General features: G+C 48.0%; 56 protein-coding genes and 3 tRNA genes (2 of these 59 only partly in view). 12 read left to right on the top strand and 47 right to left on the bottom strand.

Going from position 1 to position 57,671, the window contains the following annotated elements:
- Nucleotides 1-345, top strand: partial view of a CpaF/VirB11 family protein gene (locus AOG36_RS05785; protein ID WP_015107060.1) — the final stretch only. Its footprint begins 582 nt before the window's first position; the window shows 345 of its 927 coding nt (coding positions 583-927); its start codon lies off the left edge, out of view; its stop codon occupies nucleotides 343-345.
- On the opposite strand, the gene AOG36_RS05780 is transcribed toward AOG36_RS05785, so the two are convergent.
- The 4 genes from AOG36_RS05780 to icd all read right to left on the bottom strand — a co-directional run bounded on the left by AOG36_RS05780 (nucleotide 340) and on the right by icd (nucleotide 3,895).
- Nucleotides 340-1,155 (bottom strand): sulfite exporter TauE/SafE family protein, encoded by an 816-nt coding sequence (locus tag AOG36_RS05780; RefSeq protein ID WP_015107061.1) that lies wholly within the window; start codon nucleotides 1,153-1,155, stop codon nucleotides 340-342. The two genes, AOG36_RS05785 and AOG36_RS05780, sit on opposite strands and share 6 nt — an antisense overlap.
- On the bottom strand, nucleotides 1,156-1,725 hold the full coding sequence (locus AOG36_RS05775) for a hypothetical protein (RefSeq protein ID WP_231630282.1): 570 nt from the start codon (nucleotides 1,723-1,725) through the stop codon (nucleotides 1,156-1,158).
- 175 nt (nucleotides 1,726-1,900) lie between these two features.
- Nucleotides 1,901-2,419, bottom strand: a complete 519-nt coding sequence (locus tag AOG36_RS05770) for a hypothetical protein (protein ID WP_238374886.1) — start codon at nucleotides 2,417-2,419, stop codon at nucleotides 1,901-1,903.
- Nucleotides 2,420-2,617: 198 nt separating this feature from the next.
- Complete coding sequence (gene icd, locus AOG36_RS05765; protein WP_015107066.1) at nucleotides 2,618-3,895, bottom strand: isocitrate dehydrogenase (NADP(+)); 1,278 nt, start codon at nucleotides 3,893-3,895, stop codon at nucleotides 2,618-2,620.
- Between the two features lie 93 nt (nucleotides 3,896-3,988).
- On the opposite strand from icd, the gene AOG36_RS05760 reads away from it, so the two are divergent.
- From AOG36_RS05760 to lpxE, 5 genes are all read left to right on the top strand, one after another.
- The gene (locus AOG36_RS05760) at nucleotides 3,989-4,345 is read left to right on the top strand and encodes a P-loop NTPase family protein (protein WP_053825667.1); all 357 of its coding nucleotides are present in this window, start codon (nucleotides 3,989-3,991) and stop codon (nucleotides 4,343-4,345) included.
- Nucleotides 4,346-4,431: 86 nt separating this feature from the next.
- Nucleotides 4,432-4,830, top strand: coding sequence for a DUF697 domain-containing protein (locus AOG36_RS05755; RefSeq protein WP_015107068.1), 399 nt, complete (start codon nucleotides 4,432-4,434; stop codon nucleotides 4,828-4,830).
- 139 nt (nucleotides 4,831-4,969) lie between these two features.
- Nucleotides 4,970-6,250, top strand: coding sequence for a citrate synthase (locus AOG36_RS05750; protein WP_015107069.1), 1,281 nt, complete (start codon nucleotides 4,970-4,972; stop codon nucleotides 6,248-6,250).
- 6 nt (nucleotides 6,251-6,256) lie between these two features.
- Nucleotides 6,257-7,786: a phosphoethanolamine transferase gene (locus AOG36_RS05745; RefSeq protein WP_015107070.1), complete on the top strand. Its 1,530-nt coding sequence runs from the start codon at nucleotides 6,257-6,259 to the stop codon at nucleotides 7,784-7,786.
- The gene (lpxE, locus tag AOG36_RS05740; protein ID WP_015107071.1) at nucleotides 7,783-8,340 is read left to right on the top strand and encodes a lipid A 1-phosphatase LpxE; all 558 of its coding nucleotides are present in this window, start codon (nucleotides 7,783-7,785) and stop codon (nucleotides 8,338-8,340) included. The genes AOG36_RS05745 and lpxE overlap by 4 nt, the downstream gene beginning before the upstream one ends.
- On the opposite strand, the gene AOG36_RS05735 is transcribed toward lpxE, so the two are convergent.
- The 20 genes from AOG36_RS05735 to AOG36_RS05640 form a co-directional block, all read right to left on the bottom strand.
- Nucleotides 8,333-9,265 (bottom strand): lipid A biosynthesis lauroyl acyltransferase, encoded by a 933-nt coding sequence (locus AOG36_RS05735; RefSeq protein ID WP_370696098.1) that lies wholly within the window; start codon nucleotides 9,263-9,265, stop codon nucleotides 8,333-8,335. The two genes, lpxE and AOG36_RS05735, sit on opposite strands and share 8 nt — an antisense overlap.
- Before the next feature lie 10 nt (nucleotides 9,266-9,275).
- On the bottom strand, nucleotides 9,276-10,322 hold the full coding sequence (waaC, locus tag AOG36_RS05730; RefSeq protein ID WP_015107072.1) for a lipopolysaccharide heptosyltransferase I: 1,047 nt from the start codon (nucleotides 10,320-10,322) through the stop codon (nucleotides 9,276-9,278).
- A complete protein-coding gene (locus tag AOG36_RS05725; protein WP_053825665.1) occupies nucleotides 10,319-11,782 on the bottom strand; it encodes a Ppx/GppA phosphatase family protein in 1,464 nt (487 codons plus the stop codon). Before AOG36_RS05725 ends, waaC begins: the two co-directional genes overlap by 4 nt.
- A gap of 6 nt (nucleotides 11,783-11,788) precedes the next feature.
- Nucleotides 11,789-12,040 carry a YfhL family 4Fe-4S dicluster ferredoxin gene (locus AOG36_RS05720; RefSeq protein ID WP_053825664.1) on the bottom strand — a complete coding sequence of 84 codons (252 nt, stop codon included), beginning with the start codon at nucleotides 12,038-12,040 and terminating at the stop codon, nucleotides 11,789-11,791.
- Between the two features lie 86 nt (nucleotides 12,041-12,126).
- A complete protein-coding gene (locus AOG36_RS05715; RefSeq protein ID WP_015107075.1) occupies nucleotides 12,127-12,471 on the bottom strand; it encodes a dihydroneopterin aldolase in 345 nt (114 codons plus the stop codon).
- A complete protein-coding gene (gene plsY, locus AOG36_RS05710; RefSeq protein WP_015107076.1) occupies nucleotides 12,468-13,127 on the bottom strand; it encodes a glycerol-3-phosphate 1-O-acyltransferase PlsY in 660 nt (219 codons plus the stop codon). The genes AOG36_RS05715 and plsY overlap by 4 nt, the downstream gene beginning before the upstream one ends.
- A 38-nt stretch (nucleotides 13,128-13,165) precedes the next feature.
- Nucleotides 13,166-13,696: a hypothetical protein gene (locus AOG36_RS05705; RefSeq protein WP_015107077.1), complete on the bottom strand. Its 531-nt coding sequence runs from the start codon at nucleotides 13,694-13,696 to the stop codon at nucleotides 13,166-13,168.
- A gap of 8 nt (nucleotides 13,697-13,704) precedes the next feature.
- Nucleotides 13,705-14,214 (bottom strand): isochorismatase family protein, encoded by a 510-nt coding sequence (locus AOG36_RS05700; RefSeq protein WP_015107078.1) that lies wholly within the window; start codon nucleotides 14,212-14,214, stop codon nucleotides 13,705-13,707.
- A 68-nt stretch (nucleotides 14,215-14,282) separates the two neighbouring features.
- Nucleotides 14,283-14,369, bottom strand: a tRNA-Leu gene (locus AOG36_RS05695).
- Nucleotides 14,370-14,458: 89 nt separating this feature from the next.
- Nucleotides 14,459-14,543: transfer RNA gene (locus AOG36_RS05690), tRNA-Leu, on the bottom strand.
- A 19-nt stretch (nucleotides 14,544-14,562) separates the two neighbouring features.
- A complete protein-coding gene (locus AOG36_RS05685) occupies nucleotides 14,563-14,874 on the bottom strand; it encodes a F0F1 ATP synthase subunit C (RefSeq protein ID WP_053825726.1) in 312 nt (103 codons plus the stop codon).
- Nucleotides 14,875-14,938: 64 nt separating this feature from the next.
- Entirely contained in the window at nucleotides 14,939-16,921 is a 1,983-nt protein-coding gene (locus tag AOG36_RS05680) for a polyribonucleotide nucleotidyltransferase (RefSeq protein WP_053825663.1), read from the bottom strand.
- On the bottom strand, nucleotides 16,908-17,603 hold the full coding sequence (locus AOG36_RS05675) for a phosphoribosyltransferase (RefSeq protein WP_015107082.1): 696 nt from the start codon (nucleotides 17,601-17,603) through the stop codon (nucleotides 16,908-16,910). The genes AOG36_RS05680 and AOG36_RS05675 overlap by 14 nt, the downstream gene beginning before the upstream one ends.
- Nucleotide 17,604: 1 nt before the next feature.
- The gene (locus tag AOG36_RS05670; RefSeq protein WP_015107083.1) at nucleotides 17,605-19,872 is read right to left on the bottom strand and encodes an LPS-assembly protein LptD; all 2,268 of its coding nucleotides are present in this window, start codon (nucleotides 19,870-19,872) and stop codon (nucleotides 17,605-17,607) included.
- Nucleotides 19,873-20,292, bottom strand: coding sequence for an RDD family protein (locus AOG36_RS05665; protein WP_015107084.1), 420 nt, complete (start codon nucleotides 20,290-20,292; stop codon nucleotides 19,873-19,875).
- Nucleotides 20,293-21,534 (bottom strand): phosphoribosylamine--glycine ligase, encoded by a 1,242-nt coding sequence (purD, locus tag AOG36_RS05660; RefSeq protein ID WP_015107085.1) that lies wholly within the window; start codon nucleotides 21,532-21,534, stop codon nucleotides 20,293-20,295.
- 198 nt (nucleotides 21,535-21,732) lie between these two features.
- A complete protein-coding gene (gene truA / locus AOG36_RS05655; protein WP_015107086.1) occupies nucleotides 21,733-22,494 on the bottom strand; it encodes a tRNA pseudouridine(38-40) synthase TruA in 762 nt (253 codons plus the stop codon).
- On the bottom strand, nucleotides 22,495-23,535 hold the full coding sequence (locus AOG36_RS05650; RefSeq protein WP_053825725.1) for an LptF/LptG family permease: 1,041 nt from the start codon (nucleotides 23,533-23,535) through the stop codon (nucleotides 22,495-22,497).
- Nucleotides 23,536-23,550: 15 nt separating this feature from the next.
- Nucleotides 23,551-24,180 (bottom strand): protein-L-isoaspartate(D-aspartate) O-methyltransferase, encoded by a 630-nt coding sequence (locus AOG36_RS05645; RefSeq protein WP_015107090.1) that lies wholly within the window; start codon nucleotides 24,178-24,180, stop codon nucleotides 23,551-23,553.
- Nucleotides 24,181-25,209, bottom strand: a complete 1,029-nt coding sequence (locus AOG36_RS05640) for a ribonucleotide-diphosphate reductase subunit beta (protein ID WP_015107091.1) — start codon at nucleotides 25,207-25,209, stop codon at nucleotides 24,181-24,183.
- Nucleotides 25,210-25,321: 112 nt separating this feature from the next.
- On the opposite strand from AOG36_RS05640, the gene AOG36_RS05635 reads away from it, so the two are divergent.
- Nucleotides 25,322-25,406, top strand: a tRNA-Leu gene (locus AOG36_RS05635).
- On the opposite strand, the gene AOG36_RS05630 is transcribed toward AOG36_RS05635, so the two are convergent.
- Entirely contained in the window at nucleotides 25,407-26,234 is an 828-nt protein-coding gene (locus tag AOG36_RS05630) for an SDR family NAD(P)-dependent oxidoreductase (RefSeq protein WP_015107092.1), read from the bottom strand. It lies immediately after the preceding tRNA gene.
- Nucleotides 26,228-27,265, bottom strand: coding sequence for a UDP-glucose 4-epimerase GalE (gene galE, locus AOG36_RS05625; RefSeq protein ID WP_015107093.1), 1,038 nt, complete (start codon nucleotides 27,263-27,265; stop codon nucleotides 26,228-26,230). Before galE ends, AOG36_RS05630 begins: the two co-directional genes overlap by 7 nt.
- Before the next feature lie 86 nt (nucleotides 27,266-27,351).
- Between galE and AOG36_RS05620 the strand changes: the two genes are divergently transcribed.
- Nucleotides 27,352-28,788, top strand: coding sequence for a coiled-coil domain-containing protein (locus AOG36_RS05620; protein ID WP_015107094.1), 1,437 nt, complete (start codon nucleotides 27,352-27,354; stop codon nucleotides 28,786-28,788).
- Here AOG36_RS05620 and AOG36_RS09080 read toward each other — a convergent pair whose 3' ends face one another.
- The 3 genes from AOG36_RS09080 to AOG36_RS09075 form a co-directional block, all read right to left on the bottom strand.
- Complete coding sequence (locus tag AOG36_RS09080) at nucleotides 28,789-29,112, bottom strand: FAD dependent oxidoreductase family protein (RefSeq protein ID WP_015107095.1); 324 nt, start codon at nucleotides 29,110-29,112, stop codon at nucleotides 28,789-28,791.
- A gap of 384 nt (nucleotides 29,113-29,496) precedes the next feature.
- Nucleotides 29,497-29,622: a hypothetical protein gene (locus tag AOG36_RS09255; protein ID WP_015107096.1), complete on the bottom strand. Its 126-nt coding sequence runs from the start codon at nucleotides 29,620-29,622 to the stop codon at nucleotides 29,497-29,499.
- Between the two features lie 293 nt (nucleotides 29,623-29,915).
- The gene (locus tag AOG36_RS09075; protein WP_238374884.1) at nucleotides 29,916-30,032 is read right to left on the bottom strand and encodes a carbon starvation induced protein CsiD; all 117 of its coding nucleotides are present in this window, start codon (nucleotides 30,030-30,032) and stop codon (nucleotides 29,916-29,918) included.
- A gap of 128 nt (nucleotides 30,033-30,160) precedes the next feature.
- Here AOG36_RS09075 and AOG36_RS09070 point away from each other — a divergent pair, with 128 nt between their 5' ends.
- The gene (locus AOG36_RS09070; RefSeq protein WP_231623662.1) at nucleotides 30,161-30,397 is read left to right on the top strand and encodes a hypothetical protein; all 237 of its coding nucleotides are present in this window, start codon (nucleotides 30,161-30,163) and stop codon (nucleotides 30,395-30,397) included.
- A 279-nt stretch (nucleotides 30,398-30,676) separates the two neighbouring features.
- On the opposite strand, the gene AOG36_RS05605 is transcribed toward AOG36_RS09070, so the two are convergent.
- On the bottom strand, nucleotides 30,677-32,104 hold the full coding sequence (locus tag AOG36_RS05605; protein WP_015107102.1) for an NAD-dependent succinate-semialdehyde dehydrogenase: 1,428 nt from the start codon (nucleotides 32,102-32,104) through the stop codon (nucleotides 30,677-30,679).
- Nucleotides 32,101-33,369 carry a 4-aminobutyrate--2-oxoglutarate transaminase gene (gabT, locus tag AOG36_RS05600; protein WP_015107103.1) on the bottom strand — a complete coding sequence of 423 codons (1,269 nt, stop codon included), beginning with the start codon at nucleotides 33,367-33,369 and terminating at the stop codon, nucleotides 32,101-32,103. The genes AOG36_RS05605 and gabT overlap by 4 nt, the downstream gene beginning before the upstream one ends.
- Nucleotides 33,370-33,583: 214 nt before the next feature.
- Between gabT and AOG36_RS05595 the strand changes: the two genes are divergently transcribed.
- Nucleotides 33,584-34,096 (top strand): acyl-CoA thioesterase, encoded by a 513-nt coding sequence (locus AOG36_RS05595; RefSeq protein ID WP_053825661.1) that lies wholly within the window; start codon nucleotides 33,584-33,586, stop codon nucleotides 34,094-34,096.
- Here the strand turns inward: AOG36_RS05595 and AOG36_RS05590 are convergent.
- The 15 genes from AOG36_RS05590 to topA all read right to left on the bottom strand — a co-directional run bounded on the left by AOG36_RS05590 (nucleotide 34,093) and on the right by topA (nucleotide 53,156).
- Entirely contained in the window at nucleotides 34,093-35,427 is a 1,335-nt protein-coding gene (locus AOG36_RS05590; protein WP_015107105.1) for a class II 3-deoxy-7-phosphoheptulonate synthase, read from the bottom strand. The two genes, AOG36_RS05595 and AOG36_RS05590, sit on opposite strands and share 4 nt — an antisense overlap.
- Nucleotides 35,428-35,435: 8 nt before the next feature.
- Entirely contained in the window at nucleotides 35,436-35,993 is a 558-nt protein-coding gene (gene ruvA / locus AOG36_RS05585) for a Holliday junction branch migration protein RuvA (RefSeq protein WP_015107107.1), read from the bottom strand.
- Nucleotides 35,993-37,819, bottom strand: coding sequence for a FapA family protein (locus AOG36_RS05580; RefSeq protein WP_238374883.1), 1,827 nt, complete (start codon nucleotides 37,817-37,819; stop codon nucleotides 35,993-35,995). Before AOG36_RS05580 ends, ruvA begins: the two co-directional genes overlap by 1 nt.
- A 427-nt stretch (nucleotides 37,820-38,246) precedes the next feature.
- On the bottom strand, nucleotides 38,247-39,890 hold the full coding sequence (locus tag AOG36_RS05575) for an ABC transporter ATP-binding protein (protein ID WP_015107110.1): 1,644 nt from the start codon (nucleotides 39,888-39,890) through the stop codon (nucleotides 38,247-38,249).
- Nucleotides 39,887-40,087, bottom strand: coding sequence for a copper-binding metallochaperone CopP (copP, locus tag AOG36_RS05570; RefSeq protein WP_015107111.1), 201 nt, complete (start codon nucleotides 40,085-40,087; stop codon nucleotides 39,887-39,889). Before copP ends, AOG36_RS05575 begins: the two co-directional genes overlap by 4 nt.
- Before the next feature lie 2 nt (nucleotides 40,088-40,089).
- A complete protein-coding gene (locus tag AOG36_RS05565; protein WP_015107112.1) occupies nucleotides 40,090-42,249 on the bottom strand; it encodes a heavy metal translocating P-type ATPase in 2,160 nt (719 codons plus the stop codon).
- 21 nt (nucleotides 42,250-42,270) lie between these two features.
- Complete coding sequence (gene pssA / locus AOG36_RS05560; RefSeq protein WP_015107113.1) at nucleotides 42,271-42,969, bottom strand: CDP-diacylglycerol--serine O-phosphatidyltransferase; 699 nt, start codon at nucleotides 42,967-42,969, stop codon at nucleotides 42,271-42,273.
- Entirely contained in the window at nucleotides 42,969-44,882 is a 1,914-nt protein-coding gene (gene ftsH, locus AOG36_RS05555) for an ATP-dependent zinc metalloprotease FtsH (RefSeq protein ID WP_015107114.1), read from the bottom strand. Before ftsH ends, pssA begins: the two co-directional genes overlap by 1 nt.
- Before the next feature lie 8 nt (nucleotides 44,883-44,890).
- The gene (gene prmA, locus AOG36_RS05550) at nucleotides 44,891-45,790 is read right to left on the bottom strand and encodes a 50S ribosomal protein L11 methyltransferase (protein ID WP_015107115.1); all 900 of its coding nucleotides are present in this window, start codon (nucleotides 45,788-45,790) and stop codon (nucleotides 44,891-44,893) included.
- Between the two features lie 12 nt (nucleotides 45,791-45,802).
- Entirely contained in the window at nucleotides 45,803-46,177 is a 375-nt protein-coding gene (locus AOG36_RS05545; RefSeq protein ID WP_015107116.1) for a chemotaxis response regulator CheY, read from the bottom strand.
- Between the two features lie 1,276 nt (nucleotides 46,178-47,453).
- Nucleotides 47,454-48,731, bottom strand: coding sequence for an adenine-specific methyltransferase EcoRI family protein (locus AOG36_RS05530; protein WP_053825657.1), 1,278 nt, complete (start codon nucleotides 48,729-48,731; stop codon nucleotides 47,454-47,456).
- Nucleotides 48,732-48,893: 162 nt separating this feature from the next.
- The gene (locus AOG36_RS05525; protein WP_015107121.1) at nucleotides 48,894-49,340 is read right to left on the bottom strand and encodes a hypothetical protein; all 447 of its coding nucleotides are present in this window, start codon (nucleotides 49,338-49,340) and stop codon (nucleotides 48,894-48,896) included.
- Complete coding sequence (locus AOG36_RS05520) at nucleotides 49,340-49,936, bottom strand: nitrate reductase cytochrome c-type subunit (protein WP_015107122.1); 597 nt, start codon at nucleotides 49,934-49,936, stop codon at nucleotides 49,340-49,342. The genes AOG36_RS05525 and AOG36_RS05520 overlap by 1 nt, the downstream gene beginning before the upstream one ends.
- Nucleotides 49,937-49,981: 45 nt before the next feature.
- Nucleotides 49,982-50,890: a radical SAM protein gene (locus AOG36_RS05515; RefSeq protein ID WP_015107123.1), complete on the bottom strand. Its 909-nt coding sequence runs from the start codon at nucleotides 50,888-50,890 to the stop codon at nucleotides 49,982-49,984.
- A complete protein-coding gene (topA, locus tag AOG36_RS05510; RefSeq protein WP_015107124.1) occupies nucleotides 50,883-53,156 on the bottom strand; it encodes a type I DNA topoisomerase in 2,274 nt (757 codons plus the stop codon). The genes AOG36_RS05515 and topA overlap by 8 nt, the downstream gene beginning before the upstream one ends.
- Before the next feature lie 143 nt (nucleotides 53,157-53,299).
- Between topA and AOG36_RS05505 the strand changes: the two genes are divergently transcribed.
- Nucleotides 53,300-54,844, top strand: a complete 1,545-nt coding sequence (locus AOG36_RS05505) for a flagellin B (protein WP_015107125.1) — start codon at nucleotides 53,300-53,302, stop codon at nucleotides 54,842-54,844.
- Nucleotides 54,845-54,849: 5 nt separating this feature from the next.
- A complete protein-coding gene (locus AOG36_RS05500) occupies nucleotides 54,850-56,763 on the top strand; it encodes a motility associated factor glycosyltransferase family protein (RefSeq protein WP_053825656.1) in 1,914 nt (637 codons plus the stop codon).
- Here AOG36_RS05500 and rseP read toward each other — a convergent pair.
- Nucleotides 56,726-57,671, bottom strand: the 3' portion of a protein-coding gene (gene rseP, locus AOG36_RS05495; protein WP_015107127.1) for an RIP metalloprotease RseP. 80 nt of this gene lie beyond the right edge of the window; 946 of the gene's 1,026 nt are visible here — the last part of the coding sequence; its start codon lies beyond the right edge, outside the window — the gene reads right to left on this strand; the stop codon is at nucleotides 56,726-56,728. The genes AOG36_RS05500 and rseP overlap by 38 nt on opposite strands.

The raw sequence follows: 57,671 nt of genomic DNA, 5'->3' as shown, positions 1-57,671 counted from the left end.
GGTAAAATGGAGCAAACCCCCTTCACCTATGAAAACGCCCTCAACATGGCGATGCGCATGCGCCCCGATCGGCTCATGGTGGGCGAGATCGATACTAGAAACGCCCTTTTATTCTTGCGCTTTGGCAACACAGGGCATAAGGGGATGATGTCCACCCTGCACGCCAACAGTGTGGAGCAGGTCCTAGAAGCCATTGCCCTAAATATTGAAATGGGGCATAAGGCCAAGTTTGATTTAAGTATTGTTAAACGCTACTTTAAAAGCGCGATCGATGTCGTGATCCAAGTGTGCAAAATCAAAGAGCAGCGCTTCATTAGCCAAGTGCTTTTAAGCAAGGATTTATAATTCCGTCACGAGCTTGTAGCCCGTAGCCACAATGCTTAGGGCGTAAATGCTTAAGAGCAAGACCCGATGGATCTTTTCAGTCGCTATAAGGATCAATTTAATGCCAAGCCCCACGCCCGCTAGCGCGCCCACACCCACCAAAAAACCCACCCATAAAATGCGGGGGGCGAGCACGCCCGCGTGTGTGAGCGCGATCACGCCTGAAAGCGAGGAGAAGATCACAAAGAACAGCCCCAAGGGCACGATCTTTTGCGTGTCGTATTTTAAAAAGTAGCCCAAGAAGGGCACGATCAAAATCCCACCGCCCATGCCAAGTGGGATCGAAAAAATCCCCGTGATGAGCCCAGCTAGGGCTAAAATGGCGTGCTTTTTACTCAAGTTCCAGCGGATCAGCGGGATTTTAAAATGCGCGTTGTGGGCGTGTAGCCTGAAGTGCGCACGGGGGTAGTTGCCCTTTTTGATGAAGGCGTATTTAAAAAAGGTGTAGCACACCACCGCCACAAACAGCCCCATTAAAATCCGATCGTCCATGCGTTTTAATAAAAAGCTGCCTAGCATTGCGCCAAACAGCCCACCCCCCGCGATCGCCAAGCCCTCTTTAATGTCTAGCAAGCCCTTTTTGTAATTGATGAGTGAGCCCACCAGAGAGGAAAAGAGCATTTGAAAGAGCGAAATGCCCACGGCGTGGCTGTAGCTAAAGCCCGCAAACACTGCAGCGGGCACGACAATCTCCCCCCCGCCAATGCCAAAAAACCCCGCTGTGATGCCCGTAACAAAGCCCACAAAAGCCAAGACAAAATCTAAAGCCACTTACTCGATCCCATTTTTATCCTCCCATGTTTGGCAGTAATGTTTTTTATAGCCATGATCTTGCAAGCCCTGCAACACACTGTTTTTGATTTGTTCCATATAAATTTTCTTGCCATCGCGTTTTTGGCGATAAAAGGGGTCAATGTCTTGATCGCTGTCATTGACACGGCTATAGCTTTGCAAGACATAGCGACCCTTAGAGGGCTTGAAGGTTAAAATCTCTAGGTTTCGATGCTCCCAGTCGCATTCAATCGCGTATTCATTGATACGCAAAGTGAGGGCATCTTGTTTAAAATCCACGCTCGTTTGTGAAAAGGTGGCTTCAGGGTTAAGCTCTAAACAAAAGCCTTTATGCCATTTAGAGCCCTTATAAAACCCAAAGCACATGAGACTTACATTGATTTTACCATTATTGGCATTTTCTGCATACGGCCACAAGGTGCGCAACACAAAGCCCCGATAGAGGGTTTTACCCACACGGGCTTTACTCTCTTCAAGGATATTTATGGGGTCGCCGCTGTTTTTTCGTGGATCGTTAAATAAAAACAGCTCGCTTTGATCTCTTAGCATTTTAACAACACGCGGCGGCTCAAAATCACTAGACTTTGCTAAGCCCAAGAATACATGGGCTAAGAGCAACCAAACCCCAAGAAAGCACCCTAATCTATTCGATTCCATTTTTTCTTCCCATGTTTTGCAGTCCTAAATTTTTGCCACTCTTAGCCTTGCCATCCATCACGCCCGCTTATCTCTCTTGGCAATATCCCTTCTTGTCGCAACGCTCCACTAAGTCTTGCAAAATACTTTCTTTCATGGTGTTCATGAAAATTTTCATATGGTCTCTCTTTTGGCGATACACAGGATCGATGGGCTCCTTATTGCTTTTAACATCGAGTTTTGTTAAAACATAACGACCCTTAAAGGGCTTAAAAGTAAAATGCGCGCGGTTGGTCCCAGTGTCGCTGCCTATCCTGTCTGCTTCATCAGCGCATGCGTAATAGTCCTCACGCAAGTGCAAGAGCATGGCATCTTTTTTAAACTCCATGTTGATTTCAGATAAAGGAGATTCATTATCTAAGATCAAACAAGAGCCCTTATACCACTTATTCCCCCGACTAAATCCAAAACACATGAAGCTCAAGTCAAGTCCAGCTGTTGGACCACGACCGCCATCATTGCTAATGATATTCCCGGACCGATAACCACGCACCACAACCCCGCAATAAGGGATCCCACCCAACACGGCTTGACTTTTCTCTAGCACATATTGCGCACCATATGTACTTTGGTCATCGTCTTTAAATTTGTTTACAAAATCCCTTGCTTGCTGAAGCGTATAGTCCCAATGGTAATTTGGATTACTCGCACAACCCAACCCCCACGCCACATTAGCCAAGAAACACAAAAGCCCTAAAAACAAACCAACGCGCCTCATAGTGCCTCCAACCCTCCTTTTGTTTGTTTATAAATGCGAGATGATCACCTCACCAAACTCCGAGCTAGACACCTCAGTGGCTCCTTGCATCAAACGGGCGAAGTCATAAGTTACCTTTTTGTTCTCAATGGCTTTTTGCATGCCCTTCACGATCAAATCCGCCGCTTCAACCCAGCCCATATGGCGTAGCATCATCTCCGCACTAAGGATTATAGAGCCGGGATTGACTTTATTTTGTCCGGCGTATTTGGGGGCAGTGCCGTGTGTGGCTTCAAACATGGCAACGCTGTCATTCATATTCGCCCCGGGGGCAATGCCAATCCCGCCCACCATCGCTGCTAACGCATCCGAGATATAATCCCCGTTTAAGTTCATGGTGGCGATCACATCGTATTCCGCGGGGCGGAGTAAAATTTGTTGCAAGAAGGCATCGGCGATCATGTCCTTAATGACGATCTCTTTACCCGTTTTGGGGTTTTTAAGGGTGCACCAAGGGCCTTTGTCTAAGAGTTTTGCCCCAAACTCTCTTTGCGCTAGGGCATACCCCCATTTCATGAACGCTCCTTCGGTGTATTTCATGATATTGCCCTTATGCACAAAGGTGAGGCTAGCGCGATCATTGTCAATGGTGTATTGGATCGCCTTGCGCACGAGCCTTTCAGTCCCCTCTAGGCTGATGGGCTTGATGCCAATGCTGCTTGTCTCAGGGAAGCGGATTTTTGTTACTTTTAGCTCTTCTTGTAAGAATTTGATGAGTTTTTTAGCCTCTTGGGTGTCTTGGTTGAACTCGATACCGGCATAAATATCCTCGCTATTCTCTCTAAAGATCACCATATCCACCTTACCGGGGTCTTTAACCGGACTAGGGCTGCCATACCAGCGCACAGGGCGCAAGCACACATACAAATCCATTTTTTGGCGCAAGGCGACATTGAGCGATCTAAAGCCCTCGCCTACGGGGGTAGTTAGAGGTCCCTTGATCGACACTTTAAAGTGGTTGATTGCCTCAATGGTGTCCGGAAGCAGCCATTGCTCTTCCACGCTTAGCTCTTTGTGATCTTTGAATTTGTTGAAGCATTTTTCGCCAACAAAGACTTCATACCACGCAATCTTTTTCTCCCCTTTGTAAGCCTTTTGCACGGCGGCATCCACGACCTTACGCATCACAGGTGTAATATCCACGCCAATCCCATCGCCCTCAATGAAGGGGATAATGGGGTGACTTGGCACATGCAATTTGCCCTCTTTATAGGTAATCGCCTCCCCTTCTGTAGGCACAGACAAGTATTTAGGATTATAAGACACAAAAAACTCCTTGAAAAAATGATATGCCCTGCATTGTAGCATAAAGCAGGTTTAAAGTTTTGGGTTAAAATAGGGGAACTTCAGTTTTAAGGGGTGTTTATAGCGCAAGAAATCGATCTTAATTTGTTCGGCACTTGCTTAAATGTGCTTGTAGCGGGCAGCATGGGCACTGGTAAGAACACTTTAATCAATGTGGTTTTTGGCATAGAAGTGGCGCGCACTGGGCAGGGCGCGCCCATCATCCAGCAGATTGCAAACATTCAAGGCGGGCTCACCAGTCACGACACGAAGGGGCTAGAGTTCAAAGACTTTAGCACCACCAAGCAAGAGATTTTTAATTTTTTAGAGCGCATGCACTGCCAAGAGGCAAAAGAGCAAATCCACATCGCATGGCTATGTATCCAAGAGTCCGCAAGGTGCGTTCAAGAGGGCGAGGTGGAAACTGTATGAGCTGCTACAAGCGCATCAAGTCCACACGATTGCAGCGATCACAAAAGTCCAGCAGGATAAGGACGACAAAGGGGAGAAGTTCTCTAGTGTGGTGCAAGAGCGTTTTGGGCTTGAAGAGGCGCATTTACAAAAAGTTGGGGCTTTGGAAGTGGAGGACAATAGGAGCGGCAATCATCGGGGCAGTACCCATCCCCTTCTGGGATCTTGCCCTGCTCGCCCCCGTCCAAATCGTTATGATGATCCACACCAGCAAAATTTACGGGCTTGAACTCTCGCAGAGCGTGGCAGAGCAACTATTAGCGATATTTGCGGATGTACTTAGCACGGGGCATGCGGTGTGCGTGGCGGTGGGCAGGATTTTAAAGCGCATCACCGTGGCGGGCAGTGTGCTCGGGGGCACGATCAGCACCACGGCAACAACGGGAACAACCGCTTTAATCGGCAGGGTGTTCGTGGCGTGTTTAGATGCCAACATTAAGGATTAAGAGGGAGCGATCCAAGGTTTCAACGCTTAAGGTGTTTCAAAAATACCTAGATATGGTCAAGTCCATCAAGTCCTATGTTTAGAAACCTTATTTTAATCTTAAGGGGGTATAATCTAGCTCAAAATGTGAAAGGAAGTCCATGTCTGTTACACTGATCAATAACGAAACGAACGAAAAATTTGAGTTTGAAACCATTGCCTGTACCCGCGGTCCCCATGCGATCGATTTTTCTAAACTCTTTGAAACTTCGGGGCTTTTTTCTTATGACCCTGGGTATGCGTCCACAGCGGGGTGCAAATCCACCATCAGCTACATCGATGGCAAAAAAGGCGAGCTTTACTACAAAGGCCATCCCATTGAGGAGCTGGTCGCCAAGTATAAGTATGTAGATGTGTGTAAGCTCTTGCTCACCGATGAATTGCCCAAAAATGAGACCGAGTCGCTAGAATTTGAGTTGGAATTGCGCCACCGTAGCTTCATCCACAGGACTTTAATGAACATGTTTTCCGCCTTCCCCACCAACGCCCACCCGATGGCAAAACTGAGCAGCGGGGTGTCCATCCTCTCCACCTTTTACTCCGATCATGCCGTGATGCACACTGAAGAAGACTACCAAACGATGGCAAGGCGCATTGTGGCCAAAATGCCCACTCTCGCCGCCATTTGCTACCGCAACGAGATCGGCGCACCCATCATCCACCCCGACATTAGCCGTAGCTACATCGAAAATATCTTATTCATGCTAAGAGCCTACCCTCACGAACGGCTTAAACACACCGTGCATGGCGAAATGGAGATCACCCCCCTGGAAGTGGAGGCTTTGGATAAAATCCTAACCCTGCACGCCGATCACGGGCAAAACGCCTCGGCATCCACCGTGCGCAATGTCGCCTCTACGGGTGTGCACCCCTATGCCGCCATCAGCGCAGGCATCAGTGCGCTTTGGGGGCATTTGCACGGCGGGGCGAATGAAAAGGTCTTGATCCAGCTAGAAGAGATCGGGGATGTCAAAAATGTAGACAAATACATCGCCCGCGTGAAAGACAAGAACGACCCCTTTAAGCTCATGGGTTTTGGGCATCGGGTGTATAAGAGCTACGATCCTAGAGCACGGGTGTTAAAGAAACTCAAAGACGACTTGCAAGCCAAGGGGGTTAAGATGAACCCTAAGCTCGATGAGATCGCCGCAAAAGTCGAAGAAGTCGCTCTTAAAGATGACTACTTCATTGAGCGTAATCTTTATCCTAATGTAGACTTTTACTCTGGCACGATTTTACGGGCACTACAAATCCCTGTGCGCTTTTTCACCCCCGTGTTTGTGATCGGCCGCACCGTGGGCTGGTGCGCCCAGCTTTTAGAGCATGTCAAAAACGCCCAAGCTAGAATCGCCCGCCCTAGACAGGTTTACATCGGTAAATAGGTTTTAATGTCCTTTCGTGTCGCGCCCCTGCCCCTCAGCTGGGGCTTATTGATCTACAGCGTTGTCTCTTTAGTTCTCTTTAACCTGCCCTTGCTGGGATTTGTGCTGAGAGAAAATGGGGGCTTTAGCGTGGCTTTTAGCGTGTGCGCCGCATACATCTGTGTAACCAGCATGGCCTTTGCAATGCTGTCTATCTTTGGCCTGCGGATGTTGCGCTTTTTTTGCTCCCTCTTTAGCTTATGCAACGCCCTAGCTCTCTATTTTGTCAACACCTACCACACCTTGTTGACTAGAGACATGATGGGCAATGTCCTCAACACCAACTTCAAGGAAGCGAGCGGGTTTTTGGGCTGGCATCTATGGCTTTATGTTTTGCTAGGGCTTTTAGTGGCTGTGGGTTGTTGGCTCTTGCCCTTAAAGCCAAGCCGCTTTAAGCATAAACTCTATTTTATTTTAGGTTCAGGACTTGTTTTTGCGTTTTGGGGGGCGATCCACACAAAACAATGGCTCTTTTTTGACAAACACGCCAAGGCCATCGGTGGGCTTGTCGCACCCTATAACTACAGCATCAACACCGCGCGGGCCGCCCTGCTCTTTTTAAAAACAGCCCCCTTAAAACGCTTTGGCTTAGTGCCCTTGCAAGTGCGGGGGCGGGTGGTGGTTCTGGCCATCGGTGAGAGCGCAAGACGCGCCAATTACGGCATTTATGGCTATAACAAGCCCACCACGCCCAAACTCCAAGAGCTCTTAAACCACCATGAAATTCTAGCTCTCAAAGCCACCTCTTGTGCCACCTACACCACCGCTGCGCTCACCTGCATTTTAAACGCCAAGAGCGGGTATGAGAACCTGCCCTTGTTCTTGCACAGACAAGGCGTTAAGGTGGTGTGGTTGAGCCTTAATGACGGGCCACCTCCCATGGATGTGGATTGGTCCCCCCCTCTGTCCATCCTGCACAGATGGTTTAAAGAAGTGGGCTTGGATTCTAAGATCATAGACTACGATGAAGCCCTAGCCCTAGCCCTGCCCCATGTGCTGGCGCGCTACCCCAAGGATAATTTATTGGTTATCTTGCACCTTAAGGGCTCGCACGGTCCGCTGTATGTGGATAAGGTCCCTAAAGGCTTTGCCCCATTCAAACCCATTTGCACCCACAACGAGCTAGACGCGTGCCAAAGTGTTGCGCTCATCAACGCCTATGACAACACCATTATCTACAACGATAAGGTTCTAGACATTGCCGTGCAAAACCTCAGCCACACACCTCGCCAAGCCATGCTGCTTTACATGAGTGATCACGGCGAGAGTTTAGGCGAGCATGGGCTGTATCTACACGGCACACCCTATTTGATCGCCCCCGATTTTCAAAAACAAGTCCCCTTCATTGTTTACATCAATCCCGCCTTTAAAGCGCATTTGCAAGCCAAACCACTTAAACCCGACTACACTCAAGATATGATTTTTTCGAGCGTCTTGCACGCCTTTGGGTTGCAAAAAAGCCCTGCCTACAACCCCAAATTGGACATTTTCCAATGAAACTTAAAACCCTATGTTTGAACAGTCTGCCCCAAAGTCTGCCGATCAAAAGCATCGTGTTGTTTGCCCTGCTCTTTGTGTTTGGGGCAATCACGCCCTTTCCTAAGATTGCCAGGCAGCCCCAAGTCTCCGCCGCCTTTAGCTTCACCGAACACTACGCCCGCTTCATCCCCACCATCGCCTCTTTTGCCCTGCCTTTAGCCAAAAGAGACATTGTGGGCTTGGTGCAAATCATCCATGTCAGCATCGCCACCACGATCGCCACGCATGCGCTTAAATGGGGGTTAAATGATGTCGTGCTTTTTGGGCGGCGTTTGGGCGAGCGGCCCAATGGAAGCTCTAAAAACATGCCAAGCGGGCATTCTTCGATGGTCGCTTGCGCTTTGGGATTCTTGGTGCGCCGCTATGGCTGGGTGTGGTTGTGGTTCTTGCCCCTAGCCTTGATGACGATGGGCGCGCGCATTTATTTGAACGCGCACACCATCGGCGCGCTCATCGCGGGCTTTAGTGTGGGCATGCTCTGCGTGCTGTTTTTAACCACCCGCTTCAAGTAGGTTTTTTATAAATCTCTGGGTGCGTGCTTTTAAAGCGCCGATGAAACCAAAACCAGCTTTCAGGGTGGGCTCTAATGATCTGCTCGCTTAGGGTAGCTTGGGCTTGGGTGGCTTCTTGTATGTCGGCTTGGCTGTCTTCTGTGATGTTGATTTTAATGGGGGGGTAGTAGGTAACAAAGTAGTGGCTGTAATCCTCGTTAAAGTCAATGATCACCGCCACAATGTCTATGTTGTAACGGCGGGCTAAAATAGAGCCTATGGTCGTGTGGGTCGCCTTATGTCCGAAAAAATCCACCTCCACCCCCTCCTTGGGCGAGATGTTTTGATCGACCAAAATCCCCACCAAGCCCTTGCCCCCATTATAGACTTTCAAAAGCTCTTTAAACGCCCCGACTTTGTTGATGAAGCGCACGCCAAAAGCCTCTCTGTGCTTGACAATCAGGCGGTTGATGCTCTCAAACTTGGTTAAACGCCCCAAAGACCCCCGATCGTACTGCGCGTAGTGCTGCGCTAAAGAAGTCCCCACCGCCTCCCAATACCCAAAGTGCATGCCCATCACCACCGCCTGCCCGTTTTTAGCCAGCGACTTTAAAACATTTTCTTGATCGATGAGCGTGAAGCGGGCATCATAAATGTCTTTAGGCAGAAACTCCACCCGCACGCTCTCAAGGATAATAAAGGCGAAGTTTTGGTAAGCCCTTTTAATGATCGCTTCTTTGCGGGCACTCTCCATTTCGGGGAAGACAAAGTCTAAATTTGCCTTAGCGTCATAATAACGCCGTCTATCTAGCTTGTAAAAGATAGAGCCCAAAGCCCGCACACAGCCTACAAACCAAGAATGGGGCAAGCGTGCCAACACAAAGCCCAATCCATTTAAAGCCCACTCTAAAACCTTGCCCCAAAAAATCCCCCATTCTCTACAAATCCCGCTCTCTTTAGTCAAGTTTGTTTGTCCCTTTCAATATGCTTAAAACCGCCTCTTTGATGGCAAGGGGCAGGATGTCCTTAATGGAGTGGTCGTTTTTATTATAGTTTGCTTTGGGGTTACCCACCAACGCAATGTGGTGCGCGCCCTTGAGCTCAAAGCGCGCTTTGGGAGTGTTGCCATAGAGTGTTACTGAGGGGGTCTTTAGTGCCCATGCTAAATGCACCACGCCCGTATCCCCGCCCACCACCACACCCACCCTAGCCACAAGGGTTTTCACCTCTTCTAGGCTTAAGGGGGGCAAAAGTTTAACTTTTGTCTTCAGCATAGGGTTTAAATAGGTGTAAAGCTCTTTAGCCTGCTCTAAATGAGCGTGGCCTAAGATTAAAATCTCTAGCCTTTGATCTTTTAAAGCCAGCCCCACTTGTTTAAAGCCCTCTAGAGGATAGGTTTTATGCACCCTAGAGGTCTCAAGCACAAACAAGACTTTGGGCATGGGGGTGTTTAAGAGGGGTTCTAGCTTGGGGCTCTTAGGGCAGAAAAAGGCGCGCTCTCTTTGCTCTAAGGTGTTTTGCCACTCTTTGGCCCCAAAGGCTAAATTAAAGGCGTGGTGCAAGATGGCTTCATTGCGCTTTAAAATGTGCGCGCTGTAGGCGATCGCCACTTGATGGGTGTAAAAGACACTGGCAATTTTCTCCCGAATGGAGTGGCGATCAAAGCCCACAAAGCGTTTAGGTTTGCTCTTGGCTAAGAACAGCCCGATGAGCGCGGACTTTAACAGCCCTTGCATGTCAATGATGAGATCAAACACCCCCAAGGAGCGCAAATGCCGATAGAAACGCCAAATTTTTAGGGGGTTTTTAGAATGCAGGGTTTTTTTATAGGGCAGGGCGTGCAAGACATCGATGTGGGGGGAGTTTTTAAGCATAGGGGCGAAATTTTCATCCACAAACCAATGGATCTTTGCCTCCTTGTAGCGTTGCTTTAAGAAGGGCAAAAACACGGCACCCACAATGACATCGCCTAGGGCTGAGAGCCTAATGATGGCGATTTTCATACAAACTCAATTTCAAAGGGTACGGGTTTGGTGAGTTTGGTGGCGATCTCTTGGCATAGATAGGTGTCGCTCGGGCATTTGATTTGTAAGGTCTTGTGCTTGAGGCTGTAGTGCGTGCCCTTAGGCACACGGGCTAGGCACATGGTTTCAGCAAGCCCTAGAATGAAACTGAGCCACTGCAAGGTCAAAATGGGGGGCATGATCGCGCTGATGTGGGCGATGTTGCTGTCTTTTGGGATTTTTTTATGGCTAAATTGCACCAATAGGCAAATGATCGCCCGATCTTGGTGGGAAAAGCCATAACTCAAAGAGTGCAGGCTCAAATATGCCCCGTGCTTGTGGGCATTGTAGAAGTTCAGCACCTTACCAATGCTAGAGAGTTGCCCCGCGATTTTTAAATGGTATAAATATTTTTCATGAATGCCATGCAAGGGTTGCAGAGCTTCAAAGAGTTTGGCACATTCTTTTTTGACTTCTTGGCTGTGCTTGGAGTGGGGCAAGAAGCGATCTAAGAGTGATAAAATGGAGGGGTTAATGCCCTTGGGGAAGCTGTGGTTGTGGCTTCTTAGCATGTCGCTTAAAAACACGCCCTCTCTCACACCCACCCCACTAGCCACAATGGTGCTCGCTTTAAAATGCTCCAAAAACATGGTGAAAATCAAGGTCCCGCTGCGGATGCTGTCCTTGCGATCCTCACTGATGCCAAACTCTGCCAACTGCGCCTCACTGCTCCTTATAATTTGTTGCATCCAATGCCAATTGCTCTTCACATCCATTTCGTAACCGTGGATCACATCAATGGGGTAGTTGTTTAAAAACATCCCCACCTTGGCTAAAGAGCGGATCGTCCCACCTACGCCAAAAACACAGCTCGTTTTGAAATGAGGGGGCAATTTAGCCAGTTCCTTTTGGATAAACTCCCTAGCCAAGTTCAAATCAAGGTTTTTATCAAAAAAAAGTTCTTTGAGCCGGATCGTACCCAAATTCACAGAAACCAAGTCTTTGATCTTGCCATTTTCGATGAGTGCACACTCCGTGCTACCTCCGCCAATGTCAATGGTGATCCCGTCTTTATGGTGCAAGAGATTAGCGCACGCCACGCCCCCATAAAACGCCTCTTTCTTGCCATCAATGACTTTGACTTGCAGGCCACACTCCTCCCTCACAAGGGCGACAAACTCTTTAGAGTTGGGCGCATCGCGCACGGCTGAGGTCGCCACGCATAAAATCTTACGGCTTTTATACTTTTCGGCAATGTCTTTAAAATCTCTTAAAGCCCTTAAAGCCCGCTTGAGTGGGGCTTTTTGCAACACCCCCTTATGCTCGTAAGTGCCTTGCGAAATGCGTACCTTGGATTTGATTTCATAGAGCAAATAAAAGCCAAATTGGCTGGTTTTCTTGAAAATCGCCATGCGCACGGAGTTCGAGCCAATGTCGATGATGGTGGTGATTTTTGCCATAAAAACCTAGATTTCTTCTTGCAGACTCTCGTATTTGTACTGCAATTCCTCTTGAGTCTCGGCGTTGTTGGGGTCGGGCACAATCGCATCTACGGGGCAAATACCGACACAACTAGGCTCATCGCTATAGCCCACACACTCGGTGCATCGATCCGGGTCAATGCAATAAATCGGGTCGCTTTCATCAATGGCTTCTGTAGGGCACTCCTCCCGGCACGCATCGCAAGCAATACATTCCTGACTGACTAATAAAGACACGAAAACCCCTTCTAGATGGAATTTTTAAGCATGCGTATATTTACTAGAGTTTCGCTAAATTTTTTCTAAAAACCATAAGAAAAGGCTTAAGAGCCTTTATTTTCATCAAAACACACTCTCAAACTTGCCCCCACTAATGCTCTTTGGCACGCTTGGGGCTTTTTAATAGACATATAGACTTGTGTAATGATAGGAAAGCAGGTCTTAAGCCATGTACTGATTTCGCTTAACGCCTCCTCTAAAAGCCCATATTTGGTTGTGGAGAGTTTGTTTTGCACCACTTCTAAAATGTCCATGTAATCCAGGCAGTTTTGGGGGGTGTAGTTGTACTCAATGCTTAAATCCACGATCAAGGGTTGGGGGGTTTTTTGTTCGCTCTCTAGCACCCCAATGATGGCATCGATTTGGTAATCTTGCACACTAAGCGTCATAAAATCTTGCCCTCCTGTCCACTTAGTAGATTAAGCAGATTCGACCAATGTTTATAAAGCGTGAAAACAAAAATCAGCACCATGGGCGTTTGCGTGCCCACCTCATGCACGATATTGATCGGTGCGGGTAGGAATTTAGGCATGAAAAAGATCAACAAAGTCGCCGTGCCCACTCCCACAATGGAAGCCAAGGACGAAATTTTAAGCCCCTTGCCAATCACCGCCCACAAAGCAAGCCCGATTAAACTTTCTACGGGGATCAATAAAAGTACCGCCCCCATCGTGGTACTGACCCCCTTACCGCCCCTGAAGTTCAAAAAGGGCGAATAGCAATGCCCTAAAATCGTGGCGATGGCGACCATCCACTGCGCCGCAAAATTCAAGCCCGCCATTTTGGCAAGAAAGACGCAAAAAACCCCCTTCACCAAGTCCAAGACCAACACTAGCGTGCCGATTTTCTTCGCCTTAGCCGGATCAATGTTTTTAAGCACCCGCACAACATTGGTCGCCCCAATACCCCCACTCCCGTGTGCTGTAACATCCACCTTATGCATGACCTTCACCAGCCAATACCCAAAGGGCATGCCCCCCACCACATAGCCCACAATGTAAAACATGACATTAATGTTTGTCAAAAAGCTCAAGAGATTATCCATAAACTCCCCTAAAATTTAAACCCCCATTATAGCCAAATTCAAAACGACTTGAGGTAAGCCCCCTTGATGAAGACATGGTTTTTGTCGTTAAACAGAAAATCCACCTTGTAACTCTCTTTGATCTTTTGCTTTTTATTGGGCAAAATGTGGCGCACGGCTAGCTCAATGGGGGGCAATTTTAAGGGGGTATTGGGTTTGACCTCAAAGGCTAAAAACAGCGGTTTGTTGTGCACCTTGTCCCAGCCCGTGCGCCACCTAGGCAAAGTCCCCTGACTTTTTAAAAGTCTATCGCCCACCTGAAACTCAAAAGAAGCCAAGTAATACAGCCCGGGCTCTAGGTAGCGTTGTTCGATTTTGGCTTTTCTATAGGGGTCTTTGAAAATCAACAACACCCAGTTATTGCTCCCAAGTGCAAACTCTTTAGAGGGCTTGTCGCCCAATTTGCGCCAATAAGTCTTCACCACCCCCCCCTGATGGGCGATGTCAAAGGTTACCAAGCTCGCATTTGGGGAGTGTTTTACAGCACACGCGCCTAAAAATAGTCCGAGTAAGACAATCAATATTTTCATAAACTGCCCTATTTAATGAGCTTAGAAATGGCTTTGAATTGCGGGTGAGTGTAGGTTTGTAGCCAGCCAAAGGCGCACATTTCAATGGAGACAATCCTCGCCCCCTGTGTGCGTAAATCCTCTAGGGCTAAATGGCAATCTGTGGGTTTTCTTGAGCTGACACACTCGGCGACCACGCTCACACTAAAGCCCGCCTTTAAAAAATCCAGCACGCTTTGATACACGCACACATGCGCCTCAATGCCTAAGACAAAGAGGGGGCCTTTAAGCTTTAGCACGGGGTAGGCACTAAAGCTCTCTTTGGTGTAAATTTCCTCACAAAAGGGGCGTAACTCTTGCAGGGTTTCGCCCAGCTTGGCGGGGTTTTGCTCTGTAGCGATGGTGGGGATATGCAGTTCTTTAGCGATTTGTAAAAAACGCAGGCAGTTTTCAAGCAGGGCTTCTTTTTGGTGCATGGCAGAAAATAGGCGTTCTTGCAAGTCAATGAGTAGAACTAGGGGTTTTTCTAGGGTTTGCATCCATGTCCTTTAAAAACCCCTATTCTAACCCAAAATGTTTAAATTTAAGAAGTTTGGAGTTTTAAAAGTGGTACCAAAAGTCGGACTCGAACCGACACGGAGTTGCCTCCACCAGATTTTGAGTCTAGCGTGTCTACCAATTCCACCATTTTGGCTTGTTTGGACTTTATCTAACGACTAAGCCACTCAAACTACGAACGAACAAACGCCACGCATTTGTTTGCAAAACTTCTAGTTTTGCGTGTGGTGCACTGAGCGAGACTCGAACTCGCACGGGTTGCCCCACCACCCCCTCAAGATGGCGTGTCTACCAATTCCACCACCAGTGCTTAAAGCCCCTCCTTTTATTTAAGCCAAGAAAGGGTTGCTGTAAATCGCCACGATGGCAAATACAAGGGTGTAAATCACTTGCGCCTCGATCATCGCCATGGCAATGAACATAGTTGTCAGCAATTTACCGCCCACGCCGGGGTTGCGGGCTGTGCCTGTGATGGCGGCGGCGGCGGCATTGCCCATACCGATTGCGCCCCCACAAGCAGCCACGCCTAGCCCCACAACTGCCCCCACGATAGAGTAGGATTTAATCATATCCACCCCGCTCATATCTGCTCCAAAGGCTAGCCCTAAAGCTCCTAAAAAGAAAAGCACAAAAAACTTCATCACCGCCACAACCTCGCTTTGCTATTTAAAATATACATAAGCCCTAATTATAGCAACTCTAAACTTAAGCTAAAATGACATGCACTTTGCCATGCTCGATTTTAGAGATTTCACAGCACAAAAGCGCGCCATTTTCTAGGCTCTCTAAGTCCAAATCTCCCGCATTGCTCTTATGCAGCAACGCATCCTGCCCCGTTTCCAAGCGCACAAACACCCCAAAATCCACCACTCTTTTAACGAAGGCCTGCACCTTCTGCCCCACGCTCAAATTTTGTAGCTGCAGGGCTTGGCTGATGTACTCCTTGGCTTCTTTAACCTCGCCTTGCATGCCCCGGACACTCACCAGTCCGCTAGACTTGTCTAAATCGATCTGCACGCTAAAGCGTTGCAAAATGTCTTTGATGTGCTTGCCCCCGGGGCCGATGAGCACGCTCATTTTCTGTGTGGGGATGTAAAAACTCTTAGTGGTGGGTAGGTTTGTGTTGATCGCCATGTTCTGCGCCGCCTCTTGCATGTGCTCCAACACGGCTAGGCGGGCTTCTTTGGCCTGCTCTAAAATTTCTTCTAGCCACTCTAGGGGCAAGCCAGCTAATTTCGTATCCATTTGCATGGCGACCACGCCCTGAGTGGTGCCCGCGATTTTAAAATCCATGTCCCCTTGCATGTCCTCTAGCGCGCTGATGTCGCTTAAAATGGCGTGTTTATTGCCATCAAAGACCAACCCCATCGCCACGCCCGCCACTAAGGCGGTGGGCTCAATTCCGCTTGCCTTCAAGGCTAGAGAGCCCGCGCACACGCTCGCCATAGAGCTAGAGCCATTGGACTCTAAAATCTCGGACACAAGGCGGATGACGGGGGGGTTTTTTGGCAAAGAGCAACTTAAAGCCTTTTGGGCTAAATGCCCATGCCCTAGCTCGCGGCGGCTGGGTGCACTAAGGGGCGCGGCCTCGCCCACGCTAAAGGGCAGAAAATTATAATGGAGCATAAATCTTTCTTTGGTGGGGCTTGCCTCTTGCAGACCAAAGTTTTGTTTGGCATCGCCCTCTGCCCCCAAAGTGCAGGTTACTAGGGCTTGGGTGTGCCCCCTTTCAAAAAACACGCTAGAGTGGCAGGTGGGGAGTAGATTTGTATCAATGCGTATGGGGCGGATTTGTTTCAAGCCACGCCCATCCGCCCTCTTTTGGCACTCTAAAATGTTTTGCTGCAACAGCTCTTTAAAGCAGGCGTGTAGGGCGTGTTTTAGCTCTGTGAGGCAGTGCTCGCCCAGCTCGTGAGCGATGTAGTCTAATAAATGCTCTAGTTGCGCACCCCGCTCGCTTTTTGCCATTAAAGACATAGTTTCTAGAATTTGGGGCTTGAAGCGGGTACTTAAAATTTGCATTAAAAGCGGGTTTAGGGGCTTTTCTTTGGGGATTTGTAATTTGGTTTTTCGATGGGGGCTAAAATGCTCGGTGTAAAGGGTACATTGGGTTTTAATGTGGGCGTGGGCGTTTTTGAGTAAATCCACAAGTTGCGCCTCGCTTAGGGGGTTGTGCGCCTCATTTACCTGCATTTCTATCATTAAGATTTTATCCGCGCTACCCACCACAAATAGATCACCCTTTTCTTTAAGGCGCATGGCGTAAATGGTTTGTTCCACGCCCACATTGGCTAGATAAAGCGCGCTAGCTGCGGCGTTTAAAGCGCACACCTGCAAATCACTCTCATAGGCGTGGCTTAAGAGCAAGAGCGTGATTTGTGTGGGGTGGGCGTAATTTTTAGGAAAAAGGGGGCGTAAGGAGCGGTCGATGAGCCGTGATGTTAAGGTTTCAAAGTCCTCCATTTTACCCTCGCGGCGACTGAAGTTGCCTGGCAGTCTGCCCACGGCATAAGCCCTTTGGGCATACTGCACGCTTAGGGGCAAAAAGTCCTCCTCTGTGGTCTGTAAATCCACCATCACGCTGGCTAAAATCGTGGTCTCCTTGTGGCGATAAAGCAGCGCGCTTGTGGCTTGGCGCGCCATGTAATCTAAAATAAATTCTTCATTATGGATCTTAATTTTTTGCATCATTTCCTTTCACTTGGGCTTCTTCGATTTTCTTTAAAATGCCTTCAATCTCGGCGGGGTCAATTTGCATGGGAGTTTTATAATAGTGGTCTATGCTGACAAAATACTCCGGGCGATACACGCTCACCACCCCATCGCATAAAAGAGCCAAAGCGTCCGCCACGCTCTTTGGCAAAATGGGGGTGAGTACATAGATGTTTTTAGACGACTTGGCCATGCAGGTTTGGATGGCTAAATTCGCCGTAATACCCGTTTCAATGCCGTAATCCACAATGAAGACATTTTTATTTTCCAAAGATTTAATGGTATTGCCCTTGCGGTATTTATAAATCTTAGACAAAATCTCCTCTTCATACACCCTTTTAGCCTCCCCATAGACATAATCTAGGGTGATTTCAAAGGAATTGATGAGGTTTTCATTCATAAGGATGTCCATGCTCTCGCTCACAAGGGCAATTTCACACTCGCGGTTTAAAGGCGCGTAAATGGGGGCGGTGAAGAGAAAATCTAGGGGGACATTCAGTTTTCGAGCCAAGACATGGGCAAATTTCAGTCCCTTTAGGCTGGTTACGAGCATTAAGGCATTCTTCGTGTCTAAATGCCGGATAAGGATTTCGTTCACAAGAAGCTGCAATGCATCTTCAGGGCTAGCAAACATGAAATTATCCACTAAATCGCTCATTTTAACGCCTTAAGGATCGGTAGGTGATGTTGGTTTTGGTGATAGGCGAGAAGTCTAGGGTCAATTTAACATAGTTGTTTTGGTAGATGGTGAGCGGGTCGGCGGGGTTGCTCGTAAGCACCGGGCGGCGCTGGCTCACAAATTGCAGTCCGATGCCAAAGCAGCGGATTTTTTTAAAAATCCCCACGCGCCAATTTAAAATCACATTGTTTTGGATGTCATAGCCCACGGAGGCGTTGAGCGAAAACCAGCGAAAGTCGTTGCTAATGCCCGCTTTTAAATAGTTAGAGTTGTTCGTGGAGATTTTATTGATGCCACCCACACCCAAGTTCTTTTTGAGATAGTAGGATAGGTTTGCGCTTAAGAATTTGCGGTGGTAGTTGGCGTTGATGGAGACTTCCTCTAGGCTATTGTAATACCAAGAGTAAAACACGGTGCCGTAGATGTCAAGCCCCTTTAAGGGCGAAAACCCGATTTTACTCTCTATGGGCGAGCGCGCGATGGAGGTCGGGTCGGCAAAGTTTAAGACCTGACTGATGCGCCAATAGAGCAGCTCCTGCCCGCCCAGTCCATAAAGGTATTGCGTCAAGTTCAAATACAGCTGGCTATAGGAGGGGTTTTGGGCAAAGAGCAAGGAGGGATTCCACACCGCATCGTACAAACGCCCCCCCACGGCGTAGTTGCTTAAGGTGGGCGAGGTGAAGTTGTTTTGCGCCTGCGCGCTCAAATCATACACTTGCGAGTCAAACAGCCCATTGGCAAAGGTGTAGTATGCCCCGCTAAAGAGGGCTTCAAGCTGGATGGTGTGTAGAAGTTTGTGGTACTCTCTAGCCAAGTCGGTGTTTAAATACAGCGCATACGAGCTAGAAAAGTAATTGCCAAACTCTTTAGACTGCCCGCTCACCTGCGGGATATAGCTTTGTTTGGTGTTTAAAATTGCAAGGTTGCTAAGCTGCACTGTGTTCCATAGCCCTACGGATAAATACCTTTTAAACATAGAAAATTGCAAGCCTAGGGGGACATTGATGCTGTTTTGGGCGTAGCCATAGCCCACTTGGCGCACCACATTGTGGAATTGGTAATCTAGCGAGTAGAGCAGGTGCTTCCACCCCAAAGTGTTTAGGTATTTATGGTATTGCAAATTTGGCAGGGATTGGAAGGTGTTGTTGTTGTTGATTTTGTTGAGGTTTAAAAAGTATTTAAGATAAAAGCCGTAAAAATGGTTATTCGTCTGCACGAAGTAATTGCCCCTAGACATGTGGGTCGCGTCCGTGATGCGTTTATTGACTTTCTCAAAGCGCACATAGTCTAGGTCATTCATATACAAGAAGTCTAAATAAAAGGCGTTGTCTAGAGGCTTTTTCAAGCCAAAGTACTTTTGTAAGGTTTGGCGGCTGGCATTCAAGGCCTCAAACCCGAAAACATTTTGATTTCTCAAGTTGTATTTTTTGGTGTAAGCATCGTAGTTGCGAAAATACCGCGCGTTGAATAAAAACTTGTCTTGGTGGGAATTGATCATACGCGCTTGGAAGTTCAGCCCCAAGCCCCTTTTTGAGCGGATCTGCGGGGTGAGTGTGATGTCCCACGAGTCCCTAGGCGCAATGTAAAAGGGCTGCAGGTAGATAAAGCCGGCTAAATTTGAAGTCCCAAACTCCGGGTAGAGAAACCCGCTGGAGCGCTTTGTGCTTGTGGAGGTGAAGATATAGGGTAGGTAAAAGATAGGGATCTTGCCTAGATAGATTTTAGAATTGACAAGGGATAAATGTTGTTTGTCGGCGTTGTACTTGCCCGAGGAAGCATTGACATGCCAAATGGGGTTTTCAATGTCGCAACCGGAGGTGGTGAGGTTCTTAATGTAGTAGTGGTTTTTCTGCGAGTGGGCTATGTCTGCGCTGATCCAAATGCCTGTAACGCTGTCTTGCACATAAAAGGGGAACATGAGGGCGTATTTGTCGTCCATACGCACCTTCATGTGCTCGCTTTGCACCAAGAGCCCCTCGCCCCGATACACCTTGACATGCCCATCGATAATGGCTTCTTTTTTCTTAGTGTCGTAACGCACTTGATCGCCTAGGATATAGACATCGTAGTTAAGTAAAATCGCGTGCCCCGTGGCGGTAACAACATTGTTTTTTGCATCCACGCGATCGGCTAAGAGCTCAAAGATTTTATGGTTTTTCTTGTCAAACTTCTGCACGGCGACTTGCTGTTGCTTGCCAAACAACACACCCAAGAAGAGAGCAATGATAAAAGTACCGCGCCACACCACTCATTTAAACACAATGACAAAGGTTTGGGCGTGTTTGTCGTGGAAAGTCCGCCCAAATTTATCTTTAAAACAATACCCCAAGGGGAAAAAGAGCAAAATCTCCTTAAGCGCGCACCTCTTCAAGCGGGCAAGAAGCGGGGGCTTGTCTAGGCTTTTAAAATCCAAAACCCGTAAATGGAACACCAGCTTACCCACACTGCTAGAAAAACCCAGCATGGATAAAAACTCATAGAGCACATGCACGGCTACAAGGGCGCATAAAAAGCGCAAAAACGCTGCGTGTAAGGGTAAATGATTGTGTAAATCCCACGCCAAAAAGCAGATAAAGAGCAAATCCACCAAATGCGCCCCCACGCGCCACCAAAAAGGGGCGATCACCAGCCTTTCCTTATAAATTTTCTCTTCTAATTTTGCTTCCAATCAAAGCACCCCAATGTCCTCACGAAATTGCATGCCCTCAAACTGCACCTTTTTGACTAAGCGGTAGGCATGCTCCTTGGCCTCGGCTAAAGACTTGCCCCAACCCACACACACACACACTCGCCCCCCAGTCACCAAGAACACCCCATTTTCTTGCGTGATTCTACCTAAATCCAAATGGGCGTTTTTCTCATCCATAGGGTCTATGTAAATACTCTGTCCTTGTGAGATTTGGTGGGGATAGTCCTTGCTTGCCAAGACCACGCCCAACGAGTGCTGTGGATGCAACTCTAATTGCACCTGCGCCAAATTGCCTTGCAAGGTGGCTTCCAGCAAGTCCAAGAGAGGGGTTTTAAGCAAGGGCAAGAGCACACTGCACTCAGGATCACCAAAGCGCACATTGAACTCCAGCAAATAAGGCTCTAAAGCCCCTTTTTGCTCCACAACCATCAGCCCCACATACAGCACCCCCACAAAGGATGTGTTATTGTCGTGCAGGGCGTGCAAGGTGGGCTTTAAAATGCGCGTAATGATCTTTTCTTGCAGGGCATCATCGCATAGAGGTGAAGGTGCAAACGCCCCCATGCCCCCCGTATTGGGCCCATTTGGATGCAGTTGTTTATAATCGTGACAGGCGGGCAAGAGCAGAAAATCCAGCCCGCTCACAAAGGTAAAGATCGAGAGCTCAAAGCCGGTTAAAAACTTCTCTAAAACGACTTTAGAGTGCGCTTTAAACAAGCTTTCTAGGGCAATTTTGGCTTCATTTGCACTATGCGCCACCACCACGCCCTTGCCCTGCGCTAAACCATCGGCTTTAAGCACCACGGGATAGCCGAAGTTTGGGACTAGCTCTAGGGCTTCTTGTGGATTGGTGGCGATGGCATAGGGGGCAGTGGGGATTTGATGCGTGGTGGCAAACTCTTTGGCAAAACTCTTAGAACCCTCTAATTTGCTCACTTGCTTGCTTGGCCCAAAGACCGCCACGCCCGCTTCTTGCAAAAAATCCGCCAAACCCCCCACCAACGGCCCTTCCGTCCCCACTAGCACGAAATTAATCATCTTCTCTTTGGCAAAAGCGGCGATCTGAGCAAAGTCTGGCAACAAGACATTTTCGCCAATGCTCTGCGTCCCGCCATTGCCCGGGCTAAAGAACAGCTCGCTCACTCTAGGGTCTTCTCTTAACTTGCGCCCTAGGGCATACTCGCGTGCCCCGCCCCCAATGATTAAAACTTTTCTCTTCATTGAATCCCTAATGTCAATCACCCAAACGACCGTTACTTGTGTGCTGTAGTTCAACCAAGCTATAAGAGGCAAGAGAGTTTCTTTAGGGGGCAGATACAAGAAATGCCCATCACACCAAAACCACTACAACAGCCTCATAAAAAAGATAAACGAACTAGCCGTATATGAAACACGCATCGTTCAGGCTAAAAAGCTCCATTATATCCCATTTTTGCTTAAGGGCTGTGGATAAAATACACGGCTCAAATACAGGCCACTAGAGGGGGCTAAGTCCGTACACACCCGCGTTTTAAGCGCGATCTGCGCCCTTAAATCCGCTAAGCTCAACTGCCCCAAAGAGCACTTTAGCACCGCTTTAAGCATCAAGCGCACTTGGGATCGTAAAAACCCATTGGCCTCTAAAACCACCACCACCAAGTCTAAACGCCCCACTTTAAAAGGGTAGCAAAAGGCTTTAAAAATCGTGCGTCTTGTGTGGGCGGGGTTGCTGCCCGTTTTACAGAAATATTTAAAGTCATGTGTGCCCACAAAGCAATTCAAGGCTTCTTGTATTTTTTCTAATGCACCGTGGGGGTGTGCCGCCATATAACGGGTGAAAAAGGGGCTTAAAGGGCTTTGGGTGAAAAGGTAGCGGTAACGCCTCTTGTAGGCGCAAAAGCGGGGGTGAAAATCTAGATCCACTAGCTCCAAACTTTTGCAAACAATATAGGGGGCAAGTTTAGGCGCAAGGTGGGCTAAGAGTTTAGGCGCACTCCAAAAGGCGGGGGCATCAAACGCCACCACTTGGCAAATAGCATGCACTCCCTTATCCGTGCGCCCTGCTGCTGTAATGAGGCTAGAAATGTTGAGCCTCTTTAGGGCACTTTCTAGCGCACCTTCAATGGTGTTGTGGCCTTCTTGCTTGGCAAAGCCCATAAACGCACTACCATCGTAGGCAAGGGTGAGTTTAAAGCGGCGCATTCAGTAAAAGCGCACAATGATGCGGCGATAAAGCGCATATGCCCCCAAAAACCACACAATCGGCAAAGTGATGGTGCCGATGATGGGTGCATCTTGGCTGATGATATGCATGCCTAAGAAATAAAGCCCCACTGCCAAAAACACATAAACATAGGACAAATTCTTAGAAAAGCGGGGGTTAGAAATGCCAAAGACGGGGATTAAAAAGAGACTGGCTAGGGGGAACAGAGCGACTAAAATAGCTTGGGTGAAGCGGCGTTGTTGGTTCTTGTTCGGGTGTGCTCCAAAGGCCTTACTCCAATAACCGATGTAGTCGTGGCCGTGTAAATACGCTGCCCCATTTCTAGCCGAAATGCTGAGCTTGTTGCGTAGATTCAACTGCTTGAAGGCGACTTTGCGTAATTGATCCTTGTTGGCAAAATAGGCATTGCCATGCTCTAATTGCAAGCCAAAGACTCCATCGGTGTTTTTCACCTCCCCCTTTTGAGCGATCATAAAACTCTCAAGGGCTAGCCCCTTATGCGAGAAGAGCACCAAATCGCTAAACATTCCTCCCTCTTTCTTGCCCACATACACCAGCCAATCACCCAATTTCTGTCCAAACTCTCCCGCTTGGATGTTGACATCAATGTGGTCTTTCTTATCATTGATGAACGAGTAGTACGCACTCTTGGAAGCGGGGATGAGAATGAGAGAAAAGACTAAGAGTACACAGCTGGCAAAAGCGCAAAGGGGCAAAAAGGCCTGCACGATCTTTTTAGGCGCAATCCCTAGAGAAAAGAACACCAAGAGCTCGTGGTCATAGGAGAGCCGCGCTAAGCCAATGGCGCAAGCAGCAAAAAAGGTGATGGGGATGATGAAAAAAATCGTGCCGGGCAAGGAGTAGGTGTAAAGTTGCACCAAGTCTAAGAAGCTGAGCTTCACCACTAAGGTAACGCTGGCGATGCCAATGAGCATGATCATGGACGCGATGAAAAAGAGCACTAAAAAAAACGAGAAAAAGATTTGCGAAATGGCGTTGAACATACACGCTTTAGCCAAATCCACGCTTGTTCCCTAAACCCCCCGCTCTACGCCACTTAGCACCGGCACAAACTGACACTTCTCTAACCGCTCGGCGTGCAAGCGTCCGTTTTGTTTACTAAAACGGGTGATGGTTTGTGTGTCATTTTCTAGTATGGGAGCGAGCAATATCCCCCCCTCGCTTAGTTGGTCCACAAGGGCACTTGGGATGTGCGTGGCGCAAGCCGAGAATAAAATGCGCTCAAAGGGGGCAAACTCACGCCACCCCTCTTGCCCGTCTGCTAATTTTGTGTGGATATTCGTTACCTTTAAACGCCTAAAGCGCTCTTTGGCCTGCACCAACAGCTTTTCAATACGCTCAATGCTAAAGACGCGACGCACTATTTTAGAAAGCACCATCGCCTGATACCCGCTCCCACAACCCAGCTCGAGCACACTATCAACTCCTTTTAGCCGTAAATACTGTGTCATTTTTGCCACTGTGAGCGGGGAGCTAATGAATTGCTCGCCATCTAGGGGCAGGGCGTTTAGGCTGTAGGCTAGGTGCTTGGGGGACACAAACGCCTCTCTATTGATGGCGCAAATGGCCTCTTCAATGGGCTTTTCTAGGGGAAAGTGGCGGGCGATCTCAGCGCACATGCGTGCGTTTTTAAGGCTAAACAACTAAAACCCCTCAAAGCTGATGCTGCCCTTAGAGTAATTGCTGACCCTTGCTTCAAAGAAGTTAGAGCGGTGGCTGTTGAAGTTGGCAAATTGCTCGACCCAACGGATGGGGTTTTTGGTGTGGTAAAGCTTAGACAGCCCCACCACGCTTAAGCGGGTGTCGGCTAAATATTCCGTGTAGGCGCGTAGAATTTTAGGGCTCAAATCTAAAATTTGCTCCTGTGTGATGTACGCCCCCCATGCGCTCTCCAAATCCACCGCTTGCTTAAACATTTCTAACACCTCTTCGAGCAAATCGGGGGTGAAAAGATCTGCTCTCTCTTTACGCAAAGAGTTGATCATGTTTTGAAAAAGGTTTAAATGCGTTACTTCATCCCTTTGGATGAAGCGGATCATTTGTGCCGTGCCTAGCATGCGCCCACTGCGCGCTAGAGCGTAAAAAAAGCTAAACCCGCTGTAAAAGTAAATGCCCTCTAGGATTTGATTGGCAAACAACGCCTTCAATAAGTTGCGCTCGGTGGGCTCTTGAGACAAGTCCATATAAATTTGGGCGATGCAATCGTTCTTGTCTTTAAGGGCGGAGTCGGTGCGCCACATTTCGTAAATCTCATCGCTGTTTGCGCTAATGCTCTCCACCATCACGGCGTAGCTGTGGCTGTGTAGTGCCTCTTCAAAGGCTTGGCGCACCAAACATAAATTGATCTCGGGGCTGGTGATGAAGGGGTTGATGTTGTCGATGAGGTTGTTTGTTTGCAAACTATCCATGAAAATGAGTTGGGCTAGGGCGCGATCGTAGCCGACCTTTTCTTGTGGGCTTAACTTCAAATAGTGGTTCTTGTCCCCGTGCATGCCCACCTCTTCAGGAAACCATGTATTGGTGAGCATCGTTTTCCATAGTTTGCTCGCCCACGGGTATTTGATTTGGTTTAAATCAAACATGCTTGTGGGGTTGCCTCCAAAGATTTGGCGCTCCCCGGCGTGTTCTTTCGATTCTGGGTTGTAGATTTTTTTACGGCCCAATGTTTTCATTTTCACTCCTTCAAAAAAGGGGCTTAGTATAGTCTAAACTAGCTTATAAAATGGAATTTGGCTAAATTTAAGTATATTTTAAACTTCTAAAGGTTACTATCCCTAGTTTTATGCGGAAGTGGCGAAATTGGCAGACGCACCAGACTTAGGATCTGGCGCCGCAAGGCGTGGAGGTTCAAGTCCTCTCTTCCGCACCACTACTTTAAAATTTCTTTACGCAAAATCCAATCATAGATTTTATCCGGTAGCAAAGCCTTGCTCCACACCAATAAATGCGCCTTTTTACCGACTAGATACCGGGTTTTAGGTTGCTTGCTCTCTAATGCCTTGATAATCGTGTTAGCCACAAGACTAGCCGGGCTGGCGTTTTCATAGGCTTTTTTAAAATAGGCATGGGTTTTTTCTAGCTCTAGGGCGTAGGGGCTCTTTGGTCTTAGGGCGTTTGTAAGCCCCGCATCCCACTTGGTTTTGATCGCCCCCGGTTCAATCAACGCCACCTGTACCCCTAGGGGCAACAACTCGGCGCGCAAACAATCGCTGTAAGCTTCAAGGGCGTATTTGCTCGCGTGGTACCAGCCTAAAAACAGAGTGGTGGAGCGCCCCGCACTCGAGGCGACATTGATGATTTTTGGAGCAAGCCTTGTGCTTGCCCGAAGCCTTGTGTTTGCCCGAAGCGGGGGCAATAACCTAGAACACAGCACCCCCACGCTGAATAAATTTGTTTCAAACAATGCCCGCGCTTGGTTGATGGGCTGCTCTTCTAGCGCACCGAACATTCCATAACCGGCGTTGTTGATGAGCGCAAATAGCTCTTTTTCTTGCGTCAAAATCGCATCTGTGGTTTTGATGATCTGCCCTTCATCTTGCAAATCACAATCAAGGCGCACACAATGGGGGTGTTCTAGGCTCTCTATCTTAGTGGCGTGGCGCGAGAGGGCATAGACTTTATAACCTTTTTGTAGCAGTGCCTTAGCGCACGCCAGCCCGATCCCACTACTCGCCCCCGTTAAGACCACCTCTAACACGGCCGTGCCCCCAAATACCGCTCCCACTCATAGGCGCTTTTAATGATTGTCTCTAGGCTGTCATATTGCGGTTTAAAAGCGGTGTGGCTTAAAATTTTAGAGTTGTCGGCGATTAAACTCGCTGGATCGCCAGCCCTCCTGCCCTGTATTTGCACCTTAAAATCCACGCCAGAAATCTCTTTGACCTTAGCCACCACTTCGGCCACGCTATAACCCCGCCCATAGCCCACATTGTAAATTTGGCTTTTGTTTTCAACTTGCAAGGTTTTAAAGGCTTGTAAATGCGCTAAAGCGAGATCGTCTATGTGGATGTAATCGCGCACACAAGTGCCATCGGGCGTGGGGTAGTCGTTGCCAAAGATCGCCATTGATGGGCGTTTATGTGTGGCGCACTCGCAAGCCACCTTGATCAAATGCGTGGCGTTTGCTGCCCTTTGCCCTAGGGCAAAGAGGCTGTTGTAGTCATTAAAGTGGGTGGCCCCGGCGACATTAAAATAGCGCAAAAGCGCGCAGGCAAAGGGCGCAACCTTGGCGGTGTCTAGCAAAATGCGCTCGCTCATCATTTTAGACGCGCCATAGGGGTTGATGGGCTCTAGGGGGGCGTTTTCGTCGATCGTTTGCGTGGTCTGCCCATAGACGGCAGCAGTGGAGGAAAACACGAAATGTTTAATCCCATGTTTCACGCATAATTTTGCTAATTGCAAAGTGTTTAGGGTGTTGTTGGTGTAGTAATCCAGAGGTAGGCGTGTGGATTCTTCGACCAAGAGTTTTGCCGCAAAGTGCAACACGCCCTGCAGACTATGCCCTTGCGCTTGTTTGGTGGCAAGGTGGCTCTCTAGTTTGTCCATGTCGCTTAAATCCAAAAGATCAAAAAACACCCGCTCAGGGTAAAGGTGCTTCAAGGTTTGTGCGTGGATTTCAAAGCCCGTGCTTAAATTATCCACGATCCAAATTTTATAATCTGTCTGCTCCAAAAACAAACGGGCGACACTCGCCCCGATATACCCACAAGCCCCCGTAAAAAGCAACATGCCAAACCTTTAAATTTTGGGCTACATGTTACCCAAATTTTGTCCTTAGTGTGCTAGAATCAACAAAAGATATAGTGAGGTGTAAAATGGCATTTACAAGCATTTACAAGCATTTACAAGCATTTACAAGCATTGTGCTCATTGTAGGTTTGGCGGGTTGTGGGGATAAAAAAGCCCCTATTGAAGTCCACTTCATTACAAAAACAAAAGAAAATAAGTTTTATAGCCCCAATGTCCCTGGATTTAATAACCCTCTACTCACCCTCCACGAATTAGAAATCCTCTCCAAAGCAGATTCTGTCCACATCACCAATATTCAACTAAATAGGGGTAATTGTCGTCTCAACCACATAGATTTAGATGGCTATAGGTCTGATTTAAAAGGCTTAGATTACCCTATCAAACATGCCAAAGAGGAGATTGCAAAATTGCGTAAAGAACTGGAGGAATTGCCAAAAAATTTAGCAAAAGAAGATAGGCACCACCTCTACGATCCAAAAGGTACGGCAAATTACGAAGCATTGCAACCTATCGATAAACAATACTATACCCGCGTAAATCTGATTGAAGATTTGACAAGCGAAAGCAGAGAGTCGTATTCAAAAGATTGCAAAAATTACTTGGGAAGTGAATGTCTCAGAGAGCTTGCCAAAGATATAGAGAAATTAGAAGAAAAGGATAATGGAGGGGATGGCAACACCTCTAAAATCCAAACAATTCAAGAGATAACTAAGAAATCATATGACATCGATCGTAGATATGCATGTCTAGATTCCGGAATAAAATTATTCTCCACCCTTACCATGAATCGTTCCGATGATTCGGAAAAATTTATAAACTATAATCAACCCGGTTGGTGTGCTAATGAAGAGGATTTAACTAAAGAATATGAACAAAAATTCCAGCAACTAACAGAAATGCTCCCTCCTATACAAAAGAAATTTCAAAAACTAGATGAGGAGGTTGAAAGTGCTGGTGTTGATGATTATAATGTTTATTCAGACGCACACGCCAAAGCGTATGCTAAAGCGTATGCCAAATCGGGCTTAAAAGACAATATTATCAACAAAACATCACGCCAATATGTGGAAAATCTAAAAACGCAAATCGCAAAATTGCGGGAGCAATTCATGCAGAATCGTTCTAAGCTTTTGGGGTTTATGAATATTAAAGTAGATTCCAAGGATATTAACGCTGAAGTGCAGGGTTGGTACCAAAAACAAGTAGATAAGTTACGCGCCCAAATCAAAGAAGATAAGGCAAAAATCCTACCCATTTACCAAAAAGATTACCAAGAACAGATTGCAGAAAAAGAAACAGAGTTGAAGAAAATTGAGGATAAGCGCACTAAGCTCGCCCAAAAAATTAAGACCATGGAAAGTAAGGGAGAAACCATGGACATCACCTTAAAATTCGGCGAAAAAGTGATGGTTAAAGATTATCAACATTCTTGTAAGGATATCCTAGAAGCCAAGATCACAACTGATCAGGGCACTTGGACTTTTTCTTTGGGGCATGACTAGCTACCCCATCACCCCCTCCAATTGCTCTAAAATGTGTTTGCCGATGGGGATAGCCGAGGTGGCCGCGGGGCTTGGGGTGTTGTAGACATTGACACTCCTCGCGCTGTTGCAGAATAAAAAGTCTTCAATGAGCTCGCCCGACTCACTCACTGCTTGGGCGCGCACGCCGGCCGGGTGGGGGCTTAAATCCTCCAGCTGTAGGCTCGGGCAATACTTTTGCACCAAGCGCAAATAACTTTTTTTGCATAAAGAGTTTTTAAACTCCAAAAGCCCGGGCTTCAAATATTTAGAAATGACTTTTCTCACCCCTCTGTGTGCTAACATTTCTTTTAGGTCGTGTAGGCTATGTTCGTTTTCAAATACTCATTCATCTTGAGTGCCAGCACGGCATTAAGCCCCATCGTTACACTGGATCATTTTTTTCAAATGCACCCCCAAAAAGGGCATGCTAGGGTCGGGAATGGGGTAGATTAATGCTGGACAATTTGGCCGTATTTAGGGGACAACTTAAAGTATTCTCCTCTAAAGGGGCAAATGCTGAAACTTGGCTTTAAGCCCAGAATTTTAACCACCAGCACTGTGTAGCCCCGCGCAAGAGATCAAGTAATTCGCCTCATAAGTGGCGTTTTCGTGTGTAGTTGCACCCACCTTGCGTGCTCAGTAAGCCCCACCACTTCAGCATTGTAGGTAATCTGCCCGCCCTTCTCTTTAAAATGCCTCGCCACTTGTGGGAAAGAAAATCTTGCCCGGTCCCGTAATGTTTGGCTCTAACTCTTTAAGCTCTTTGGCATCTAAACAAGTGCGCTCTAGCCCATTGGCCTTAGTGCGCTCCAAGAGCTTGCCACACCCTTCGTATTTGATTCCATTTTCTACACAAAACGCCTTGGTGGCCTTGTTACCAGTAAAAGCGCGCCTTCAAACTGCCCGGGGTGTAATACACCCCCGCGTGGATCACCCCGCTGTTGCGCCCCATTTGGTGCAGGGCACTTGTAGCCTCCTTTTCTAAGAGCAAGACCTTTAATCGGGGTACTTGCCTAAAAGTTGCATCGCCACCAAGTGGCCTAAAATCCCCCTCCAATGACCGCATAATCGTAGATCATCAAAAATTTTTGAAGTTTTTGTAACGGCTAAAGGGGTTGGTGGCAAAGGAAAAATACCCTTTGGCGCATCAGTTTGCGGCCTAGATTGGAGTGGAGCTGGAATTTATCCCGCCCGTGCAGCCAAAATAAGTTGTTGATCAGCAAAAACTACCCCACAGGTACAAAAGGAGAGCTTAGCTTTAGAGCTTTCTAACGAGCCGCTAAGATCCGCCAAATACGCGCCCTCTTTATCGTCCTTGGGCTGGCAGGGTTGGCGTGGCCGTCGGCTTCAAATGCATCCCAGCCGTAGTGATCTTTACCATGCCATCGCCCTGTTCCACGCAATGGATGCCTGGAGATTTACCAACAACGCCCCAGTTTTGCGATCGCTCAACGCCTGTTCTAAAAAGGGTTTGAGTTTGTGCTTGCAGAATTTGGATTTGCGCGGCATGAAAGCGCAAAGATTTATACTCCAGTGCCTGCATATGGCAATCTTGCAATTCTTGCAGCAAGTACGCGATCGTGGCTAAAAGTTACTTGCAAAAGCCTTTTGGAATAAGGGGAGGGTTCTAGACTAAACACTTTGTTTGTAGATTTTGCCATGTTCTCTCCCTATCTTTCAGATGCATGCATGGTTTTATCCAAGAATGCATAACCAAATGACAGATACACTTGCAAAGGACGATTACGATCGCCAAGGAGCAAATAAAACAAAGTGCCCGTCTATTTGTATGCGCCTTTAGGGATCGCTTGGTGTATTCATGTGGGCTGCTGCTCGCTACGCAGAGCAAGATTAACTATAAGTCCCACTAATCTAAGCGCACATTCAAATACTTGATCTCTAAATAGTCTTCAATGCCGTATTTAGAGCCCTCACGCCCCATGCCACTTTGTTTGATCCCGCCAAAGGGGGCGGTTTCTGTGGAGATGTGCCCGGCATTGACCCCCACCATGCCATACTCTAACGCCTCGCCCACTCTAAAGACTCTGGCTAAATTTTGGGTATAAAAATAAGCCGCTAGCCCATACTGCGTGGCGTTCGCCCACTTGAGCACCTCTTCTTCCGTCTCAAAGCTAAAAAGTGGGGCTAAGGGCCCAAAGGTCTCCTCTCTTGCCACCGCCATTTGTTGGTTCACCCCTGTTAAAACCGTGGGTTCAAAAAAGCTCGCACCCAAGCTGCTAGGATTTCCCCCACAAAGCACCTGTGCCCCTTTGCTAGTCGCATCGTTAATGTGCTCTTGCACCTTAGCCACCGCTCTAGAGTTGATTAAGGGCCCCTGTGTGGTGCTCTCCTCTAGCCCATTACCCAGTTTCAAACCTTCCACCTTGCTTTTTAAAATGTAGCTCAGTTCATTATAAATGCTCTTTTGCACATAGATGCGATTCGCGCACACGCAAGTTTGCCCGCTGTTTCTAAATTTGGAGAGCATGATCCCCTCGGCCGCCTTTTCCAAGTTCGCATCCTCAAAGACAATGAAGGGCGCGTTGCCTCCAAGCTCTAAAGAGAGTTTTTTAAGTGTTACGGCACTTTGCGCAGCTAAGATTTTACCCACCTCTGTCGAGCCCGTGAAGCTAATTTTACGCACTAAATCGCTTTCACAAATGCATTTAGCAAGCATTTTCGTGTCCCCCGTAACCACGCTCAAAACCCCCTCAGGAATGCCCGCTTTTTGTGCGAGCACCATTAAAGCATAGGCACTTAGGGGGGTTTGGGTAGCGGGCTTGATCACCATCGCACAGCCACAGGCTAGGGCGGGGGCGAGTTTGCGCGCAATCATGCCTGATGGGAAGTTCCACGGGGTGATAGCGGCGCAAACACCGATGGGCTGTTTTAACACTAAAATCTTTTGGTTTTGTGCAACGCTTGGCAAAATGTCCCCGTCAACGCGCCGCGCCTGCTCGGCAAACCAACGCAAATAATTCGCCCCATAGACGATCTCTGAGCGGGCTTCTTTTAAGGGCTTGCCCATTTCTTGGGTGAGGATACGGGCTAAATCCTCTAAATTGTCTAAAAGTAGGGTACGCAATTTTAAAAGAATGTCCGCCCTCTCTAGGGCGAGTTTGCCCGCCCATTCTTTTTGCGCCTTGTGGGCGTGAGCGATGATCTGCTCTAGCTTAGCTTGGCCCACACTCTTGACATAGGCGATCTCTTGTAAGGTTGCAGGGTTTGTAACAGGGATAAAACCCTCTTTGGGGGTTTGGCTTACAAAGGGGTGCTTGAGTAAAGAAAAGTTCATGCGAGTGCCTTTTTAATGGAGTTGTTTAAAATGTCTAGGGCTTTGTTAAATTGCGCCTCTGGGATCGTTAAGGGGTAGAGAAAGCGGATCACATTGGCGTAAGAGCCGCAAGTTAAAAGCAGTAGCCCTTGTGCCATTGCCTCTTTTTGGATGGCTTTGGCTAAATCACTGCTGGGTTTGCCCTGATCAAAGAGCTCTAGCGCCACCATTGAGCCTAACCCCCTAATTTGCGCCATTTGAGTAAAGTTTTCTTGCTCTTTTAAGGTGTGTAGACTGCTTTTAAGCTGCTCGCCTAGTTTGTTTGCTCTTTCGTTGAGATTTTCTTCTTCAATGATTTTTAGCACCTCTAAAGCGGCGGCTGTGGCTAGGGGGTTTCCTGCATAAGTGCCGCCAAGGGCACCGGCACTAAGAGAGTCCATGATGTCCGCCCTGCCCACCACGCCCGAGATGGGCAACCCCCCGCCTAAACTCTTGGCCATACAGATAAGGTCAGCTTGGGATTTAAAATGCTCCATGGCAAAAGTCCTGCCTGTGCGGCAAAAGCCCGTTTGCACCTCATCGGCGATCAGCACGATTTTATGCGTGTCGCAAAACGCCCTTAAGCCCTCTACAAAGTCAGCGGGAGCGGGGTTAAACCCCCCCTCCCCTTGCACGGGCTCAAAGATCACCGCCGCGACATCTTTAGGCGAGATCGAGCATTTACAGATGAACTCTAAGCTATGCAGCGCGTCCTTAGTGCTGACCCCGTGCAACTCATTGGGGTAGTAGCCGTGATAGACCCCGGGCATGCCTACACCAATCTCAGCTTTATAGGGCGCAACCTTGCCTGTCATGCTCACCGCCATAGAGGTGCGCCCGTGAAACGCCCCCCCAAAGGCGATCACCCCGTAGCGTTTGGTGTGCCCCTTGGCGATTTTAATGGCGTTTTCAGTCGCCTCCCCGCCTGTGGTGAAAAAGCAAGATTTCTTCAAGCCACTGATGGGGGCTAGGGCGTTGATTTTTTCGGCCAATTCAATATAGCTTTCATAGGGTGTGACTTGGTAGGCGGTGTGGGTGAAGCGGGTAAGTTGTGCTTGCACGGCTTTGATCACTCTAGGGTGTCTATGCCCAACATTTAGCACCGCAATGCCTCCCGCAAAGTCAATGAACTCTCGTCCATCCGTGCTTTTGAGGGTGGCGTTTTGCGCATCGCTCACAAACCAATTGCATGTAATGCCAATCCCCCTAGGGGTCGCTGCTTCTTTTCGTTGTGTTAAATTTTGCATGTCTGCTCCTTGATGAGAAAACAACAGGTTAAATTTTATAGCAAATTGCTAAATGGAGGAGCAAATAAGAGATCAATGGCCGTTGACAGCGTGATTTAGTGCATTTTTACACAAATGTTTTTTGCGTTTTTTTAAGATGAGGTGTAGTAGAATAGGTGCTTTATAGTATTTTGTACCTTACGGATCGTATTTTTAAATTTTTTAAGGAGTTTTTATGGGCAATACGGAAGAATTAGCCGCAGACACCACCTCAAGCATTGGACGGGTGAGAGAATTAAGCATGTCTTTTTTAGTCACCCCTACCATGGTGAACTTCAACAATGTCATGCATGGGGGCGAGTTGTTGAACTTGCTTGACAAGGTTGCCTATGTGTGTTCCTCCCGTTATTGTGGGTGTGGCACCGTGACTTTAAGTGTGGATCGGGTGCTGTTTAAACACCCCATCCACATCGGTACGCTAGTGACTTGTTACGCCAGTGTGAACTATGTGGGGACCAAGAGCTGTGAAGTGGGGATCAAGGTCATTTGTGAAGACTTTCAAAACCAAACCGCCGTGCACACCAACAGTTGCTACTTCACCATGGTGGCGGTCAAGGACGGCAAAACCGTGCCCATACCCCCCTTTGTCCCCACCACCGATAAAGAAAAAGAACGCTATGAAAGAGCCATTCGGCGTAGAGAAGCCCTAAAGCACACCCAAAAAAGCGCGCTTAAAGGCGGCAACTAGTGCACCACCCGCTCCTTAAGTTGCTTAGCAAGTAAAAAGGCGAGTTCTAGGGCTTGGGTGGCATTCAAGCGAGGGTCGCATTGCGTGTAGTAGTGCTGACTCAAATTGTCTTCACGCACCGCTCCACCCACGCACTCAGTAACATTCTGCCCTGTCATTTCTAGGTGAATCCCTCCCACACAGCTATTCAAGTCCTTATGGATTTCAAAGAAGTCCAGCACCTCTTGTAAAATGTGCGTGAAAGAGCGGGTTTTGATGCCATGAGCGGTCTTGGTGGTGTTGCCGTGCATCGGATCGCACACCCATACGACTTTTTTTTGTGCCTTCAAGACCCCCTCTAAAAGCGGAGGAAAGTTGTTTTTGAGCACACTAGCCCCCATGCGCACGATGAAGCTCAAACGCCCCGGTTCGTTTTGTGGATTTAGCACCTCGCATAGCCCGAGCATCTGCTCCAAGGTCGTCTTTGGCCCGATTTTCACGCCTATGGGGTTGTGCACCCCTCTTAAAAACTCTACATGCGCTTGCTCTAAGCCCCTCGTGCGCTCACCAATCCACAGCATGTGCGCCGAGCAGGCAAACCACTCCCCACTAAGGCTATCCTGGCGCACTAGGGGTTCTTCATAATTTAAAAGGAGGGCTTCATGACTGGTGTAAAAGTCGGTTTCTTGCAAGGCGGGTAAGTTGGCCACCCCACAGGCTTGCATGAATTTGAGCGCATGGGTGATTTGCATGGCTAGGGCGGTGTATTGCTGGCCTAGGGGGTTGTTTTTCACAAAGTCCAAGTTCCAGCGCTGCACTTCAGCTAAATCCGCCAGCCCGCCCTTAGCAAAGGCGCGCAGTAAGTTTAAAGTCGCCGCGCTTTGGTGGTAGGCTTGCAATAATCTTTGTGGGTCTGGGGTGCGCTCCTTGGGCTCAACTCCATTGATCATATCCCCCCGATAAATGGGTACTTGCTCGCCTGCGATCTCCTCATATTCTAGGCTTCTAGGTTTGGCAAATTGCCCGGCTACGCGCCCGACTTTGATCACTGGGCAACCCCCTGCAAAGGCCAAAACCACGCTCATCTGCAAGAGCACCTTAAATAAGTCGCGGATGCCATCGGCACTAAAACTGCCAAAACTCTCGGCGCAATCGCCCCCTTGCAGCAAAAACGCCCGCCCAAAAGCCGCCTCTTTCAAGGCACTTTTGAGACTGCGCATTTCTTTGGCAAAGACTAAGGGTGGGTAGCTTTTGAGCGTGGCTTCTGCTTCTTTTAAAGCCTTTAAGTCGGGGTAGGTGGGCTGTTGGCTGATGGGGCAGGTGCGCCAAGAGTGAGAAGACCAAGTGTGCATAAAAAACCTTATTTGAGTTTTTGTAGGGCAAGTTTGATGAGACTGGCCGCGTCTAAATTTTGGGGCAGGCTGTTACAAATTTTAGTCGCCTCTGCGGTTTTAAAACCCAAACTCTGCAAACCTAAAATGGCTTGTTGTACTTCGCTTGTCTTGCCAGCCTCTATTTCGCTTGCCACAAAGCCGGCTAAATCGAGCATGATTTTACCCGCCATTTTTGCCCCCACGCCGGGCACTTTTTGCAGGGCTTTTAAATCCTTGCTTTGGATACACGCGCTAAAGGTGTTCGCATCATAGACGGACAAGACCGCTAGGGCGGCTTTGGGCCCCACGCCGCTTACCCTTAAAAGCCGCTCAAACAAGTTCTTTTCTTCCCGCTTCAAAAATCCATAGAGCGCATGGCTATCCTCTTTGACAACTAGGGTTGTGTGTAGGTGTATTTGCGCCCCCATTTGTAAGTGCTGGCTGGTTTGTACACCCACATGCACGCCGTAAACCACGCCCTGTACTTCTATTTCTACAAAAGTGGGGCTGGTGTGCACCACCACGCCCTTTAAACCCACCAGCATTAAAAGCTAGTGATGTGCTGATACCGGCTGATCTTTTTCACATCTCCACTCTGTGTATCCAGGATATAATCTGCTGTTTCGCCCTTTTCGGTGGTCAGGCTCTTTGAACCCTTAGTGTAGGTGCGGGCATAAATGATGGTGTTGAACGCCGTCCATGGCCCATTGGTGTGGACCTTGACCTGTTGCATGCTCGATTCGATGCTGACGAGCCGTTCCAAGAATTGGCGGTTCAACTCTTGGATACGCGAGATGTACATATGCAGGATTTTCACCCGTTTTAAACAATCCATGAAGTCATAGTAAATCTGTTTGATCGCGTCTTGCTCAATGAGCACTTTACGGGTGGTGATGTCGGCATTGCGGATTTTGTCGATCGTGGGTTGGTTTTTTTGCACAAAAATACTGAGCTTTTGGTACTGCGCCATCACTTTTTGGGCTTTCTCCTTGTAAACATTCATGGCTTGTTTGGTTTGCTCCAAAATCTCTTTATTCTCGGGGGAAGCGAAGGCAGAAAAGCAAAATTTATTGTCGCTCCCATCGATGGCTTCAAATTCGCATTTGGAGGAAAAATAGAAGGTGTTGTTGGATTTGATTTGTTTTAACTTGATGTCTTTAGCGTAGATTTGGCTTCCGCTGCTCGCCTCCACTTCGCAACTCTCGGCAAAGATGGTCCCCCTATCTACATACTTACACTGGACCTTTTTGCCCTTACATAGACCCTTATTGTTGGTGATGAGCACCTCTTCAGCCTCTGCACTGCTCTCGGTGTGCAATTGCCCCTCAATGATGATCTTTTTTGCCACCAATTTGACATGTTTACCCACATTGCCCCGTATATAAATCTCTTTAGCCTCGATGCGCAAGTTGGTTTCAATGGCGTTGTCGATCTCATTTTTAGAGCTGATGTGTAGGGTTAGTCCATTTTCCACGCCACCTAAAAACATGGGCATATTGGTGTTTTTCATTTCCACATACTGGTTTCTCGTGAAACTCTTGAGGGATTTATTGTTGATGAAAGCGACATATTGGGGGGATTTAGAAATGTAGATGATTTTAGTGGGCTCTTCGTTGGACACAAACGCCTCATTGCTAAAATCTAGCTCAAAAGGCACTGCCTCTAACTTCTCCACCTCTTTTATTTGCCCTTTTAAATCCCGCCCCGATGTGCCTTGAATGGGTTTGACGTATTCTAAAACCACATCGCCCTTACCCGCCCCATAAATGGCGTTCACGGGAGCCTCCTCACCATTTTTGAGCTCCCAAGATTTTTTAAGTACAAAGGTGAATGACCCTGCTTTGTTGGGGGAGTAGTGGGACTTTCTAATGCAGATGCGCTCTGGAAGTTCTTTTTTATTAGAGTAACGCACCATTTCTTGTTTAAAGAAGGTGTGCTGGGCTTGCATTTGGCGTAAAATAATCTTTTGATATGCCATGCACGCTTCGATGTGGTCGCACAACTCTCCAAGGAGCCATTCATCGTTGATAATCATAAAAGGGGATTCATACACCACATACAGCTGATTGTCATCGGGGGACGCTTCCAAATTAAAGAAGTATTTGAACAGCCGTCTTTTTATGCAAATGTCGTAGCGTTGGATCACTTCTAGGGCGGGGTTTTCATAGAAGGCATCGTCATCGATCTGCTTCAGTCCCTCAGCGTCCAGGATTTTAAACTCCCCGTGTGGCTCGGACCTTGTTAAAGTGTGCACTTTAATGAGATCAAACCACAAGTCATTCATGTCAAGCCCATAACTTTGGGAGACTTTTTCTAGCTCGGTATGGATGTCTTTGCAATTTTCAACAATTTTTGAGTAAAATTCAGCCACAAACAACCCCTTTCTCAAAAGCACAACAAGAACCATAGGTGGCCGAGACAGAAAGCAAAGGCACTTAAAAAATCTGTCGGCTCGACCATTGTAGTGTAATTTTCTTTAAAAAATATTATAGATCATCGCCTGACAACACTCCTTAGCTCGTTTTAAGATAAGGAAAAGATTTTTATTGGCTTAAAAAGTGAGTTCGTAGGTTGTAGCCCAAACTCTATCTTAGAAACCTTTAAGATTTTACGCCCACTACAGATATTTTTAGTCTGTAGCTCTACTTTTTCAGCACCATATAGACATAATAGCCCACGCCACCTACCAACACGCCGATGAGAAAAACCAACAACACGCTATCAAGCAGTCCCATGCCAATCCTTTAGATCTTGGACTAAAAAGCCCATTATACTGAAAGAAAAGGCAAGAAGCGCGCCTAATTAATGAGCTTACCCCCCTCCAAATGGTAAACATGGCCCGCCATTTCTAGGCTATTTGGGTTGTGGGAGATGATGATGATTAAGCGGTTCTCTCTTAAGCTGTAAATGGTTTGTTTAATGTTCTCCTCAGTGTAGCGATCCAGTGCCGAGGTGGCTTCATCAAAGATCAACACGCTCGCCTCTTTGTAAAGGGCGCGGGCAATGGCGATGCGTTGCCTTTGCCCCCCGCTCAAATTCGCCCCAAATTCCTCTAAAGTGGCTTCAATCCCGCCTAAATGCACCACAAATTCCCACGCCTGCGCTTGCTCTAGACATTTTTTCACCCTGCCCGTATCAATATCCAAACCATAGGCGACATTCTCCGCCACCGAACCGCTGAAGATAAAGACTTTTTGCGTAACAATGCCTATTTGCGCCCTTAGACTCTTTTGTTGCAGGTCTTGTAGGGGGGTGTTGTTGATCCTAATCTCTCCGCTTGTGGGCTCATAGAGGCGTAAAATGAGATTAACCAAAGAGCTCTTCCCGCTCCCGCTCTTGCCCTCAAAGGCAACTATTTGGTTGGCGTGCAAGTCTAGGCTAATGTCTTGCAAGACTAGGGCGGAGCGGTCGCGATAAGCAAGACTGACATCATTAAAGACAATGCTATTAATGGGTGTGTCTAAGGTCTGTGCGCCGTCCATAATGGCGGGTTTGCGCTCTAAAATCTCGTAAATGCGCTCGCCTGCCACCAACGCCTCTTGGAAGTTGGACGCAATCCTCACTAGGCGTTTGATGGGGGTGTAGAGCATGAAAAGGGCGGTGATGAAAGAGAAAAACGCCCCCACGGTGATATGCCCCTTAATCACCTCTAACCCGCCTAGATAAATCACCAAAGCGATCGCAATGGAGCCTAAAAACTCCATTAAAGGGCTGGAGATTTCGGCGTATTTAATGCTCTTTAGGCTCAAATTAAAAAAGGCTTGGTTTTCTTTTTGGAAAGCTTGCAATTCTAACTTTTCGCCATTGGAGGTTTTAATCACTTCTACGCTGTGGAAGATCTCGGAGAGCCTTGCGGTCATGCGCGCGTTGGTCTCTTGGTTGGCTTTGGAGAGTTTTTTGACTTTTCTAACGATTTTGCTTAAGGGGATCGCCGCAAGGGGCATGATCACCAGCCCCACAATGGAGAGCTTAGGGCTTTGATAAATCACCACGCCAATCAGCCCCACCACGCTTAAAAGCTCTCTAACACTCTCAGCTAAATAATTTGATAAACTCGCCCTAACTAGAGCTATGTCATTGGTGATGCGTGAAATCAATTCGCCCTTTTGGGTGCGGTTAAAAAAACCCATTTCCATACGCAACATGGTTTCTAGCATTTTATGGCGCAGGTTCTTTACAATGTCTAAGCCGACAAAATTCGTAAAATAAGTCTGTATGTAAATGCCCCCACTCTTGCCTAGGTAAGCCACAATCACTAAAAAAGGCAACACGCTAAGCATATGGGTGTCTTTTTTAATGAAAATGTCATCTAGGGTGGGTTTGACTAAATAAGTCCCCCACGCGGTGCTAAGAGCCACCACAAGGGAGGCTAAAACAATCCACACAAATGAGCCCACATGCCCCTTTAAAAAGGGGGCAAAACGCCTAAAAAAGAGCTTCACGCGAGGGTGTAGCCCGCGTCTAAAATCGCCTCTTTAATGTCTGCGAGCGTGGCGGGGGGGTTGAAGGTTACCGCGACTTCTTGTTGCTCTAACTTAACTTCAATGTGCTCTACGCCCTCAATCTCACCCACAAACTTTTCCACCTTATCCACGCAATGCTGGCATGTCATGCCACTCACTTTCAGTACTTCTTGCATACTCATCCTTTGATTTTTTTATGCACCCCTCTTAGGCGCTGGGCATTGAACACCACACTTAAACTGCTAAGGCTCATTGCTAGACTTGCTAGCATGGGATTTAGCATGAATGGATAGGCTATGCCACAAGCTAGGGGGATTGCCAGCGCATTATAACAAAAAGCCCAAAACAGATTTTGTTTAATGTTGGTGATCGTGAGCTTGCTAAGTTTTATCGCCTGCAGGGCGGCACTTGGGTGGTTATTTAGACTCAGTATATCTGCCACCTCCAAACTCGCCCCACTGCCTAGCCCCATCACCACCCCCACATCGCTTTTGGCTAGAGCCGGGGCATCGTTTAAGCCGTCTCCTACCATCATCACCACCGCCCCGCTTTTTTGCAAGTCCTCTAGAGTGGCTAGTTTGTCTTGGGGTTTTGCGCCCGCTTTATACTCCATTTGAAGCTCAGCAGCGATTTTAGCCACGCTCGCCTCTCGATCCCCGCTTAAAAGCAGGGTTTTAAGCCCATAGCTGTGCATGCCCTCTATCGCCTCTTTTGCTCCCTCTTTGAGTTGATCTTCTAGCACAATGAGCCCCAAGATTTTTCCAGGCGTGCCCACAAACACCCCGATCCCCTCAAATTCGCCTAAGTGGTTGCCCTCGCTAAAAAACTCCAAATTGCCCGCTCTATACTCTTGCCCCCCAACTAATCCGCTCACCCCAAGCCCCGCACTTGCCTTTACCCCCTGCACCTCTTGCAAAAGCGCGCCCTGTTCTTTGGCGTATTTAACTAGGCTTTTGGCGATCACATGCTCGCTTTGCGCCTCCAAACTCGCGCATAGCCCCAGCAAGTCTAAGAGTGCCACCCCACCAGCGGGGCGCACTTCTTTGACCACGGGTTTACCTAGCGTGATCGTGCCCGTTTTGTCTAAAAGTACATGGCTAATGTCTTTGGCACGCTCTAAACTCTTCGCGTCTTTAAAAAAGAGCCCAAGTAGCCCCGCCTCCTTTTGCGCCACCAAGAGAGCCATCGGCGTGGCTAGCCCTAGCGCACACGGACAAGAGATCACCAACACGGCGATAAAGACCTCCAAAGCCTCCTTAAAGCCCGTCTTAAAGACCCACACGATAAATGCTAAGCTGGCAATCGCGATCACAGCGGGCACAAAGACCCCCGCTACCTTATCAGCAAGCCGTGCAATGGGGGCTTTAGAGCCCTGGGCCTTGGCGATTAAGTCTAAAATCTTGGCTAGGGTGCTTTGCGCCTTGTTGTGGGTGGCTTGCATCAAAAACGCGCTGTGGGTGTTCAGCGTGCCCGCAAAGACCTTTGCGCCTTCTTTTTTAAACACGGGCACGCTCTCGCCACTTAACATCGACTCGTCTATCTCGCTTGTCCCCTCTATTAAAACCCCATCCACAGGGACATACGCCCCGGGCAAGACACGCAGAATATCGCCTTGCTGCAGGCTCTCAATCGCCACTTCACTATCTTGCCCGTTTTCCACCTTAAGGGCTGTGCTGTTGTGCTCTTGCATGAGCTCTTGCATGGCTTGCAGGGCTTTATCTTTAGAGTTTTGCTCGACTCTCTTGCCCCCCATCACAAAGAGCAAAATCACGCACACACTCTCAAAATAGTAGCCATCTATCAGGGTGTGGTTGTAGGCGCGCAAGAGCAACACTAGGCTATACATGAAAGCCGCGCTTGTGCCAAGTGCAATCAAACTATCCATATTGGGCTGGCGCGCCCACAACGCCTTAAAGCCGTGTATGTAGAAATTGCGCCCCATGTGCATGGCAATTAAAGTAAAAATGAGTTGTGCTGAGCCGTTATTAAAAGGCTCTTTTAGCAAAGCGGGCAGGGGCAAGAGTGGCGCGAACATCGATAAGCACAGCACCACAAGCGCGCTAAGTAGGGTGAAAAGTAGTTTTAAATTAGGGGTTAAAAAGGACGGCTCTAAAAGGTCTTTGAGCGGCTTTTTTTGAGCACTGTAACCAAGCTTACCAATTTGCTTAAAAATGTCCTCTAAGCTGGCTTGGCTTTCATCATAGACCACAAAGGCTTTTTTGCTGAGTAAATCCACCCCCACTTCTTTGACATACGCTTTGCGCCCCAAAGAGCGCTCAATCCCACTAGAACACGCGCTGCAAGTCATGCCCTCAATGTAAAATTGCACTTTTGTCATTGTTGTACCTTTGCATTCTTGTCATTTATGTTTAAATATAATCCTTGCCATGAGAAACACCCAGCGCGCCAGCCCATAAAAGAGATAACAAAACATAAACGAGCCTAGCACCTCCAAAGGGCGCACAAAGAGCAAGAGCAAGAGCAACACCAGCAACACAAAGAGCTTTAAATTCCACTGCACTTTTTTAAAGTTGGGGTAGCGGATATTGCTCACCATCAACACGCCCAAAAACACAATGTAGGCTAAAAAGAACTTGCCCCAGCCCTCTTGCAAAATCCCGTATTTATTGTCGATCAACACGCCCAGCACCACCAGCACAGCCGCGCTAGGGATGGGAATACCGATAAAGGAATAGGGATCGGTGGTTTGGGTGGTAACATTGAAACGGGCTAGGCGGATCGCCCCAAAAATCACAAACAGAGCGCAAGCGGCCATGCCCCACCTCCCATAAAAATGCCCCATATAAAAGTAAGCGATGAGGCTTGGCGCCACCCCAAAAGCCACGACATCCGCCAGCGAGTCAAACTCTAAGCCAAACTTGCTCGTGGTGTTGGTAAGCCGTGCGATGCGCCCATCCAGCCCGTCTAAAACTAAACTCCCCACCACCATCCAGCACGCCACCATAAATTCCCCATGTGAAGCGTGAAGCATCGCCATCACGCCTAAAAAAATGCTGCTCGCCGTGAAAAGATTAGGGAAGAGATAGAGCGGTTTCACTAGCTTGCGTGTTCCTCTAGGGGCACAAGGCGGCTTTCCAAGTTGTGGCTTGTCTCGTAATCGCTAATGATCTCACGCACGCGCTCGCCCGTAATGACTTCTTTTTCAAACAACTCGCCCACCATCACCTCGATCGCCTCCTTATAGTCGCTCAAAGTCTGCTTGACATGCGTGTAGCGCTCCTCTAGCAAGGTCTTAATGAAGTGATCCATTTGCTCGGCGGTCTTTTCGCTAAACTCTCTAGGGCTGCCAAATCCCCCTCCTAAAAAGGAATTGCGCTGCTTTTCTAGCACCATCAACCCGCTCACATCGCTCATGCCATAGTAGCTCACCATGCCCTTAATAATATCTGTGGCGCGCTCTAAATCATTGCTAGCCCCCGTAGAGATTTCTTGCAAAAAGACATCCTCAGCCGCGCGTCCGCCCAACAAGACATCGATCTCAGCGATGAGCTCGTGCTTTTGCATGAGGTATTTATTCTCCTCAGGGGTATTAAGCGTGTAGCCCAAAGCTGCCATGCCCCTTGGAATAATAGAAACCTTGTTGACCCGTGCCGAGCCCTTTGTCATCTCGGAGATCACGGCGTGTCCGCTCTCGTGGTAGGCGACAATCTTTTTCTCTTTGGGCGAAATACGCCGGCTCTTCTTCTCTAGGCCGGCAATGCCTCGCTCTACGGCCTCTTTTAAGTGTTGTTGTTTGACTTCCTTTTGGTTGTTGCGCCCAGCCAGCAAAGCGGCTTCATTGATGATATTGGCCAAATCTGCCCCAGCTAATCCGGCCGTGAGTTTGGCGATCTCTTGTAAATCCACATCATTGGCTAGTTTTACCGGCTTGATATGCACTTTCAAAATTTCTACGCGCCCATTAAAATCGGGTTTATCCACCAAAACTTGGCGATCAAAGCGCCCGGGGCGTAGAAGGGCTGGATCTAAAATCTCGGGGCGGTTGGTGGCGGCAAGCACGATCACAGGGGCGTTTTCTGAGCCAAAGCCATCCATCTCGGCTAAGAGTTGGTTAAGGGTTTGCTCTCTCTCATCATTGCCACTAATCATCCCCCCAGCTGCGCGGCTCTTGCCAATGGCATCGATTTCATCAATAAAAATAATGCTGGGGGCTTCTTTTTTGGCAATATCAAAGAGATCGCGCACCCTACTTGCCCCTAGACCGACAAACATCTCAATAAAGCTACTCCCGCCCATAGAAAAAAAGGGCACGCTTGCCTCCCCTGCCACCGCCTTAGCTAGTAAAGTCTTGCCTGTGCCCGGAGGGCCCACTAAAAGCACACCCTTAGGAATTTTAGCCCCCAAGGAGGCGTAACGATCGGGGTATTTTAAGAAATCGACGATCTCTACAACCTCCTCTTTAGCTTCCTCGTTGCCGGCCATGTCATTGAAACGCACCTTAGGTTTTTCAGCGTTGATGAGCTTTTTAGAGCTGCCCATGCCAAAAATCCCCCCGCCCATGTTCTTTTGCATGCGGCTTGCCATAAACATCCACAGCCCCAAAATCACGAGTACGGGCAAGAGCCAGCCTAAAATCTCCGTGAAAAAATTAGACTCACTAAAGCCGGAGTAATTGATCTTTTGTGCGTCCAAAAGCGGGACTAAAGAGAGATCCGGCACTCTTTTAGCCACATAGATGATCTTAGAGCCCCCCTCTTTGCTCGTGGCTTTAATCAAAGTCTGCCCGATACTCACGCTATCCACTTCTTTTTTCTCAATCAACTCTTTCATCTCGTGGTAGCTGATGTTTTTTGTGCTTGTGGATAAAAAGCGCTCCCCAAAGCCATCATCGCTGTTCATCACCCGCATCGCCACGATCGCGACAAGGATAAACACCACGATCAAAACTAAGGGATTTTGTAAAATGGGCTTTTTGGGGCTAGGATCGCCCGGTCCTTTGTTGTTTTCCATACAATTCCTTACAATGTTTCGCTTTTAGATAAATGCAAACACACCCACTCGTTCTCTTGGGTGCGCTTGGTTAAGTCAAAAGCGGGGGTAAAAACTTCTAAAACACGGGGGGCATACTCTTCTAAAACCCCCGATAAAAAAACCTGTGTGTGCGCGTGGCTTGCCCTTAAAAGCGCAGGGTAGAGCTCAATAATTACACTTGCCACGATATTCACCACGATCAAATCGTAGTTTTCCCCCTCTATGGAACCTAGCCAAAGCTTTTCATAAGTGGCGTGGTTCTTGGCAAAATTCTTTTTGGTTTCCTCAAGGGCTAAAGGGTCTATGTCGCATAAATGCACCTTTGCGCCCTTCTTGGCTAGGGCGAGCCCTAAAATCCCGCTCCCACAGCCCACATCTAGGGCGACTTGCCCGCTCAAAATCAGGGGGCTAAAGGCTTGCAAAAGCAAGCGGGTGCTTTCGTGATGCCCCGTGCCAAAGGCTAGGCTTGGATCAATATTTAAACAAATGGGCGCATTTAAGGGCTCTTTAGCCCAACTAGGATTAATGGCAAAATCCCCGCACACAATGGGCGAAACACCCGCTTTATAAGCCTCGATCCAGTCTTTATTTTCGTGTTGCGCGCTGTGGTGGTAAAAGGCGACTGCCTCGCCCGTGCGGCTGGCTAACTCAGTACAAAAGCCCTTTAGAGCCTTTAAAAGGGGCTTAGGATCGTGTTGTGAATAGACAATGAAGCCCTCTTGGGGTAAGGGCGTATCTGTGCTCTCCTCTGTGCCAAAGCACGCATAGGGCAGGTTTGGGGCAAGGGCTTCCTCAACCGCCTCCTGTGTGAAGTCGAGCAAAAAGGCGACAAAAAGATCGGGGTGGTGTGTGGGCAAAACGATTGTTTTAAAATAGACTTCTTGCAAGTGTTGGCCTATTTAGTCATTTGTCCCCAACACAACCTCTAGTTTTTCTTTCAGCACTTGCGGGGTGAAGGGCTTTACGATGTAATTATTTACACCTGCTTTTAAAGCGGTGATGACCTCCGCCTTGCCTCCCTCTGTGGTGATCATAATAATAGGTAAATCTTTAAAACGCCCGTCCGAGCGCACTTTTTTGACTAAATCCAACCCGTTCATCTCGGGCATGTTCCAGTCGGTGATCAAAACCCCCGTGGTGTCGTTGGCATCCAGCTTGCCCCACGCTTCCACGCCATGCTCAGCTTCCAAAATATCCTCATAACCCAAGCGTTGCAAGGTATTTCTTATGATCCTTCTCATGGTTGAACTGTCATCCACAATTAAAATTTTCAATCTCTCTCCTTATTTTGACATACAGCCAAAAATCAATGGTGCATTCTAGCATATTTTTTAACCTCTATCTTTAAAGCCTCCACAGCCCAAAGCCCGCTTAAATGCGAAAAACTAACACCATGAAAGTACAATAGATTTAAAATTAAATAGCCGTGTATTGTTTAAGATTTAAATATCAGCGACTTTACCAACTCGCGCCCTAGAGTCCCTAGCTTTAACTAGGCGGATTAAGGCTAGCATTGGCGGCAGGCTTTAGCTAAATTTTAGTCGCAATCAAGGGGTAATACCCTTTGGTTTTGGGGCATCAACCTTAGCAATAGAGAACATAAGACTCCAAACGGAGCTGGCTTGAAGCCACGATCTTGGCTAAAGTTAGAATCCCTAATTTTAGTTATGAGGAGTATGTCAATCTATGCGCTGTTAAATCCAAACGATGCTAAAAGGCATGGAAGTCTGTTTTTGTGAGAAAATCACCCACACAGGTAGATGACACCCAAGACTCTTTTAGACAAATCGTGTTCAAACATGCTTGATTTGTGGATATATTGACTGATAGCAGAGGAGGTTTGGGCAATATGACATTTTTGTTGGTTGCTTGCTCCAGCGATCACATCGTTTAATTGATGTTGGTGATCCCCCTCCATTTGTTCTTTGATAGAGTGTGCTACTTCCAGGAAGTTGGTTTCAAACGGCAATATCCCCATGATGCCTGCGATGCTTGTGATGTCTTCGGCATCTTGAGTCTTGGGGATACAGCTTCTAAAGTTCAGTATTCAGTATCTTGTAAGAAGCTAAGAGTTGTTCAATGACATCAAATTAGCCCCGTGGTGCTCCACCAGCCCTGTTGTCCCGGGGTGGTTTGTGCGTAGCCGATTTTCTTTATGCCGACCAGGTGGCCATTGAGTAATGGCTTGTTAAACCCCAATGGTGGACAAACCCCCCACCACCCATAGCAGCTTTAAAAGGTCTCGCACGATGTATTTGTCCTTGCTGTCTTAAAATTCCTTGATGTCCACACCAATGAATTTTTCATGGATGTGGAAGATTGCGCTAGAGCTTTTGCTGGGGCTAAATAATTTTTGGTGGGTTAGAGTCTCTGACATTGTGCTTTGGTTGGTTTTTTGGATTGGTGGTTGTGGTGAGGAATTTAGGAGATTGCTTGTTCTTTTTAGCCCTCTTGTTTTGTGTAGAGCAGAGGTTATATCCTTGGGTTTAGAGGCTTGGGGGTGCAGATTTAGGGCCATGCAAGGGGAATTAAATGAGCTTTAAAAGAGGCTCAACCGACCCTTTGGATGAGCACCCTTGAAAATTTTTCCTCACCCTCAATATGAGGATTATATTTTGAGTTGTTGGCGATTTTATACCCACACTCTAACACCCCATTTAAGATTTGCCGTGCTGACACCGCAAAGGGCAAGTCGTAGTCTGTGGGGATGTAGTTATTCTCCACCAAGAGCACCCCATCATCGTCATATTTTTTATAGGTGTCGGGGATGTCGGCTAGGGGGACAAGCTTAAGCCTAGAAATACTGGCTCGGTTTTTAATGGGGAAGTTCGTAAAAAAGTGTCCTGCTGCCCGTGCTAATTGGTGTTTGGGGTCCAAATACCAATCCACACGGGTATAACCCGCCCATGCCTTTTTTTTAGCAAAATAGGGGATGAAAGCAGTCGTTACGCAATTGGTGATGTTAGAAAGGATAATGAATTTCTTTTGGCTTTGGATGAGGATTTTCCAATACTCTATGGCGCGTGAAAAAGGTGGATTGGTGCACACAATGTCCGCTTCTTCGTTTAAAATCCTTAGCGACTCCTTTTCTTCAAACCCTCCGCCGTAATGGCGGGGTGAGTACTTCATCTCTTGTGCGCCCTCTTTTGTGAAAATATAGCCCTTCGCCCCCGCGCTGAATAAATCCACCGGACTGCCCCCATAGTGGGTGCAAATGAGCTTTTTAAGCCCTAGTCTAAAGAAATGCCTTAAGAAGTAAAGCGCAAAGGCAGACGAGTCGGTGTAATCTCTATTCTCCCCAATTGCGTCATCGCAGTTGCAAAAGACCACCTTATCTTTCCATATCTTTAGGGGGTATTGGGATAATTCTTTTTCCACATCTTCATATCTTGTGTAAAACTCGTCGTATTTGACACGCTTGGCTCTATCTAGTAGGGTTTTTCTGCTAACACCCCGCTCTTGCATGCTAGGCGTGGTTAAAGGCTTTTGCTGGGGTTTGTCCTTGGGCTGTTTGATACTCACTTGGGCTACAAATAAAGGGTGGGCTTTGATGAAACTTATATAAGTTTCAAATAAACTAGGATTATAAAAATAAATCTCGCGGGTTTGCACTTCCCTTAGGTGGGCGAAGGCGTTTTTAAAATTCTGCTCGATTTGGTGCATGTTGGCGACCTCACAGGTGAAAAGACAGCTATAAGTGGTGTCCTTAGATTGCCCCGTGATGCTGTTATATTCCTTGAGTCTGCGCTCTAAATCGTTGGTGATGCCGATTTTGCAACGCGTGCTTTCATGGCTGGCTTGGACAATGTAAAGGTATTGTTTGGGCATGGCTGTCCTTTAAGGGGTGAAAGGGGTATTTTAGCACAGAGATGAAAATCCTAACAATCCCATTTAAGGCTTGGCGTGTGGCAAAAAATCCTGCTTAAATCCCAACTTAAGGTTCGAAGGTAGACGAAAAGCCTTTGGCTTTAACGAAAAACCTCCGGTTTTTCACCACCAAGGCCCGTACATCATGGGCATGGAACTCATCATGGGATACATGCCCATGGGATACATGCCCATCGGGTAGCCATAGGGGTACATCCCCATCGGGTAGTTGTAAGCAGGCATGCCCATTGCCCATGGGAACATCATCCGGTTGTAAGGGATGTAGCCCGCTCCTGTAGGGGGTAAAGAAGAGGTGGCGAACTTCCCGCCATGCGCGAGCTTGACCCCCGCTAAAAAGATGTCGTGGAAAGCACCGTAGCGCACGGGCTTAGACTCTTTAGCGATGTCGCCATTCTTATTGCCCACGCATTCATTTTTCATCTCGCCACATTCGTTCAAGGTGTCGATGTCGGGTAGTTTAGCGTCCACATCCCTGGGCACGCCCACCCAACAGCCCCCAAGAAAGGCAACTACCCCTAGATACTGAAAGGTCTTGATGGTGGTGGTCATTACTTAGAATTGGCCTTTACTCTGTTAGTCTTGGTTAAATCCTTGACCCCTACATCCACGACATCCATGAAATCCGATCGGAATTCCAGCTTTTTGTTACTAAACACGGGCTTGAAGTTGTTTTTTACCAAGGGGGCGGCGTTGGCCTGGGGGGCGTGGCACTGCGTGCAGTTAAAGCGGGCATCGCTCACGCTGTGGTTCTTTGTGGGGCGGTTGAGCCTAAAGTCGTATAAATGTGAAGCAGGCACGGGGGTTGCGCCCACCGTGGGGGCGACATCGGGCATGTGGCAACCTAGACACTGGTTATTGTCCTTGGTGATGGGCAGCAAGCCTGTGGTGTCGTGCGGGATCATGGGCGGGGCATTCTCATAGGCACGCTCAAAGCGTTGGCTCTCGCCCGGAGGATTTTTGTGGTAGCTATAATTCTGAAGCTCCAGTGCGTGTTCATTCTCTAGGGGGGCTGTTCTTAGCCCAATTTGCGTGTCGCTCAGCAGTGCTTCCTCGATTCTCTCTTTAGGTTTTTTGTGACTGGTGTGTTCTAAGGCGTAAAGCCCACCAACAAGAACCACCGCCACCAACAAGGCGCGTATTTTCATGAAACATCCTTAAATTTTTCGAAATTATACCATATCAAAGTAAGTTTATGGATGGTAATAAAAATACATTTGTCCCACCTGCTTGGTTTGCAACGCCCCAGCTTCTTGCAATTCTTGCAACTGACTTGCACTCAAATAACAGCGCGCCTCCTCTACGCTTAAAGGGCGACACCTTAGCAGCTCTAAAAATGCTTTCTTGCTACTAGGGATTTGGGCTTGCTCTAAAACCCGCTTGGGTAAGCTTAAGGGCAAGCCTTGAAAATGGACGGTCAATTCCTGCAACTTGGCAGGCTCCAGGGGCTTGGCTCTATGTGCGGGGGGGCGATCGATCGTGCTTAGGTCTATGCGTCTTAAGTTGGGCACTTGTCTTAAAAAGTCTGCCAAGTCCTTGATGTGTGCGGGGTTGTCGTTCACCCCAGCCACCAAGAGCACCTCCGCCACCAAAAAGCCTTGGTATTTTTGGGCGAAGTCTAAAATCCCCTCTAAGATTGTTGCTAGGAACAACCCCTTATGCGGGCGATCTATGCGGCTAAACACCTTTGGCCAAATGGCATCTAAAGAGAACTTCACAATGTCATAATGCACCAGCACCTCTTGCACCTTAGCTAGGCCCAGTCTTGAGCCATTGCTTAAAATCAAGGTCTGCACCCCCTTGGGGATCAAGCTTTGCATGCCCACAATCAGCTCTTTTAAATGCGGGTATAAAGTCGGCTCGCCATTGGCGGTGGTGGTACAGACATTTACGGGGGTGTTGAGCTTGTCTATGGCAGATTTTAGGGCGTTTAAGATGAGATTGGGGGGCATCACCTCTTGCATGGCTTCTTGGGGCTTTTTGGCGGTGAGTTCACAATATAAACAATCAAAATTGCACTGCTTTGCTTGCCCGGATACATCAATGCCTAAAGACCACCCAAAGCGACGGGATTTGAGCGGACCAAAGATGGGGTTAAACAACTTGCGCCACTTCTTCGCTGAACTTGCACTTTAAGCAGGTGTTGACACCGGGCTTTTTCTTGTAGGCTTTATAAACCATGAGATACCCGCACTCGGGGCAGGGCTTGTCGATGGGTGGGTAGCTGGTTAAAAAATGGCAATTGGGGTAGTTGTTGCAGCCATAAAACCCCCCCTTCTTGCCCCTTTTTTGCACAATTTGCCCCCCACACTCGGGGCATTTAAAGAGCATACTCTCTTGCTTAGGGGCTTCTTGGCGGATGTTCTTGCACTTAGGATACGCGCTGCACGCTACAAACTGCCCAAAGCGTCCCCTCTTAAACACCATGGGCGATCCGCATTTTTCACAAGGCGGGTGTTCTTCTGTGCTTTCTTGGGAGACTTGGATGAACTTGCACTTAGGATACGCGCTGCACGCTACAAACGCCCCGAAGCGGCTCTTGCGCTCCACGAGAGGAGCCCCGCACTGCGGGCAAAACTGCCCTGTGGGTACGCTCACCTTTTGGGAAACAATTTGTTCCTTACCCTCTTGAATTTGGTGCATGAAGGGGGTATAAAACTCCATAAGCATTTGTTGCCACGAAGTTTTAGAACTGGCGATCGCATCTAATTTGTCCTCCAAACTGGCACTAAAGGCCGCATCCACGATATTGGTGAAGTGCTTTTCTAAAATATCTACAACCACAAAGGCGTTCTCTGTGGGGGCAAGTTGCTTTTTCTCTAAGCTGACATAGTCGCGGTTGATGAGAAGGGCGATGGTGGGGGCGTAGGTGCTGGGCCTGCCGATGCCTAAACTCTCTAGGGTTTTGATTAAAGAGGCCTCCGAATAGCGGGGGGGAGCCTCGGTGCTGCACTCTTTGGCATTGATGTGGCTTAAAGCTAGTGGCTGCCGCACTTGCAGAGGAGGTAAGAGTTTATCTTCGATCTTTTCTTGCAGCACCTTTAAATAGCCCTCAAAGACCAATTTACGCCCACTGGCTTTAAAGGTTGCGCTCTCACAGCCCACACACACGCTTTGCTGTTCAAAGAGCGCATCCGCCATTTGCGAGGCCAAAAAGCGTTGGTAAATCAAGGTGTAGAGTTTATGTTCTTCGGGCCTTAGGTAGTCTTTCGCCACTTGGGGGGTGAAATTTAAATTTGTGGGGCGGATGGCTTCGTGTGCCTCTTGGGCGGCTTTATTTTTAGAAGTGTAGACCTTGGGGTTTTTGGGGAGGTATTTGTCCCCATAGGTAACTTTAATGAAGTCTTTGGCTGCGTTTTTGGCTTCTTTAGCAATATTTAGGCTGTCCGTGCGCATGTAGGTGATGACCCCACTCACTCCATCAGGAGTCGCCACGCCTTCATAGAGTTTCTGCGCAATGCCCATGGTTTTAGAGGGGCCATAGCCCAAATTCGTGGACGCGCTCTGCTGCAAAGTGGAGGTCATGAAGGGGGGCGGGCTTGGGGAAACTTTGTTTTTCTGCACCACTTCTTGCACAACATAGCTCTGCTCTTTAAGAAAGGTACACATGTTAAAGGCTTCTTCTTTATCTCTTAGGCTTTGGTTTTTAACCTTGGCACCCTTGTAGGTGTCTAGGCTGGCGTGGATGCCTTTAAAATCCCCCTCAATATTGTAGTAAATGATGGGCTCAAACGCCCTGATCTCGCGCTCTCTGTCCACCACAATTTTTAGTGCCGCGCTTTGCACCCGCCCCGCGCTCATGCCCCTTGAGATTTTATGTGCCAAGAGCGAACTCAAACTAAAGCCCACAATACGGTCTAACAAACGCCTAGCTAGCTGCGCGTTGATTTTATAGATGTCTAAGGTCTTGGGATTTTCTAGGGCGTGCAAAATAGCTGACTTGGTGATCTCGTGGAACACAATGCGTGGCAGGGTGAAAACGGGGTTATCGGTAGGCTGCTGGGTTTGGCTCTCCAAATCGGCGATCTCTTGGGCAGTGCTGGATTTTTTGCTTTTGTTTTGCTGTTCTTTGATCAAATAGGCGATGTGATAGCCGATCGCCTCGCCCTCTCTGTCCTCATCGGTGGCGATGTAAATTTGCGCCGCACTCTTGGCAAGGCTTAAAATTTGGGCGACAATGTCCTCGTGGTCCTTACACACGGCGTACTTGGGGTAAAACTTATCCTCTTGGATGCTGATCCCCATGGCGTATTTACTTAAATCCCGCACATGCCCCTTAGACGCGATGACTTGGTAGCTGGAGTCTAGGAAGTTGGCGATGGTCTTGGCTTTGGTGGGGGATTCTACAATGATGAGCTTTTTTTGCATGCAAAACTCTTTAATGTGGAATTTCTAATTATTCAGCACATTATAAAACATTTTTAAGTGGTTTATTGCTTAAAATCCGCGTTTCAAAAAGTGGAACGGCCCTTGCTTAGCTGTTGCCATAACAATTAGCAAAGGATGCAAAGATGAGTTTTCGGATCAACACTAATGTCGCGGCTTTAAACGCACACACCATCGGGGTGCGTAACAACAGAGACCTAGCTAGCTCTTTAGAGAAGTTGAGCTCTGGGCTACGCATCAACAAAGCAGCAGACGACGCTTCAGGGATGGCGATTGCCGATAGTTTGCGCAGCCAAAGCGCGAGTTTGGGCCAAGCCATCAAAAATGCAAACGATGCAATCGGGATCGTCCAAACCGCCGATAAGGCGATGGATGAGCAGATTAAAATCCTAGACACGGTCAAAACTAAGGCCGTGCAAGCCGCTCAAGATGGGCAGACCACAGAAACTAGAAAGGCACTGCAAAGCGACATTTTGCGGCTCTTAGAGGAGTTGGACAACATCGCCAACACCACCAGTTTTAACGGGCAACAACTCTTGGCAGGCAGTTTTTCCAATAAAGAGTTTCAAATTGGGGCCTATTCCAACACCACTATCAAAGCCTCCATCGGACCCACAGGATCAGATAAAATCGGGCATGTGCGCTTTGAAACCTCGGCAATGGATCGCGATGGCATGGAAGTGAGCGCAGGGGCGCATAACCTGCAAGAAGTTACACTAAATTTTAAACAAGCCAATGGTGTGAATGACTTTAAATTAGAATCGGTTAAGATTTCAACAAGTGCAGGCACGGGGCTGGGGGCGTTGGTGGAGGTCATCAACAAGAACTCCAACACCCTGGGCGTACGCGCCACAGCCACGGTCATCGGTACAGGGGGCGAGCCGGTGCAATCGGGCACCATTAGGGGGCTCACTATCAATGGAGTGTTGATCGGCAACATTAACGATGTTAAACGCAACGACCGCGATGGGCGGCTTGTCAATGCGATCAACTCGGTCAAAGAGCGCACAGGCGTGGAGGCCTACACCGACATCACCGGGCGCATCAATTTAAAATCCATGGATGGGCGCGCTATCGCTGTGCACGCCGTGAGTGCCTCTGCCCATGTCTTTGGGGGTGGGAACTTTGTGGGCATTTCAGGCAATGCACACGCCATCGTGGGGCGCTTGACCTTGATCAAACAAGATGCTAGGGACATTGCCATCAGCGGGATCAACTACAGCCATATTGGACTGCACTCCGCACAGGGCATCGCCGAGTACACCGTGAATCTGCGGGCTGTGCGAGGGGTCTTTGATGCCAATGTCGCCAGTGCAAGCGGAGGCAACGCAAACGCTGCCCAAGCTAAATTAAACTTTAAGGGCATTGGAGCGGGTGTTACAAGTCTGCGGGGGGCTATGGTGGTGATGGACATGGCTGAGAGTGCACGCACTCAGTTGGATAAAATCCGCTCAGACTTGGGTTCAGTGCAAATGGAGTTGGTAACGACCATCAACAATATTTCCGTAACCCAAGTGAATGTCAAAGCCGCCGAATCGCAAATCAGAGATGTGGACTTTGCCGAAGAAAGCGCCAGCTTCTCCAAATACAATATCTTGGCGCAATCAGGCAGTTTTGCGATGGCCCAGGCCAATGCCGTGCAACAAAATGTCCTACGGCTCTTGCAATAGTGGGCATGCCATCGCTGTATGAGCGCAACCTAGAGGTTCTTAAGCTAAAAGATCCCCTTTTAGCCCAGTGCCTTTCAAGGGTGCAAGGCAACAGTAGATATGAAGTCTTCATGCAACAAGATGACTTCAACATCATCGACACCGACACCAACACCCCAATTTTTGAGTACAAACCCCTAGAGCAAAATCTACAAAAATTTAAAGACCTAAGCTCTTATGCTTATACCCCCTATTTATACTTTTATGGCGCAGGCAATGGCGTTTTGTTTAGACTATTGCTTGCTTACGAGCAGATTAAACGGATTGTCATCATTGAGCCTGAGATTGAGATTTTATTCATCATCTTTAATCTTCTAGACTTTGCCGAAGAGATCAAAACTGACCGCTTGATCTTTCTCTTGCAAAGTTCATGTTCTTACCAAATGCTCGCTTCCTTGTTTAATATGGATAAAAAAGCATGCTTATATGCTAAAGTCTTTGAGTTGCACATCACCTACCCCTACTACGAGCACTATTTAGAAGACATCCAGCGCATTAATTCAGACTTCACCAAAGCCTTAGAAAATGCTGCTATTGGGGTGGGTAATGACGCTAAAGACGCGATCATTGGAATTAAGCACCATGTCGCCAATTTGCCCTTCGTGCTCAAAAGCCCCACCTTGCTAGATTTGCTCTCTGCCCTAAAGCGGCGCAACGCCACACACAACACGGCGATCATCGTCTCCACCGGACCCAGTCTAAACAAACAACTCCCTCTTTTAAAGGAAATCGCGGCCTTTGCAACACTCTTTTGTATAGACGCGTCTTTTCCCATTTTAGCCGCAGCAGGCATCAAGCCTGATTTGGTCTTTTCGCTAGAACGTGTGGAGGCGACCGCCAAGTTTTACACCGACACGCCCCAAGAAGCCCAAGAGGGCGTGATCTTTGCCCTCACCTCCATTGTGCATCCAACACTCCACCAAGCCATCAGCAAGGGCGTTAAGCAATTTAGCCTGCGTCCCTTTGGCTACACCAGTTTATTTGGCCTACACGAATATGGCTACTTGGGCATTGGCATGAGCGCAGCAAACATGGCCTATGAGCTGGTGGTACATGCACGCTTTGCCCGTTGCATTTTCATCGGGCAGGATTTGAGCTTTGGAGCTAATGGGCATAGCCACGCAGATGGAGCGTTGTATGGGGCAGATGAGATCGCGCCCAAAAAGACGGGCTCTAAGGTCTTCACGCCCGCTTATGGGGGGCGGGGTGTCGTGGAAACCACAAGAATATGGAAACTCTTTTTAGACTTCTTTGAAAAGGACATTTACCACACCCCCTACAAGTTAGAGATCATCAACGCCACAGAGGGGGGGGCACGCATCCAAGGGACGCTAGAATTGCCCTTTAAAGAGGCGGCAGATAGAGTGCGGGCTGATTGCAATCTTGTGCCTAAATCTCCTTTAAAGCTCACACCCCCAAGCCCTGGGCTGAGTGCCCAAAAATTAAAAGAAGTCCACGAAACATGTTTGGATATTTTAGACTACTCCAAGCGGTGCAAGGAGCGCATTGAAGAGTTGTTTTTAGAAGTCGCCCCCTTTTTAGAGCATGTAGAGGAGCTAAACGCCAAGGGTGATTTGGAGAGCCTTAATTTAGACAAGCTAGAGGAGCTCAGCCAAAAAATCAACGACATTAAAGCCCTATTTGATGAACCCGAGTTCAACTACTGCTTCAACGATGCGATCCAATCCTATATTTTCCACCAAGAATTAGACATTGCTAAAATTGTGGTCAGACCCACGCCCACTAAAGAGGAGTTGCAAGCCAAGCAATTAGATTGGATTTACGCCCATAAGTACTGGCTCTTTAGTTTAGCGGGGGGGATTAGTTGCGTGATGGAGGTGATTAAGCAGGCTTTGCAAACATGGCCGCCAAATCATTAAACAGCCCAAGCCCCAAGAGTGCTAATAAAAAAGCAAGGCCCAGGGTGTTTAAGACCTGTATTTGTTTGGCAGAAAAGCTGTGCTTTACCAGCCTTTCTATCCACAACAACACTAATTGCCCGCCATCTAGTAGCGGGATAGGTAGCAAATTTAAAAGCCCCAAACTGATGGAAATGAAACCCACACTCAAGAGCCACATTTCTAAGCCGCTTTGGTGTGCTAAAAACCCCACAATGCCGACCACCGAGCTGACATTTGACAAGGGCACGATGCCCTCTATGAGCTTTAAAAGCCCTTGACAGGTGAGGGCAATTAAATGGGCGCATTGTGTGAAGGCGTGCTTTAAGGCCTGTAAGAGGGTGTAGTGGAAATAAAAAGTCTCGTCTTGGGGTTTAATGCCCAGCACTTTAATTTTGGTGGGTTGGTTGAATGCGTCTTTGGCGGGCATTTCTTTGAGCGTTAGGGCTAGGCTCAAGGTCTGCTCTCCCCTTTTTAGCCTTAGCACCACCTCTAAATTGGGGGCGTTTTTCACCGCCTTTTGTAGGTCCTCAAAGCTTTGAATGGGTGTGTCGTTTAAGGCTAAAATACGATCGCCTACTTTTAACACATTGGCAGCGGGCATGTTTGGCATGACTTGCCCAACTATAGACTCTAGGCGTTCTTGGGGCATGAGGGCTAAGGCGGTGTAGAGCAAAAAGGCGAGTAAGAAATTAAAGAGCGGGCCGCCTAGCAAGATGAGGCTTTTTTGCCAAAGGGGCTTAGAGAGATACCCATCTTTGCCCTCTTGTTGCAGACTCACATATCCGCCCAGCGGGATTAAAGAGAGGGCGTATTCGGTATTTTGATAGGTTTTTTTAAACAGCTTTGTAGCAAAGCCAAGAGAGAACACCTCCACGCGCACCCCAAAA

It is taken from the genome of Helicobacter heilmannii (assembly GCF_001283065.1).
Taxonomy (GTDB): domain Bacteria; phylum Campylobacterota; class Campylobacteria; order Campylobacterales; family Helicobacteraceae; genus Helicobacter; species Helicobacter heilmannii.
This window is presented reverse-complemented; position numbering and strand designations above follow the sequence as displayed.

Coding starts and splice junctions, on each gene's coding strand:
- AOG36_RS05775 (WP_231630282.1), bottom strand. CDS start 1,725: ATGCTAAGAGATCAAAGCGAGCTGTTTTTATTTAACGATCCACGAAAA.
- AOG36_RS05750 (WP_015107069.1), top strand. CDS start 4,970: ATGTCTGTTACACTGATCAATAACGAAACGAACGAAAAATTTGAGTTT.
- AOG36_RS05745 (WP_015107070.1), top strand. CDS start 6,257: ATGTCCTTTCGTGTCGCGCCCCTGCCCCTCAGCTGGGGCTTATTGATC.
- lpxE (WP_015107071.1), top strand. CDS start 7,783: ATGAAACTTAAAACCCTATGTTTGAACAGTCTGCCCCAAAGTCTGCCG.
- waaC (WP_015107072.1), bottom strand. CDS start 10,322: ATGAAAATCGCCATCATTAGGCTCTCAGCCCTAGGCGATGTCATTGTG.
- AOG36_RS05725 (WP_053825665.1), bottom strand. CDS start 11,782: ATGGCAAAAATCACCACCATCATCGACATTGGCTCGAACTCCGTGCGC.
- AOG36_RS05715 (WP_015107075.1), bottom strand. CDS start 12,471: ATGACGCTTAGTGTGCAAGATTACCAAATCGATGCCATCATTGGGGTG.
- plsY (WP_015107076.1), bottom strand. CDS start 13,127: ATGGATAATCTCTTGAGCTTTTTGACAAACATTAATGTCATGTTTTAC.
- AOG36_RS05705 (WP_015107077.1), bottom strand. CDS start 13,696: ATGAAAATATTGATTGTCTTACTCGGACTATTTTTAGGCGCGTGTGCT.
- AOG36_RS05700 (WP_015107078.1), bottom strand. CDS start 14,214: ATGCAAACCCTAGAAAAACCCCTAGTTCTACTCATTGACTTGCAAGAA.
- AOG36_RS05685 (WP_053825726.1), bottom strand. CDS start 14,874: ATGAAGTTTTTTGTGCTTTTCTTTTTAGGAGCTTTAGGGCTAGCCTTT.
- AOG36_RS05680 (WP_053825663.1), bottom strand. CDS start 16,921: ATGCAAAAAATTAAGATCCATAATGAAGAATTTATTTTAGATTACATG.
- AOG36_RS05675 (WP_015107082.1), bottom strand. CDS start 17,603: ATGAGCGATTTAGTGGATAATTTCATGTTTGCTAGCCCTGAAGATGCA.
- purD (WP_015107085.1), bottom strand. CDS start 21,534: ATGAAGAGAAAAGTTTTAATCATTGGGGGCGGGGCACGCGAGTATGCC.
- truA (WP_015107086.1), bottom strand. CDS start 22,494: ATGCGCCGCTTTAAACTCACCCTTGCCTACGATGGTAGTGCGTTTATG.
- AOG36_RS05640 (WP_015107091.1), bottom strand. CDS start 25,209: ATGAAAACATTGGGCCGTAAAAAAATCTACAACCCAGAATCGAAAGAA.
- galE (WP_015107093.1), bottom strand. CDS start 27,265: ATGTTGCTTTTTACGGGGGCTTGTGGGTATATCGGGGCGAGTGTCGCC.
- AOG36_RS05620 (WP_015107094.1), top strand. CDS start 27,352: ATGGCATTTACAAGCATTTACAAGCATTTACAAGCATTTACAAGCATT.
- AOG36_RS09080 (WP_015107095.1), bottom strand. CDS start 29,112: ATGTTAGCACACAGAGGGGTGAGAAAAGTCATTTCTAAATATTTGAAG.
- AOG36_RS09070 (WP_231623662.1), top strand. CDS start 30,161: ATGCATCCCAGCCGTAGTGATCTTTACCATGCCATCGCCCTGTTCCAC.
- AOG36_RS05605 (WP_015107102.1), bottom strand. CDS start 32,104: ATGAACTTTTCTTTACTCAAGCACCCCTTTGTAAGCCAAACCCCCAAA.
- gabT (WP_015107103.1), bottom strand. CDS start 33,369: ATGCAAAATTTAACACAACGAAAAGAAGCAGCGACCCCTAGGGGGATT.
- AOG36_RS05595 (WP_053825661.1), top strand. CDS start 33,584: ATGGGCAATACGGAAGAATTAGCCGCAGACACCACCTCAAGCATTGGA.
- AOG36_RS05590 (WP_015107105.1), bottom strand. CDS start 35,427: ATGCACACTTGGTCTTCTCACTCTTGGCGCACCTGCCCCATCAGCCAA.
- ruvA (WP_015107107.1), bottom strand. CDS start 35,993: ATGCTGGTGGGTTTAAAGGGCGTGGTGGTGCACACCAGCCCCACTTTT.
- copP (WP_015107111.1), bottom strand. CDS start 40,087: ATGCAAGAAGTACTGAAAGTGAGTGGCATGACATGCCAGCATTGCGTG.
- AOG36_RS05565 (WP_015107112.1), bottom strand. CDS start 42,249: ATGACAAAAGTGCAATTTTACATTGAGGGCATGACTTGCAGCGCGTGT.
- ftsH (WP_015107114.1), bottom strand. CDS start 44,882: ATGGAAAACAACAAAGGACCGGGCGATCCTAGCCCCAAAAAGCCCATT.
- AOG36_RS05530 (WP_053825657.1), bottom strand. CDS start 48,731: ATGCCCAAACAATACCTTTACATTGTCCAAGCCAGCCATGAAAGCACG.
- AOG36_RS05525 (WP_015107121.1), bottom strand. CDS start 49,340: ATGACCACCACCATCAAGACCTTTCAGTATCTAGGGGTAGTTGCCTTT.
- AOG36_RS05520 (WP_015107122.1), bottom strand. CDS start 49,936: ATGAAAATACGCGCCTTGTTGGTGGCGGTGGTTCTTGTTGGTGGGCTT.
- topA (WP_015107124.1), bottom strand. CDS start 53,156: ATGCAAAAAAAGCTCATCATTGTAGAATCCCCCACCAAAGCCAAGACC.
- AOG36_RS05505 (WP_015107125.1), top strand. CDS start 53,300: ATGAGTTTTCGGATCAACACTAATGTCGCGGCTTTAAACGCACACACC.
- AOG36_RS05500 (WP_053825656.1), top strand. CDS start 54,850: ATGCCATCGCTGTATGAGCGCAACCTAGAGGTTCTTAAGCTAAAAGAT.